The organism is Acinetobacter sp. 12966 (assembly GCF_031196995.1).
Lineage (GTDB): Bacteria > Pseudomonadota > Gammaproteobacteria > Pseudomonadales > Moraxellaceae > Acinetobacter > Acinetobacter geminorum.
Genome location: NZ_JAVIMC010000034.1, coordinates 1 through 55,166, shown reverse-complemented (window position 1 = coordinate 55,166; position 55,166 = coordinate 1). Strand labels below are relative to the sequence as shown.

Annotated in this window: 43 protein-coding genes and 3 pseudogenes; 30 read left to right on the top strand and 16 right to left on the bottom strand. The window is 40.4% G+C overall.

The features are described from left to right. Positions 1-454 precede the first annotated feature (454 nt). On the top strand, positions 455-1,177 hold the full coding sequence (locus RFW85_RS06585) for a pirin family protein (protein WP_005070386.1): 723 nt from the start codon (positions 455-457) through the stop codon (positions 1,175-1,177). A 78-nt stretch (positions 1,178-1,255) separates the two neighbouring features. On the opposite strand, the gene RFW85_RS06580 is transcribed toward RFW85_RS06585, so the two are convergent. Then, the gene (locus RFW85_RS06580) at positions 1,256-1,876 is read right to left on the bottom strand and encodes a TetR/AcrR family transcriptional regulator (protein WP_002163161.1); all 621 of its coding nucleotides are present in this window, start codon (positions 1,874-1,876) and stop codon (positions 1,256-1,258) included. Between the two features lie 526 nt (positions 1,877-2,402). Here RFW85_RS06580 and RFW85_RS06575 point away from each other — a divergent pair. Both RFW85_RS06575 and RFW85_RS06570 read left to right on the top strand, forming a co-directional pair. Beyond that, positions 2,403-3,362: a metal-dependent hydrolase gene (locus tag RFW85_RS06575; RefSeq protein WP_002163169.1), complete on the top strand. Its 960-nt coding sequence runs from the start codon at positions 2,403-2,405 to the stop codon at positions 3,360-3,362. A 65-nt stretch (positions 3,363-3,427) separates the two neighbouring features. Continuing rightward, positions 3,428-3,865, top strand: a pseudogene (locus RFW85_RS06570) (SDR family NAD(P)-dependent oxidoreductase); the annotation flags it as partial. Here RFW85_RS06570 and RFW85_RS06565 read toward each other — a convergent pair. After that, positions 3,864-4,379, bottom strand: a pseudogene (locus tag RFW85_RS06565) (AraC family transcriptional regulator); the annotation flags it as partial. The pseudogenes RFW85_RS06570 and RFW85_RS06565 sit on opposite strands and share 2 nt — an antisense overlap. 135 nt (positions 4,380-4,514) lie before the next feature. On the opposite strand from RFW85_RS06565, the gene RFW85_RS06560 reads away from it, so the two are divergent. From RFW85_RS06560 to RFW85_RS06545, 4 genes are all read left to right on the top strand, one after another. Continuing rightward, on the top strand, positions 4,515-6,002 hold the full coding sequence (locus RFW85_RS06560) for an NAD(P)/FAD-dependent oxidoreductase (RefSeq protein WP_170249362.1): 1,488 nt from the start codon (positions 4,515-4,517) through the stop codon (positions 6,000-6,002). Between the two features lie 44 nt (positions 6,003-6,046). Further along, entirely contained in the window at positions 6,047-6,901 is an 855-nt protein-coding gene (locus RFW85_RS06555; protein WP_309171265.1) for an SDR family oxidoreductase, read from the top strand. A gap of 72 nt (positions 6,902-6,973) precedes the next feature. Further along, the gene (locus tag RFW85_RS06550; RefSeq protein ID WP_309171264.1) at positions 6,974-7,867 is read left to right on the top strand and encodes an alpha/beta hydrolase; all 894 of its coding nucleotides are present in this window, start codon (positions 6,974-6,976) and stop codon (positions 7,865-7,867) included. Between the two features lie 27 nt (positions 7,868-7,894). Beyond that, positions 7,895-9,565: a GMC family oxidoreductase gene (locus tag RFW85_RS06545; protein WP_086264388.1), complete on the top strand. Its 1,671-nt coding sequence runs from the start codon at positions 7,895-7,897 to the stop codon at positions 9,563-9,565. A gap of 65 nt (positions 9,566-9,630) precedes the next feature. On the opposite strand, the gene RFW85_RS06540 is transcribed toward RFW85_RS06545, so the two are convergent. From RFW85_RS06540 to RFW85_RS06530, 3 genes are all read right to left on the bottom strand, one after another. Next, entirely contained in the window at positions 9,631-11,829 is a 2,199-nt protein-coding gene (locus RFW85_RS06540) for an OsmC domain/YcaO domain-containing protein (protein WP_309171263.1), read from the bottom strand. A 251-nt stretch (positions 11,830-12,080) separates the two neighbouring features. Continuing rightward, positions 12,081-13,361: an OprD family outer membrane porin gene (locus RFW85_RS06535; RefSeq protein ID WP_309171262.1), complete on the bottom strand. Its 1,281-nt coding sequence runs from the start codon at positions 13,359-13,361 to the stop codon at positions 12,081-12,083. Positions 13,362-13,393: 32 nt separating this feature from the next. Further along, positions 13,394-14,740, bottom strand: a complete 1,347-nt coding sequence (locus tag RFW85_RS06530) for an MFS transporter (protein WP_199112041.1) — start codon at positions 14,738-14,740, stop codon at positions 13,394-13,396. A 372-nt stretch (positions 14,741-15,112) separates the two neighbouring features. Here RFW85_RS06530 and RFW85_RS06525 point away from each other — a divergent pair, with 372 nt between their 5' ends. The 5 genes from RFW85_RS06525 to RFW85_RS06505 all read left to right on the top strand — a co-directional run bounded on the left by RFW85_RS06525 (position 15,113) and on the right by RFW85_RS06505 (position 21,245). Continuing rightward, positions 15,113-16,798, top strand: a complete 1,686-nt coding sequence (locus RFW85_RS06525; RefSeq protein WP_309171261.1) for an arylsulfatase — start codon at positions 15,113-15,115, stop codon at positions 16,796-16,798. A gap of 25 nt (positions 16,799-16,823) precedes the next feature. Next, positions 16,824-17,777 carry a formylglycine-generating enzyme family protein gene (locus RFW85_RS06520; protein ID WP_309171266.1) on the top strand — a complete coding sequence of 318 codons (954 nt, stop codon included), beginning with the start codon at positions 16,824-16,826 and terminating at the stop codon, positions 17,775-17,777. A gap of 12 nt (positions 17,778-17,789) precedes the next feature. Beyond that, the gene (locus RFW85_RS06515; RefSeq protein ID WP_170249373.1) at positions 17,790-18,977 is read left to right on the top strand and encodes an OprD family outer membrane porin; all 1,188 of its coding nucleotides are present in this window, start codon (positions 17,790-17,792) and stop codon (positions 18,975-18,977) included. 234 nt (positions 18,978-19,211) lie between these two features. Next, entirely contained in the window at positions 19,212-20,288 is a 1,077-nt protein-coding gene (locus RFW85_RS06510) for an aromatic ring-hydroxylating dioxygenase subunit alpha (RefSeq protein ID WP_170249375.1), read from the top strand. A gap of 12 nt (positions 20,289-20,300) precedes the next feature. After that, entirely contained in the window at positions 20,301-21,245 is a 945-nt protein-coding gene (locus tag RFW85_RS06505; protein WP_170249376.1) for a PDR/VanB family oxidoreductase, read from the top strand. 43 nt (positions 21,246-21,288) lie between these two features. Here RFW85_RS06505 and RFW85_RS06500 read toward each other — a convergent pair whose 3' ends face one another. From RFW85_RS06500 to mhpT, 3 genes are all read right to left on the bottom strand, one after another. Next, positions 21,289-21,981 carry a GntR family transcriptional regulator gene (locus tag RFW85_RS06500; protein ID WP_005802836.1) on the bottom strand — a complete coding sequence of 231 codons (693 nt, stop codon included), beginning with the start codon at positions 21,979-21,981 and terminating at the stop codon, positions 21,289-21,291. A 123-nt stretch (positions 21,982-22,104) separates the two neighbouring features. Further along, positions 22,105-22,560: a MarR family winged helix-turn-helix transcriptional regulator gene (locus tag RFW85_RS06495; protein WP_017386391.1), complete on the bottom strand. Its 456-nt coding sequence runs from the start codon at positions 22,558-22,560 to the stop codon at positions 22,105-22,107. A gap of 69 nt (positions 22,561-22,629) precedes the next feature. Beyond that, positions 22,630-23,862 (bottom strand): 3-(3-hydroxy-phenyl)propionate transporter MhpT, encoded by a 1,233-nt coding sequence (mhpT, locus tag RFW85_RS06490; protein ID WP_170249377.1) that lies wholly within the window; start codon positions 23,860-23,862, stop codon positions 22,630-22,632. Positions 23,863-24,109: 247 nt separating this feature from the next. On the opposite strand from mhpT, the gene RFW85_RS06485 reads away from it, so the two are divergent. The 8 genes from RFW85_RS06485 (at position 24,110) to RFW85_RS06450 (ending at position 33,761) form a co-directional block, all read left to right on the top strand. Then, entirely contained in the window at positions 24,110-24,949 is an 840-nt protein-coding gene (locus RFW85_RS06485) for a p-hydroxycinnamoyl CoA hydratase/lyase (RefSeq protein WP_169538806.1), read from the top strand. 37 nt (positions 24,950-24,986) lie between these two features. Further along, positions 24,987-26,438: an aldehyde dehydrogenase gene (locus RFW85_RS06480; protein WP_170249378.1), complete on the top strand. Its 1,452-nt coding sequence runs from the start codon at positions 24,987-24,989 to the stop codon at positions 26,436-26,438. Between the two features lie 81 nt (positions 26,439-26,519). Further along, positions 26,520-28,406, top strand: a complete 1,887-nt coding sequence (locus RFW85_RS06475) for a feruloyl-CoA synthase (RefSeq protein WP_170249379.1) — start codon at positions 26,520-26,522, stop codon at positions 28,404-28,406. A 74-nt stretch (positions 28,407-28,480) separates the two neighbouring features. Next, the gene (locus tag RFW85_RS06470; protein WP_170249380.1) at positions 28,481-29,620 is read left to right on the top strand and encodes an acyl-CoA dehydrogenase family protein; all 1,140 of its coding nucleotides are present in this window, start codon (positions 28,481-28,483) and stop codon (positions 29,618-29,620) included. A gap of 81 nt (positions 29,621-29,701) precedes the next feature. Then, positions 29,702-30,952 (top strand): OprD family porin, encoded by a 1,251-nt coding sequence (locus tag RFW85_RS06465; protein WP_216076579.1) that lies wholly within the window; start codon positions 29,702-29,704, stop codon positions 30,950-30,952. 57 nt (positions 30,953-31,009) lie between these two features. Continuing rightward, a complete protein-coding gene (locus RFW85_RS06460) occupies positions 31,010-31,546 on the top strand; it encodes a DUF3237 domain-containing protein (RefSeq protein WP_309171260.1) in 537 nt (178 codons plus the stop codon). A gap of 40 nt (positions 31,547-31,586) precedes the next feature. Beyond that, positions 31,587-31,976 (top strand): PaaI family thioesterase, encoded by a 390-nt coding sequence (locus RFW85_RS06455; protein ID WP_170249384.1) that lies wholly within the window; start codon positions 31,587-31,589, stop codon positions 31,974-31,976. Between the two features lie 33 nt (positions 31,977-32,009). Then, on the top strand, positions 32,010-33,761 hold the full coding sequence (locus tag RFW85_RS06450; RefSeq protein WP_170249386.1) for a tannase/feruloyl esterase family alpha/beta hydrolase: 1,752 nt from the start codon (positions 32,010-32,012) through the stop codon (positions 33,759-33,761). Positions 33,762-33,825: 64 nt separating this feature from the next. On the opposite strand, the gene RFW85_RS06445 is transcribed toward RFW85_RS06450, so the two are convergent. From RFW85_RS06445 to gudD, 4 genes are all read right to left on the bottom strand, one after another. Continuing rightward, positions 33,826-34,539, bottom strand: a complete 714-nt coding sequence (locus RFW85_RS06445; RefSeq protein WP_005042034.1) for a FadR/GntR family transcriptional regulator — start codon at positions 34,537-34,539, stop codon at positions 33,826-33,828. A gap of 241 nt (positions 34,540-34,780) precedes the next feature. Next, on the bottom strand, positions 34,781-36,367 hold the full coding sequence (locus RFW85_RS06440; protein ID WP_170249388.1) for an aldehyde dehydrogenase (NADP(+)): 1,587 nt from the start codon (positions 36,365-36,367) through the stop codon (positions 34,781-34,783). Positions 36,368-36,396: 29 nt separating this feature from the next. Further along, positions 36,397-37,308: a 5-dehydro-4-deoxyglucarate dehydratase gene (gene kdgD, locus RFW85_RS06435; RefSeq protein ID WP_170249390.1), complete on the bottom strand. Its 912-nt coding sequence runs from the start codon at positions 37,306-37,308 to the stop codon at positions 36,397-36,399. Positions 37,309-37,470: 162 nt separating this feature from the next. Continuing rightward, positions 37,471-38,805, bottom strand: a complete 1,335-nt coding sequence (gudD, locus tag RFW85_RS06430; protein ID WP_170249392.1) for a glucarate dehydratase — start codon at positions 38,803-38,805, stop codon at positions 37,471-37,473. Between the two features lie 284 nt (positions 38,806-39,089). On the opposite strand from gudD, the gene RFW85_RS06425 reads away from it, so the two are divergent. The 3 genes from RFW85_RS06425 (at position 39,090) to RFW85_RS06415 (ending at position 43,087) form a co-directional block, all read left to right on the top strand. Then, positions 39,090-40,448, top strand: a complete 1,359-nt coding sequence (locus tag RFW85_RS06425; RefSeq protein ID WP_047480210.1) for an MFS transporter — start codon at positions 39,090-39,092, stop codon at positions 40,446-40,448. A 70-nt stretch (positions 40,449-40,518) separates the two neighbouring features. Next, positions 40,519-42,066, top strand: coding sequence for a galactarate dehydratase (gene garD, locus RFW85_RS06420; protein WP_170249394.1), 1,548 nt, complete (start codon positions 40,519-40,521; stop codon positions 42,064-42,066). A 124-nt stretch (positions 42,067-42,190) separates the two neighbouring features. Continuing rightward, positions 42,191-43,087, top strand: a complete 897-nt coding sequence (locus RFW85_RS06415; RefSeq protein WP_170249396.1) for a DMT family transporter — start codon at positions 42,191-42,193, stop codon at positions 43,085-43,087. A gap of 15 nt (positions 43,088-43,102) precedes the next feature. On the opposite strand, the gene RFW85_RS06410 is transcribed toward RFW85_RS06415, so the two are convergent. After that, positions 43,103-44,173 (bottom strand): AraC family transcriptional regulator, encoded by a 1,071-nt coding sequence (locus RFW85_RS06410; protein ID WP_309171259.1) that lies wholly within the window; start codon positions 44,171-44,173, stop codon positions 43,103-43,105. Between the two features lie 129 nt (positions 44,174-44,302). Here RFW85_RS06410 and RFW85_RS06405 point away from each other — a divergent pair, with 129 nt between their 5' ends. Further along, a complete protein-coding gene (locus RFW85_RS06405) occupies positions 44,303-45,763 on the top strand; it encodes a coniferyl aldehyde dehydrogenase (RefSeq protein ID WP_309171258.1) in 1,461 nt (486 codons plus the stop codon). A gap of 82 nt (positions 45,764-45,845) precedes the next feature. On the opposite strand, the gene RFW85_RS06400 is transcribed toward RFW85_RS06405, so the two are convergent. The 3 genes from RFW85_RS06400 to RFW85_RS06390 form a co-directional block, all read right to left on the bottom strand. Beyond that, positions 45,846-47,309: an amino acid permease gene (locus RFW85_RS06400; protein ID WP_309171257.1), complete on the bottom strand. Its 1,464-nt coding sequence runs from the start codon at positions 47,307-47,309 to the stop codon at positions 45,846-45,848. A gap of 399 nt (positions 47,310-47,708) precedes the next feature. Next, positions 47,709-48,803 carry an arginine N-succinyltransferase gene (gene astA, locus RFW85_RS06395; RefSeq protein ID WP_170249404.1) on the bottom strand — a complete coding sequence of 365 codons (1,095 nt, stop codon included), beginning with the start codon at positions 48,801-48,803 and terminating at the stop codon, positions 47,709-47,711. Further along, entirely contained in the window at positions 48,800-50,035 is a 1,236-nt protein-coding gene (locus RFW85_RS06390) for an aspartate aminotransferase family protein (protein ID WP_309171256.1), read from the bottom strand. The genes astA and RFW85_RS06390 overlap by 4 nt, the downstream gene beginning before the upstream one ends. Positions 50,036-50,170: 135 nt before the next feature. Between RFW85_RS06390 and RFW85_RS06385 the strand changes: the two genes are divergently transcribed. The 6 genes and pseudogenes from RFW85_RS06385 to RFW85_RS06360 all read left to right on the top strand — a co-directional run. Next, on the top strand, positions 50,171-50,593 hold the full coding sequence (locus RFW85_RS06385; protein ID WP_002001056.1) for an Lrp/AsnC family transcriptional regulator: 423 nt from the start codon (positions 50,171-50,173) through the stop codon (positions 50,591-50,593). A 328-nt stretch (positions 50,594-50,921) separates the two neighbouring features. Beyond that, positions 50,922-52,352: a gamma-aminobutyraldehyde dehydrogenase gene (locus tag RFW85_RS06380; protein WP_170249408.1), complete on the top strand. Its 1,431-nt coding sequence runs from the start codon at positions 50,922-50,924 to the stop codon at positions 52,350-52,352. A 28-nt stretch (positions 52,353-52,380) separates the two neighbouring features. Further along, a complete protein-coding gene (locus RFW85_RS06375) occupies positions 52,381-53,151 on the top strand; it encodes a nuclear transport factor 2 family protein (protein WP_032037932.1) in 771 nt (256 codons plus the stop codon). Positions 53,152-53,206: 55 nt separating this feature from the next. Next, positions 53,207-53,926: a FadR/GntR family transcriptional regulator gene (locus RFW85_RS06370; RefSeq protein ID WP_046813644.1), complete on the top strand. Its 720-nt coding sequence runs from the start codon at positions 53,207-53,209 to the stop codon at positions 53,924-53,926. Positions 53,927-53,991: 65 nt separating this feature from the next. Beyond that, on the top strand, positions 53,992-54,699 hold the full coding sequence (locus RFW85_RS06365) for a cache domain-containing protein (protein ID WP_130118685.1): 708 nt from the start codon (positions 53,992-53,994) through the stop codon (positions 54,697-54,699). A 186-nt stretch (positions 54,700-54,885) separates the two neighbouring features. After that, a pseudogene (locus RFW85_RS06360) lies at positions 54,886-55,155 on the top strand (putrescine/spermidine ABC transporter); the annotation flags it as partial. Positions 55,156-55,166 lie beyond the last annotated feature (11 nt).

The window sequence follows — 55,166 nt, the reverse complement described above, 5'->3', positions numbered from 1 at the left end:
TGATTTATGAAAGAGATCTATTGAAAAGTACCTTTATTTTATTAGAACTTATTTTAGTTATTTTTTAATATTATTTTTTTATCACATTTAATTATTAATTTATTTTAAAGACAAGGTATAGACAAATGTGTATATGGCTTAAAATTTCTTTTTTATTTACCGAGCTTCAGATGAAATAAAAAGGAACTATTTTTGTTTATGCGGTTTTCTTTAAAATTGTTTCTTTAGCTACTAATTTCTGTGGTTCTTCTCCAGCTTACAAATAAAATTCTATTCAACGTAATCTTCATCTTATTTAAGAAATAGCTTTTATTACTATCTTTTGATTAGCAACATTACGTTCAAGTTTCATCGTTCCATAAATCACACCAAGCTTTCTATTTTCAGAGATTTATTCCCATAAACGCTACGATAAAATGCACTCAGATAAAAAATTAAATGAGGAGAATACATCATGTTTGATATGCGTTTATCTCACGAGCGTGGTGCAGCACATCATGGTTGGTTACAATCAAAACATAGCTTTTCATTTGCTAACTATTGGGATCCTAAACAAGTCGGTTTTTCGGACCTCCTTGTAATTAACGATGATAACGTTGCTCCATCTAAAGGCTTTGGTACTCACCCTCACCGCAATATGGAAATTATTTCCTATGTGCTTGAAGGCGCATTAGAGCATAAAGACTCAATGGGTACAGGTTCTGTGATTGTGCCGGGTGACATTCAACTAATGAGTGCAGGTCGTGGTGTTGCTCATAGTGAATTTAACCACTCAGCTCAAGAAGGTGTTCATTTCTTGCAAATTTGGGTTGTTCCAAATGAAGTGAATACAGAGCCTGGCTATCAACAAGTTCATATTGATGAAGCAGACAAACGCGGTAAATTGCATTTGATCATCTCACCAAAAGGTGGTGAGAAAACTTTATCGATCAAACAAGACATTAATATTTACTCAGGTCTTTTTGATGGTGAAGAAACTGCTGAATTTGTAATTCCTGAGGGTCGTTATGTGTACCTACACGTTGCCAAAGGTCGTGTTGATGTAAATGGTAAAACTTTTAATACTGGCGATGCAGCACGTATTCGTGACGGTGGAAGCTTATCGTTTACCAATGGTGATAACGCCGAAATTTTGATTTTCGATATGCGTCCTGAAGAAGTTCCAACCATGCCATAATGCAATTAAGCCCTCACATAAACTTTATGTGAGGGCTTTTTATATTGTTTAGTCGACTTATGAAAATGCTATCTCTGCTCAATGCTCTTCTGAACGCGCCATCTCTGTGTTGATATAACTCATGATCATCGTGGTTAGCCCCTGTACCATTTCATCAAAACTAATATAAGGGTTTGGCAAAATAAGATGCCGTGCGACATTAAAAATTCCACTATTGATACAGATATAGGTAATTACGGGTAAATTATTAATTTTTAGGTATTTGGGATTATGCATCATATATTTCATGATGACTTCCATTAAAGCCTGTTCAATTTTGGGAATGTATTTGTCGTACTGCAATTCCCCTGCATAGCGCAAAACAGTCAAATAGCGGTCATTATTTTTCTTTAATAAATCACTAAAAGTATAAAAAATCATTTCAATGACAGGCTCTAACTCCAACTGTAAAATCGTCGGTGTAAGCTCTGTAATCATGTCCAGAATTTCCCGAACAAAAAAGTGATTCATCGCATCATAAATTTCTTCTTTATTTTTAAAATATTCGTATAAAGACCCGACACTCACCCCTGCAATTTCTGCAATATGACGTGTCGTGGTTCCACTCGGTCCATGAAGTGCCACTGCAATAAAACCTGCTTCAATAATCGTGTCGACAGTGACTTTGGCTCGAGTTTGACGAGGTTTACGCGTAGTCATACGATCTAATCAATAATCCGAACATAAAGTCAGATTAGCATGTAATCTAACTCGGTAGAAATAAAAAAACAAAATCCGAATAGTTGTCAAACTTAATCAGAAAAACTGAGAAAAACAGATCTCAACTTATCAATCAATCGATGCTTTTATTTACTATTTTCCGAGATCAGGAATAAATTTAATTTGTTATATTTCAAAAATATAAATCAAATTTATTTAAAATTATTATTACAAAGAATGTCTATAAAATACTTTTATATATTTAAAAATTTACCCGAATTGAATCCGAACATAATGTCAGATTAATATGAAAAAATTAAAGAAGACTCTTTAAGCAGCTCTTTTGTCTGCCTCGGTTCTTCTTCCGTTATTCAGCCAAATAATCAAACAAATAACGGAGCAACAACACCGTAGTCAATGCAGAGAATTATCTGTTTTTGAAAATGGAATTTTACAGTGCTTTGTTGATCATTGAGTTTATTAATTTTCATCAAAATGCACCACTACTTTGCTTCAGGGTGTCGCCATGATCTCGACCGCAGTTAAAAAATCATTCAACAAACTTAAATTTCAGCGTGAAATTGAGCTACCAGATTTTGCTAGCAAAAGCTCAATTCCAATCAGACATTTAAATATTGGTTTTGATGGTAAAGAAATTGATGTCAGATTCTATATGGACAATCAATTTGCTACTTTGTTTTTTGCCACACTTTCGGTGTTTTTAACTTATGGCGAAGATCTGGTTATTGAAACCGCTCGCCATCACCGTGAATTTATCAAAGATCCAATATTAAAGCAGCGAGTAACGTCGTTGATTGGCCAAGAAGCAATTCACTCAAAATTGCACAATGAATATAACGATGCCCTTCAAGATGCTGAATATCCTGTTGCGCTATATCGTTTTCTTGGCTCAAACTTCTTTAAATATGTTTTCTTAAAGTTTCCACAGCCACTCAAATTATCAATGATGGCGGGTATTGAGCATTTTACTGCGGTACTTGCTGAATACATGATGAAGCATGAAAAGAACTTCTATTATTCAAATGACGAAAAAAGCCGCGCATTGTGGATGTGGCATATGCTTGAAGAATCTGAGCATAAAGATATTGCCTATGATGTCTATCAACTGTTAAATGGTAGTTATGCACTACGTGCATCTGGTTTCTTCCTCGCGCTATTTACCATTTTAGGTTTAATCCCTGCGACTACATTATTTGTCCCTGTTTTAAGAAAGCCACAAGAGATGCTGACCTTGAAATTCTGGAAGGACGCCCGTCGTGGTGTAGGCTTAATCTTTGGTCCAAAAGACGGAGTTTTCGGCAGTACGATTGGTCAAATTCTTGACTACTTACGCCCAGACTTTCATCCAAATGATCATGATACGACTGAATATCTTGAGTATTACAAAAAGAAATTGCTGACCGAAGGCGGCGCAATTGCTCCTTACTTTGTTAAAGAATTTACCCCACCAGTACGCATGTCTTAATCGTCCTGCATTTCCAGCTATCGAATAGGTAGCTGGTATCTCTTCAAGCTATTTATGGATGAATCATGATTTTATTTGGCAAAAAGAAAGTTAAACCAAGCCAAAAAGCTTATGCCGTAGTGACGGGTGCAGGCAGTGGGATTGGTCGAAGTTTTGCAATTGAACTTGCGAAACGTGGTGGTAGCGTAGTGTGTGCAGATATTAATCTCGAAGCTGCTGAAGAAACAGTAAAACTTCTTGAACAAGAAGGCGCAAAAGCTTTTGCTATGCGTTGTGATGTGGGTAATGCTGAACAAGTTAACCATCTCGCTGAAACTGCTGAAATTTTGCTTGGGCACCCTGTAACTCTTGTCATTAATAATGCTGGTGTAGGTTTGGGTGGCAAGTTTGACGAGCTAACCTTAGAAGACTGGAACTGGGTCATGAATATTAACCTTTGGGGTGTTATTCATGGTTGTCATGCATTTGTTCCCAAGTTTAAAAAGTTAGGTTACGGCGGAGTTGGAAAGAAAAAGCCAAATACTGGCAAAAATTGTCTTGCACCAAATCTCGCTGTACCGTAATGAGTGCAGCGGCATCGCGTTCAATAATGAATTGACGTACTGAAGATGGAATATCTTGCTCATCAATTTCAATGCGAATTCCCTGGGATGTATCCGACACATCAAAGCGGGTAAAAGCAAAGGTTAAGGTAAAATAGGTCAAGGCCAAATCTAATGCTTCGCGAATGCTGGCGCTACTCATCAGTGCCATACCTAATGGCCCAAATGTGGTGAAATGATAACGCGTACCCACTTCCAAGCCTAATGTCGGTCTGTCTCCTAGTTGCTCAACCAAGTTCTGAATTAACTGTAATTCCTGATGGCCTGTCACCACCATATTAGGGTCGAGTAATTGTTGTTGGCTAAGCCCAGTTCCTTGCAAAATTGTTTTATAAGAGATGCCTGATTCCACTGCAAAATCAGCCATTAACCGAACACTATGTACACTGCGTTCAAAAGCCCATGCATACTTCACTGTATTGCTCAGAATGTCCTCGAATCACAATATTTTGTCCTCATCCATCCTCTAAATCAAGCAAATAAACGTCTATTCTGCATACAGGAAATTGCGATTTTTTCGCTCACTGTTTTTAAGGATTTAGAGCAGCCCATGTTTAACTCGTCATCTAATTCAAATAAAAATGTACGCATCGCCATTATTGGCACTGGTTTTGGTGGTCTAGGACTTGCCATTCGTCTCAAACAAGCAGGTTTTGAACAATTTACTCTATTTGAAAAAGCTGCCGATGTCGGTGGTGTCTGGCGTGACAATACGTATCCAGGTGCTGCATGTGATGTGCCTTCTCATCTGTATTCTTTTTCTTTTGAGCAAGAGCTAGGCTGGAAAAATCGCTATGGGACATCTCAAGAGATTTATCAATATTTACGCCACTGTGCGGATAAATATGATATTCGTCCGCATGTTCAATTTAATACTGAAATTGCCAGTGCTGAATTTGATGCCCTAAAAGGTGTATGGCACATTCAAAGTACGACTGGTGAACAGTTTGAAGCTGAGTTTCTAGTCGGTGCGGTAGGCCAACTCAACCGCCCTGCTTATCCAAAACTTAAAGGTATTGAAAACTTTAAGGGTAAGGCATTTCACTCAGCGCGTTGGGACCATGACTATGACTTAACTGGCAAACGTGTTGCAGTAATCGGTACAGGTGCAAGTGCAATTCAGTTCGTACCTGAGATTGCTAAACAGGTTGCTCATCTCGATGTTTATCAACGCTCGGCACCTTACGTGATTCCTAAACCAGATCGGGTTTACCAGCCTTTAGAGAAAAAAGCTTTCCGTAAACTGCCGATTTTGCAAAGTCTAGACCGCGCCTTGCAATATGGACACCATGAAATTCGCCTACTTGCTTTTACAACTTCTTTAAATGAAATGCCTTTGGTGGAATATTTATTCCAGCGCCACATCCGTAAAGTCGTTAAAGATGGGAAGCTGCGCCACCGCTTAATGCCGGATTATCCAATTGGTTGTAAACGTATTTTAATTTCTAACCACTGGTATGAAACACTGACCCAGCCTCATGTCGATGTGATTAATACGGGCATTCAAGAAATTACTGAAAATGGAATTTTAGATACGGACGGAAATCTAAGAGAGGTTGATACCATTATTTATGGTACGGGCTTTGCCGCAACAGAATTTATGGCGCCAATGCAAATTACAGGTCTTGATGGCCGCACCTTAAAAGACACTTGGAAAGATGGTGCAGAAGCTTATCTCGGTTTAACTGTGAGCGGCTTTCCAAACTTCTTTATGTTGTATGGACCAAACACTAATCTTGGGCACAACTCAATTGTATATATGATTGAAAGCCAAGTGAATTATATTTTAGATGCCATCCAGACAACTCTACAAAAAAAACTCCTGTTCACCAATGTTCGTGCAGAAGTTCAACATGAGTTTAATCAAAGCATTCAAGAAAAAATGAAAAAAACTGTCTGGGCTCAAGGTTGTACCAGTTGGTATCAAACTGCTGAGGGTAAAAATACCAATAACTGGCCAGGTTTTACTCTTGAATATCGTCAACGTACTCGTCGCTTTGACATTGAAAACTACACTCAGGTTTCGGCTATTTCTTAAATAAGCTTCACCATAGGAAATGAGAAAAATAAACGGAGAATTTTATGAAGTCTTTTAAAAATAAAGTCGCAGCTGTGACAGGTGCGGGTTCTGGTATTGGACAAGCACTTGCCATTGCATTAGCCAAACAAGGTTGCCATCTGGCACTTTCTGACATTAGTGAAGTCGGATTAGCTAAAACAGTCGAGCTTTTGGCACCTTATTCTGTCAAAGTCACCACTCAAAAAGTTGATGTAGCTAAGCGTGATGAAGTTGCCACTTGGGCAAAGGCAGTAGTAGATGAACATGGCCAAGTTAATCTGATTTTTAATAATGCTGGTGTCGCAATTGGTAGTACGGCTGAAGGTGTGAGCTATGAAGATCTTGAATGGCTCATTGGTATTAATTTTTGGGGCGTGGTTTATGGCACCAAAGAGTTTTTACCATACTTAAAGCAAAGTGGTGATGGGCATATTATTAATATTTCCAGTATGTTTGGTTTAACAGCTCAACCGACCCAAAGTGCTTATAACGCCAGTAAATTTGCTGTTCGTGGCTTTACTGAATCATTACGCCAAGAACTTGATATGCAAAATGCTGGAGTGAGTGCGACCTGCGTGCATCCGGGTGGTATTCGTACCAATATTGCCAAAGCTGCCCGCATGAATAATAGCGTCCAGTCTTTAGGAATGGACCCTCTAAAAAGTCAGGATGCTTTCGATAAATTACTTCGCACCCCTGCTGATGAGGCTGCTCAACAAATTCTGGAAGCTGTTCGCAAGAATCGTCGCCGTTTACTTATAGGAGCAGATGCAAAAGCCGTCGATGTGATTCAGCGTATTCTGCCGCAAGGCTACCAAAAGATCTTTGCAGCCGCGACTGCTTGGCAAACTCGCCTACTCAACAAATCAGCAAAATAAAAATAGTGGTCAGCATGCTCTTAATCTTAAGAGATGCTGATTAATCTAACATGCTTAGTATGAGTCCTTATTATGAAGCAGCTTCTTGCATGGACCATCCGTACCACGCTACGTCCAGCTTTATCCCCTAAGACACCACTAAGGCTACAACGTTTTTGTAGTGATGCAGCCAGCGCTATTGTGCTTGGGCCTCGTGGTTATCAAACAAAAAAGCAAACAATTGCTCAAGTACCGACAGTCCATATTCAGCCCAAAACGACTCAATTAGGACGCGGTATTTTGTATTTACATGGTGGTGGCTATGTGGTGGGTAGTTCAAAAAGTCATGCTAAGCTTGCCGCTCAGATCGGACATGTAGCTCAGACACAAGTCTGGTTGCCTGAATATCGCCTAGCACCAGAACACCCAAGCCCTGCTGCTATTGAAGATGTAGTTGCAGTCTATAAAGCTTTACTTGCCCAAGGACAAGACCCGAAAAAACTCGTAATCGCTGGCGATTCTGCTGGCGGCGGACTGAGTCTAAGTACGGCAATTGCAATACGAAATGCAGGGTTACCGTTACCAGCAGCATTAGTTTTACTTTCACCTTGGGTTGACTTAAGCCTATCTGGAAGCACGATTAAAACTCATGCTACCCAAGATGCGATGTTGTCAGAGGGCTGGTTAACTTGGTGTGCAAAAAACTATTGTGGCCAAAAATCGGCAACCGATCCAACCTGTTCCCCACTCTATGCAGACTTAACTGGATTACCACCTATTCTAATTCATGTCGGTACCGAAGAAGTTTTATTAGACGATGCAAAACGTCTCACTACACAAACCGAAAAGTACGGTATTCCGACGAACTTGAAGGTTTATGACCAAGTCGGACATGTTTTTCAATTTCACGCGGGTATACTAAAAGAATCTAATGACTCGATTGAGCGCATTGGGCAATTCATTGATAAACATACACAGTCAATATAAAAATATCGCCAGAGAGGAGTCCTCGGCATGACAACAAACAATTATGACTATGATTACCTCATTATTGGTTCAGGCTTTGGTGGTAGTGTTTCTGCCTGCCGGCTAACCGAAAAGGGCTACTCAGTTGCTGTAATGGAAATGGGGCGACGCTGGGAAGCTAAAGATTTTGCTAAAAATAACTGGAATACCCGTCGTTGGATTTGGCGCCCGGGCATGAAACTTTTTGGTTATTTCAACATGCGTTTTTTTCGCCATGTCACCATTATTTGCGGGAACGCCGTAGGTGGCGGTTCAATCACCTACGCTAATACCCTACTTGTTCCACCTGAACATATTTGGGATGAAGGCACGTGGGCAGATGCAGCGGACTGGAAAAATGAAATGCCACAGCACTATGCTGAAGCCGAACGTATGCTTGGGGTGACGGATAATAAAATTTTCGGTCCTGCCGACCACATGCTCAAAAAAATGGGCGATGCAGTTGGGGTTGGACATACGTTTAAACCGACGCGCGTTGCAACTTTCTTTCCCCCCGAAGGTGAACAAGGTGGCAAGACCTACCCTGACCCGTACTTTAACGGCGAAGGTCCAGACCGCGGAACTTGTACGGCATGTGGCGGCTGTATGACGGGTTGTAAACACAACGCAAAAAATACATTAGATAAAAACTATTTGTATTTTGCCGAAAAAAATGGTGCTAAGGTTTACGAAGAAACCAAAGTTGTTGACGTTAAACCACTTAATGGTAAAGCCGATGGCAGCGATGGCTATGAAGTTACGACTGAATGTTCAAGCTCATGGTTTAACAAACAACGCCGTACATGGCGTGTTCGTAATGTGATTTTCTCAGCATCTTCTTTGGGAACCCAAGAAATGTTGTTCCGTTTAAAACAGTCTGGTTCACTACCAAATATTTCTGATGATTTGGGTAATCGGGTACGTACCAATGCCGAGTCGATTTTAGGTGTTCGTTTTTTTGGTAAAGATGTCGACATGAGTAAAGGTGTGGCCATTGGTTCAAGTATTTACATTGACCATGACACCCACATTGAAGCGACTCGTTACCAAACTGGTTCAGATGCCATGGGTCTTATGTGTACTTATATGGCGAAAGGTAAACCGGGTTGGACGCGTATCTTCTTTTGGCTATGGGCACTTATTTGCCATCCATTTATTTTCCTTCGCATGAGTAATCCGGTCAGTTTTGCACGTCAGACTTTAATTTTCTTGGTGATGCAAACAGCTGATGCCTCAATTAATATGCGCTTGAAACGTAATTGGTTCTGGCCTTTTGGCAAGGTGTTATCGAGCGAAGGTAAAAAGCTACCTGTGTATATTCCGCAGGCCAATGCATTTACCGAAAAAGTTGCCAAAATGTTTAATGGCCACCCCATGACGACTATTACCGAAATTTTGTTTAACGTACCTTTTACAGCCCACTGTATGGGTGGTTGTGCAATTGCTTCAAGCCCAGAGCGCGGCGTGGTAGATGGACAAAACCGAGTGTTTAACTATAAAAACTTATATGTTGTAGATGGTTCAATGTTAGGTGCAAATTTGGGCGTTAACCCAAGTCTCACCATTACAGCTCTTGCAGAACGCGCAATGTCTTATATTCCGGCTAAACATACTTTGGGTGAGCAGCAAGATGATCAAACAGTGACAGAATCTTTAGAGATCACTAAAGCTTCTGCCTAAAATAGAAATTTGTTTTATAAAAAAAGCCTATTTAAAAATAGGTTTTTTTCTTTCACTTTTTTAAATTACATCGCTACGGCTTTAGCACGAGCTGCATGCAACTTTTTATAGCTCTCGATCAGACGTAAATGGCGATCAAGTCCTTCTAGTTTCATGCTTGTTGGTGTTAAACCATAGAAACGAACACTACCCTCTACAGAACCTAATACCGCATCCATTCGTGTATCACTAAACATACGACGGAAATTAGTCAGGTAGTCTTCAAGCTCTAGTTCTTCATCTAACATTACTTCCAGCACCACATTCATGCACTGATAGAACAAGCCACGCTCAACGGTGTTGGTGTTATATTGCAAGTAAGTTTCAACGAGCTCTTTTGCTTCTTCAAATTGTTGTAAAGCAACATAAATTAGCAATTTCAATTCTAAGATAGTGAGTTGACCCCAAACTGTATTGTCATCAAATTCGATACCAATGAGTGTGGTGATTTCAGTGTAATCGTCTAACTCGCATTCCTCTAAGCGCTCAACCAATGCCTCAAGCTGCTCATCATCTAAACGATGTAGATTTAGAATATCTTCACGGAATGAAAGTGCCTTATTGGTGTTGTCCCAAATCAAATCTTCAACGAGATAAATTTCTGAGTAATCCGGTACTAAAATACGGCAAGCGGTCGCACCTAAGTGCTCATAGACTGCCATATATACCTCTTTGCCCATCTCTTCGAGAATACCAAACAGTGTTGCAGCTTCTTCTGCATTCGACTCTTCGCCTTCGCCAGAAAAATCCCATTCAACAAAGTCATAGTCAGATTTAGAACTAAAGAAGCGCCAAGATACCAAACCGCTTGAGTCAATAAAGTGCTCAACAAAGTTGTTCGGCTCAGTGACCGCATTACTTTGGAAAGTCGGTTGTGGTAAATCATTTAAGCCTTCAAAACTACGGCCTTGAAGTAATTCAGTCAGACTACGTTCCAACGCAACTTCAAAACTTGGATGCGCACCGAAAGACGCAAACACCCCACCCGTACGTGGATTCATTAAAGTTACACACATTACAGGGAACTGACCACCTAATGATGCATCTTTAACTAATACAGGGAAACCTTGCTCTTCTAAGCCTTTAATACCAGCAACGATACTTGGGTATTTTGCTAATACGTCTTCTGGAACATCCGGAAGTGCAATTTCACCTTCTAAGATTTCACGTTTAACAGCACGTTCAAAAATTTCTGACAAGCATTGAACTTGGGCTTCTGCCAGAGTGTTGCCTGCACTCATACCATTACTTAAGTACAAGTTTTCAATTAAATTTGATGGGAAATAGACAACTTCACCGTCAGACTGGCGCACAAAAGGTAGCGAGCAAATGCCGCGCTCTACATTGCCTGAGTTGGTGTCATATAAATGTGTGCCAAGCAACTCATCATCTGGGTTATAAATCTCAAGACAATATTCATCTAAGATTTCTTTAGGTAATTCACCATTTGGACCCGGTTTAAACCATTTTTCATCTGGATAATGCACAAATTCAGCATTGGCAATATCTTCACCCCAGAACTGATCGTTATAGAAGAAGTTACAGTTTAAACGCTCAATAAACTCGCCTAATGCAGACGCTAAAGCACTTTCTTTAGTCGCGCCTTTACCATTGGTAAAACACATCGGAGACTGGGCATCACGAATATGTAACGACCATACATTTGGAACAATATTACGCCAAGATGCGATCTCGATCTTCATGCCCAAATTTGCCAAAATAGCAGACATATTGGCAATGGTTTCTTCTAATGGCAGGTCTTTACCTTGAATATAGGTATGGCTTTCTGAAGTTAGACTTGGCAATAACAATGCTTGCGCATCTGCGTCGATGCTTTCAACTTCTTCAATAATAAATTCGGGACCCGTTTGAATCACTTTTTTAACAGTACAACGGTCAATCGAACGTAAAATCCCTTGGCGATCTTTCTCTGAAATATCGGCTGGTAATTCAATTTGAATTTTAAAGGTTTGCTTATAGCGGTTTTCAGGATCAACAATATTATTTTGCGATAAACGAATATTATCGGTTGGGATATCTCGAGCTGCACAATACACTTTTACAAAGTACGCTGCGCACAATGCTGACGATGCTAAAAAATAGTCAAATGGGCCCGGTGCCGAACCGTCACCCTTGTAGCGAATTGGTTGATCGGCAATTACCGTAAAGTCATCGAACTTAGCTTCCTGTCGAAGATTGTCGAGATAATTAACCTTGATTTCCATGCTGGCACCTAAATATTTTTATGTGTCAGCACAGACACATAAAATTCTAAATATTGAAAAATAAGCCGAATCACAGCGAAGAAATTGACTTAAAAAAATGAGAGATTAAAGCCATGTGTTTAATGAGAGACTCAAGTGGCTTTAATAAGATTGGCGGTATTATAGAGGGATTTTGTGAAGTTGATAACTAAAGTTAAAACATTGCTGCTCACAATGTTTTAACTTGTCTTTAATTTAATAAATATTGAACGTTAAAACTTAAAGGTGTAATCGACATTTAACCGCGTTTCATTTGTCGAATGAAAAGTCATATTGGTAGGCATATCGTTGCGATAGTGAGAAAAACGAGCTCGCACTCCTAAACCTTTTAACTTACCTTCAGGAATTTTATAGCCTAAATCAAATTCCATAGACTCTTCTTTAAAACGCTGATCGCCATATTGCAGTAAATCAATGTCTTCGCCTTTTGCATAGCGAGTCATAAAGCGTAGCCCATTTAACGAAACATCACCTAGTCGTGCATTTTTAAAGTCATATTCATAACGAATCGAATAGACTTTTTCATCTTTATTTGAGTAGTCAGAACTCATAAAATCAAGCACAACCGGACTTTCAGTTCCTGACAAAAATGGTAAACCAGTTGAACCAAACGACTGCATGTAGCCCAAAGAAACTGTATGGTTTTGATAGTTCAAACCAAATAAGCCACTAATATGTCGGTTATCGACCTCTCCTATTTTTTTACTTCCAGTTTCTTCACTATTAAAAAAACGCACGTCACTTAAAAAATTAAGTTGATCATTTAAAGATTGTTTGCCGTTAAAACCTAAAAATTGTTGCTGGTAAATGTCTTTGAGTTCAGCATGGTAAGCCCGTAGACGATAATCCTTTAACTGATAGCTTCCACCTAAGGTATAAAAAGAATCAGTAGTTGCCGCTTTGTCAAAACGATGGTTGATATTGTCTGTTCCAACATCTGTAAAGCGAATTGAATCGCGCTGCCGCACTTCGTCGACATAAAAGCCTTCGAGTTGAAGATTTGGAATTTCATTTGAAACAAAACGGATACCACGGTAAGTCTGAGGGAACAAACGCGCTGGCGATGAAAAAATGGTCGGTAATTGTGGAACTAAGTCCCCCACAAAAAGCTCATTTTTCCTAAATTTAGCCTTTCCTGTAATGCCTATTTTTCCATAATAATCATCACGCGAGTTATCGGTATTCACTGGTAATAGGCCACTACGCGCATAGTCATCAGCACGGCTTCCCATCAGGTTAAAACCTGCCATTGCCAGTACATCAACACCAAACCCAACCGCACCTTCAGTATAACCAGACTGTCCTTTAAAAATTAAACCCTGCGCCCAATCTCTACCTGCTGTATAAGGATATGGGTCTTTTTTATAGTCTCGGTCAAAGTAAAAATTACGTAGTGTTAGCTCAGCTTTACTGTCTGCAAGAAATTCGGCATGCACAACTTGACTAAATAATGGGCACAAGCATACCCCCACCCACAATGGCGTCTTCTTCATTTTTTTATCTCAACTATTTAATTTTTAATGGATTAAGGTGCTGTTTTAAGCGAATAGTTCTGCTCTTTCTTACTTCGGTAAAAAGCACTACCCAAACTTAAAATGAGGAAAATAGCCAAAATAAACACCACACCGTAATAGGCATAAAGCGTTGCGGGTGCTATACCTTTATCCAGGAAGATGCCTGCAACCGTTGGCGATAAAATTGCCCCAATTCGTCCAAAACCAATTGCATAGCCCACGCCGCGACTACGGATTTCAGCATCATAAATTGTTGGGGAAATCGAATATAAACCTGCCACACAGCCATTAATGAGTGTGCCAAGTAATAACCCCACCATGAGTGCAATGCTCACTTGAGATGAGACAGCGACAAATAGGAAAACACATGCCGAGGTTAGTCCTAAAAACAGGCTTAAGGCATAGAAGATTTTCATACGTGATGCCAATAAACCAATAATGGCTGCCCCGAAAATCCCACCAATACTAATTAAAATACCGGTACTTACACCTTGCTCTGGTGACATTCCCATTGAAATAAGAATTTTTGGTGTCCAGCTCATGACAAAGTAAAAGCCAAACATTACTAAAAAGAATGCAAACCACAAACAAAGCGTTTGAAATCCAAGTTGTCCAGCAAATAATTTGCCCAGCTCACTGCCATTTTGCGTGCTGATTTTTTCATAACGCGGCATAACTGGTAATTCGTTTAGCCCCATACGATTTACAGTTGCATTAATTCGTTCTAGTGCCTGTTTTGGTCGCTTCGCGAGTAAGTAATCTAAAGATTCTGGTAATAACCACGCGCTGATCAGCAGCATTGCAATGGTAGTAACCCCACCTGCTAAAAAGATTGAGCGCCAACCTAAATGCTCAATCAATGCCAGTGATAGTACCCCGCCCAGTGTCGCACCAATTCCATAACCTGTAGACATTAAGCTCACTGCGAGACTACGCCAACGAGCATTGGCATATTCACTTGCCAAGACATTACTACTCGCAAGAATGCCGCCCACCCCAATTCCGGTAATAAAACGAAGTGCAGCTAACATGCCATGGCTTTGTACAAAAGCACAGCCCAGCATGCTAAGACCTGCAATTACAAGACAAACTAAGATGAGTAAACGGCGACCGATTTTATCGGCTAAAGGCGCGAGAAAAATTGAACCGGCAGCCATTCCAAAAAGGCCAGCACTTAACAACAAACCAATTTGTGCGCCTGAAAGTGACCATTCTGCTGACACGGATGGAGCTGTAAATGCCATTACCATCACGTCAAAGCCATCAATAATATTGAGACAAATACAGATCAAAATGACGAACCATTGATAGCGGCTCATATTGTTTTGATTGATCTCACTTAGAACGTCTCTTTCCATTTGTGTATCTCCCTTGGATAAGACATACACACGACATTGCTGATATGAGCGATTGGGTGGTTATGCACATCCGTATCCATAATGACCTAGAGGAATATTTGTTTTTTGAGCATCCTGCTCTTTTTCTATACTGAATATTTGGATCCAAAAAATCAACTAAAATTATAAACAGATTATTAAAAAGTATATAAACACATAAATTATATAAGTATAAAATTATTAAAAACATAAAATTAGAATGCTTGAATATTTTTATGGATCCATATTAAAAAATCTATTATGATCGATTCCAGAGCATTTTTTAGCCAAAAAAGCTCAGTTCATTTTTATGGAATGCAAGATGCATTTTTAAAACTTCAAAGGATTGTTGTTATGAAACTCAAAAGAGTAAGCCAGCTTACATTGGGACTTTTTTTTGCCAGCCAATTGTTTTACACAACGCAAGCAGCACCTCCCAAAAATCAACAACCACCTAATATCATGATTATTTTGGCCGATGATCTTGGATTTTCAGATATTGGTGCTTATGGTGGTGAAATTAAAACTCCTCATATTGATAGTCTATTAAAGCAAGGAAAAATGCTTTTTAATTTTCATGCTTCATCAATGTGCTCACCTACTCGTGCACAGCTTATGACAGGCGCCGATAACCACTTGGTCGGTTTAGGTGCCATGTATGAAACTTCAAAACGACAAGAAAAATTGGTTGGAGCAGATAGCCCGCGTGCACTCCTCAAAATTGATGGCTATTCAGGTCATTTAACGCAAAATGCTTATACACTCGCAGAGATTTTAAAGACAAAAGATTATTACACCTTCATGGTTGGTAAATGGCACTTAGGCTATGCTCCCGAACAAAACCCTAAAGCCCGTGGTTTTGATCAATCTTTTGCTCTGCTCGATGGCTTCGATTTACATTTTAAAGACCAACCCAAAAACTATCCACGCAACACTCAATATACTGAAAATGGTCAAAAGACCACTTTGCCTGACAACTACTACTCGACCGACTTTTTTACACAAAAAGCTTTTGAATATTTAGACAAAAATAAAGCGCAAAAACCATTTTTTGCCTACCTAGCCTATACCGCTCCACACTGGCCGCTACAAGCACCTGCTCATTATAGAGACCTATATAAAGGTAAATACGATCAAGGCTACGATGCAATTCGTAAACAACGCTTTGAGAGACAAAAGCAATTAGGATTAATTCCTGAAAATGCAGAATACCCAGTCGAGCGTGGTAACCAAGCTTTAGGCACCAAAAGCTGGAATGAACTCACCGCACAAGAGCGCAAATACGAAGCGCGTAAAATGGAAGTTTATGCGGGCATGGTTACCCAGTTAGACGACCGCGTGGGTGATGTCATTCAATATCTTAAAAAGCATCAGTTATATGACAATACTTTGATTGTGTTTATGTCAGATAACGGCGCTGAAGGTGGTGATCATAATTTCCCAATGGGTGATGCCGACAATCGCTATGAAAATATAGGCAACGCCAGCTCATATATTTACATGGGACCACGATGGGCCGAAGTGAGCAGCACACCATTTACCCACTGGAAGTCTGCTGCTTCAGAAGGCGGAGTACGAGTCCCATTTATTGTTAAATCACCTGTTCAGATTTCTAAACAACATGGAATTAACAATAACTTTGCAACAGTCAGAGATATATTCCCCACTGTGATGGAGCTAGCAGGTATTCAAAATAATCAGGTTTATCCAACTTCAAGCACCAAAATTAAACCATCTGGTTTTAGTCTGATCCCTGCGTTTAAAGATAATACTGCCCGTATTCGTCCTGTTAATTATTATGACTTTAAAGAACTACATGGCAGCCGCTACGCTAAAACTGACGAATGGAAACTTGTTGAAAACTCACCTTCTAAATTTAAGAGCCATGGCTGGGAACTCTACAATTTAAAAACAGATTTTAATGAGCAACATAATGTTTATGCAAAACATCCAGAGATCGTCAAAGTCTTAAATGATAAATATTTAAGATATGCCGATGAAAATGGTGTTGTGGATTTTGAGCAATATAACAAAAAGTAGAGAAAACTAGATGAAACAGATCATGATGCTTTCATCGTTCCTCTTACTCTGTGCATGCCAAAAAACCACGCCTCAACTAGAACAGACCACCTTGCCCGACTTAGGCGGCAAAGCTAAATGTAATTCTTATTCGGGCCTTCCTTCGGGTTGGCCTAAAAATAAAGAAGCAGGCATGGTCAAGCTTCCGCAAGGAAAAATTGTTTTAGGCACCACACAAGGTTATGAAGATGAACGCCCATTAAACTTACAGGCAACTTCAGTTCCCGCTTTTTTAATTGATGCGACTGAAGTCACCAATGCTCAATTTCAAGAGTTTGTTAAACAAACGGGTTATGTCACCGATGCAGAGAAGCAAGGCGGCGCAGCTATGTTTCTACAACCAGATCATCCAGTTGAAGAATTACAATGGTGGAAATTTGAAAAAGGGGCCAATTGGAAACATCCATGGGGCTTAAACAACCCTAAACAACCCGCGCCTCATGAGCCTGTTCGTATGGTGACATGGAATGATGCCTACGCTTATGCAAACTGGCTAGGTCATGACTTACCGACTGAGCTTGAGTGGGAATATGCAGCCAAAGGTTTTCAGCAAAATTCCGATATTGGCCCGACCCACGAAGGCCATATTGTAGCCAATTTCTGGCAAGGCGAATTTCCTTATAAAAACATTCAGGAAGATGGCTTTAAGGATGTGGCCCCTGTTGGTTGTTTTAGCAAAAACCCATTTGGGCTATATGACTTGATTGGCAATGTATGGGAATGGACGCAAACACCCTATACAGGCCCACGAGATCACCATATGGGAGATCCATCGAAATATCGGCAAAGTCACGAACAGATTTTGCAATATACGATTAAAGGTGGATCTTATTTATGCGCAACCAATTATTGCGCACGTTATCGCGCTGCCGCGAGGCATCCACAGGAACTCGACCTTGCAACTAGCCATGTCGGATTTAGAACAGTAAAACGCTTTTAAACGGATTTAAAAATGAAGCATATTTTTATTTATGGGATTTTCTTCTCAGGGACGACCCTTGCCTGCTGTTTAGCTCATAGTGCAGTCGATGTTAATTTTCAAAATACACTCACACTAAAAACATTCAACTTCGACAGACAATATGAAAATGGTACTAGCCCCGATACTAATAGCTTGAGTCAAGGCTTGATTTATCGTGGTGACTGGACCACCAAGCTTAATGAGGTTCAACTCCACCTCAATCCAAGCATCCAATATGCATATCGCCTAAGTAGCGACCAACACACCAATGATATGGTCATACCCTTTGACCCTAACACCAAGAAACAAGCACAAGACCAAGTTAAATATGGCTTAGGTGCTGGAGTTGAATATCAAAACTTTCACATGAATGTAGGTGAAATCACTCCCAATTCACCACTTACGCCACAAGTAGACACACATCAATTACGGGTGAACTATAAAGGCTTAGAATTAAAATATAAGACACCGCAACAAAATTTCGAGCTGGGTTTGATTAACCGTTATTCACCAAAAAATGAGGAGGACTATCACAAACTCGCCATATCAAAACATGAATCTGACGGACTCTATTTCTTTCAATGGGACGGCAATACACCTCGGTACCACTGGAAATTTTATAATGGTTACTTAACAGATCTCATCAATCAAAGTTACTTTGCTTTTGATTATCAATGGACGAAGCTGCACACCACAAAATTACGTGTGTTTCGCCACGACGATGTCGGCAAATCAAAGCTTGGCGAATATGACAATACATCTATAGGGGCCATGCATTTCATTAAACATGGAAACTTTACAACTGGAATTGGCTATCAAGAAAACTTTGGCAAAGATGGTATTCCAAAACTCGACAATATGCCCATCCCGCACATGGTGAACTGGACCTTAGGCGCGTTTACCAAAGCAGATGAAAAATCTTATCATTTCGTTGCCTCGTATGACTTTAAAGACTATATCAAGGGTCTAAAAGTGACCTACAAATATATTTATGGCGATTCATTTCAAACAATGAATCAAAATGACTTTGAACAAGAAAGTGATGTGTTGATTCAGTATGATCTCAATGCTTGGATTAAAAATCTTAAGTTTCTTTTCTTAAATATTAACTACGACACCAAACATGGCAAAAGTCTGGATGAACAGCGCATGATGCTTCACTACACGGTTAATTTCTAAATTTCCACACTCCCATAATGGCTTAACCACAGTCATTATGGATCCAAATTAAGATGAATAAAAAATTTCACTCTAAAATTCAAAGTAAATACAAAAGTCTTTAATAGCAATTAAAAATCTACAAAACAATCAAATAAAAAGATCAATATTTTTTAAAAAATATACTGCTTATCAATTGACCAATATTTTTATTTATTATAAATTGGATCCAATAAGTGATAAGGAGTCGTCACAATGTTTATTAAAAATGCTTGGTATGTTGCCTGCCGTCCAGAAGAAATCCAAGACAAACCATTAGGTCGCACCATCTGTGGTGAAAAAATTGTTTTTTATCGTGGCAAAAAAAATCAAGTTGCAGCCGTTGAAGATTTTTGTCCCCATCGTGGTGCCCCACTTTCACTTGGCTATGTCGAAGATGGCAACCTTGTATGTGGCTATCATGGCTTAGTGATGGGCTGTGACGGAAAGACCGTTTCAATGCCAGCCCAACGTGTAAATGGTTTTCCTTGCAATAAATCATATGCAGTTGTCGAAAAATTCGGTTTTATTTGGATATGGCCAGGCGAGAAAGCTTTAGCAGATGAAGCAAAACTGCCAACTTTAGAATGGGCAGATCATCCTGAATGGAGCTATGGCGGAGGCCTGTTTCACATTCAGTGTGACTATCGCTTGATGGTCGATAATCTGATGGATTTAACCCACGAAACCTATGTTCACTCCAGCAGTATTGGACAAAAAGAAATTGATGAAGCCCTGCCAGTCACTAAAGTTGACGGCGACCATGTCATTACTGAACGCTATATGGAAAATGTGATCGCACCTCCATTTTGGCAAATGGCCCTTCGCGGTAATCACTTGGCAGACGATGTACCCGTTGACCGTTGGCAACGTTGCCACTTCTTTGCGCCAAGCAATGTGCATATTGAAGTGGGTGTAGCGCATGCCGGACATGGTGGTTATCACGCACCAAGTGACAAAAAAGTTTCCTCAATTGTGGTTGATTTTATTACACCAGAAACTGAAACCTCTCACTGGTATTTCTGGGGAATGGCACGTAACTTCCAGCCAGACAATGCTGAACTCACCGATCAAATTCGCGAAGGCCAAGGCAAAATCTTTACTGAAGATTTAGAAATGCTGGAGCAACAACAACAAAATATTTTAAACAACCCACATCGCAAGTTACTGATGCTCAACATCGACGCAGGCGGTGTCCAGTCCCGTAAGGTGATTGAGCGACTACTTGCCGAAGAAAATAAAACACCTCCTGAAACGTCCGCACAGAAGTTTCCAAACATTCGGATTATTTAAAGGAGCATGAACATGGACGTTATTATTCAAAAAATTCATCAGCTCACCCCGACTATTCGTGCATTTGAATTGGTTGCAGCAAATGGTACGGAGCTGCCGAGTTTTGAAGCAGGTGCGCATATTGATGTGCACCTAAAAAACGGCCTCACCCGTCAATATTCACTTTCAAACTGCTGCACTGAAAAGCATCGTTATGTGATTGGCGTTTTACATGATGCCAATTCACGCGGTGGCTCACGTTGCATCCACACCGAATATCGTGAAGGCGATCATTTAAAAATTGGTGAGCCGCGTAATTTATTTGAAATTCATCCTCAAACCAAACAAGCGGTTTTATTTGCGGGTGGTATCGGTATTACCCCTATTTTGTCGATGGCATATCGGCTTAAGTCGGCCAATATTCCTTTTGAATTACATTACTTCGTTCGTAGTCATGAAATGATTGCCTTCTATGGCAATTTAACCGAGCACTTTGGTAAGCAAGTTCATTTTCACATTCAAGACCAACCAGACACCGAATGTAATATGGCAGAAGCTTTGGGCCAATCTTCACCTGATAAACACTTATATGTATGTGGACCTACAGGGTTTATGCAGTTTGTCATGAGCTCGGCCGAACAAGCGGGTTGGCATAGCGAACAGTTACATCAAGAGCATTTTGTTGCTCAAAAGGTAGATACGTCCAACGATGAAGCTTTCACCATTGAAGTGAAAGGTACAGGCCGCCGAATTGAAGTATTACCAGAGCAGACAGCAACAGAAGCATTAATTGCAAATGGTTTTGATATTCCTGTTTCGTGTGAACAAGGTATTTGTGGTACATGTATTACCCGTGTGGTAGAAGGCACTCCAGATCATCGAGATATGTTCATGACCGATGAGGAACATGCATTGAATGACCAGTTTACGCCCTGCTGTTCTCGTGCAAAAACTAAACATCTTGTGATTGAGCTTTAATACTCAAGTTTCTTTATTCAGAAATAAAGGAACTTCTTTCACCTTAAGCGCTGAGAACATTTCTTAGCGTTTCACCCAAAATCACCACACTACTGTGTTCACGCATTAAGGTTTCAGCACGCCCTGCCTGACGATGTACCAACGCATCGAAAATCGAACAATGCTGCAAATGTGCATAGTGCAAACGACGATATTCAGACAAAGCTTGATTCTGGTCATAGGTAATGGCTTGGGCAGACGCCATCGGCAATTGATTGTTTTTCGCTAAGGCTTGGATGAGTGCAACGTTTTGCGCACCTTCAATAATCGTGTCATGAAAAATGACGTTGAAATGGTGATAACGTTCCAGTTCAGCATCGCCAAACTCGTCTGTTTCATTAAAAAGTTTTTCAGTTTCTTGAATGCAATGTTGCAGTGTCTTTTTCTGTTCTTCGCTTAAGCCTTGTTCTGCCAAAGTTTTTGCAGCCAACCCTTCAAGCACACCGCGAACTTCGAGCGCATCATGAACAAGTTGCTCTGAAATTTCACGAACTGTATAACCACGAGTTGGGTTTTTAATGAGGAGGCCTTCTTGCTCGAGCAACCGAAAGGCAATACGAACAGGCTGCCTTGAAACGCCAAGTAACTCGGCAGTCGGAATTTCGGCAATTCTGGCACCGCCCTCAAGTTCCCCTGAAATAATCATTTTTCTTAGTTTAAGTAAAACTTGTTGTCCTGAAGACATTCGCTGCCACACATCACCAAAAACGTCTCTTCGATGCTAGCAAGTTCATTTGCAAAATGAAATAAATTTTCTGTGTGAATCAGTGCTTAAGCATTTCTGTAGATTTTAAAAAATTAATTTACAAACCACATTCAATTAAAGATTTTTAAGATTATTGACCATAATATCAAGGTTATTACGGATTAAATAAGCCAAGTTAATATCAATGCCTTCAAGCATTTTTTCTTCAACTTTCAAAACCACTTCATTACATTTATTTAGCTTATCAATACCACTGTCTGTCAGTGTAATTAAAATACGGCGGCCATGTGTTGGGTCAGGTTTTTTCTCAATCCAGCCATTCACCAGTAAATCTTGCAAAATTTTGTTGGCAGATTGCGGCTTTATGAAAGAGCGCTCAGCAAGCTTGGCATTGGATAAATTACTTTTTGAAGCTAAAACAGAAAGTGCAGTAAATTGCGGTAAGGTAATTTCAAGCTCTTTTAAGTGTTCTGTTAAATGTTTACTAATAATTCGGTCAACACGAGCAATCATGTAACTTAACTTAGGCTCATCTTCTACTTTTTTTGGAACTAAATTCGAACGTACCATAACCTTTCAATCATCATAAGAAAAACTGTAGTGAAAGTATGAGGATCTACCCCATACTTTCGTTAAAACTTAGCGAGCACCTGAGCTTTGTACTAAATGTACAGGCTGTTTAGGTTTTTTGACAAGAAGTAATGCAGAGATCGCTGCAATTAAAATCACTGGAATGCTTGAACCAATCACGATGGTCGAGCTTTGTCCAAGCGAGAGTAAAAAACCAGCCATTAACGGCCCTGCAAAAGAACCAATACGCCCGATTGCAACTGCTGCACCTACTCCAGTTCCACGCATTTCAGTTGAATAATACATGGCTGCCAGACCATACAACGCCGATTGTCCACCCACAATGAATAAGCCACAACCCACTGCCGAAAGTGCTAGTAAAGCCACTGTTGGAGAAATTGCTAAACAGCACAGTGAGAATAAAATGCCGAGATAAATCAGCTTAATCACAAAGCTCATGCGTAATTTATCAAGCAATACGCCCATGAGGATTGAACCTAAAATTCCGCCAACGTTGTAGCCCATCTGTACATAGTTTGCCTGTAGTTTTGATAGACCTTGCGCACCCATCAGCAATGGCAACCAGTTCAACAAGAAATACAGTACCACCAGCGTACAGAAAAAGCTTATCCAAAGCTGAATGGTTGACATACGACGTTCTTTGGCAAATAAAACTTCAAAGAATGGTGTGGTTTTTTGCGCTTGAACTTTTCGTTGCAGGTAGTCATTTGACTCTGGTAAAAAGCGCATAATCAGTGGAATGAGTAAAATAGGTGCAATCCCACCAATATAGAAAATATGACGCCACTCTGCATCGCCTGCCAACGACATAGCAACCACAGAAGTGAGTAATCCGCCAAAAGGAATGCCGCTATACATAATGCTCACTGCGGTGCCTTTGTGCTGGTCAGGTACAGCTTCAGAGGCAAGTGTAATCATCATTGGTAATGCCCCACCCATTCCTAAACCTGTACAAAAACGAATGAGTAATAGCAAACTGAAGTTAGCTGCATAAGCCGTTAGCAAAGACATAATTCCAAAAAGTAAAATACTAAAAATCAGAATTTTCTTACGCCCTACAATATCAGCAAACCGACCGCCTAATATCGCACCTGGTAACGTCCCTAAAATTGCAGCACTAAATGCCCACGCCATCTGGGCATTGTCTAGCATAAACTCAGCCCGCATTCGTGGAGCGGCTACCCCCATTGATTGAAGATCAAACCCTTCAAAAATTGCTATGGCAAAGCACAGTAGCAACGTTATTTTTGCCCTTGAAGGCTGTCCTGATATTTTTTCCATTGTGTTGTCCTTTATTGACTAGTCGTTCCATTTAGCCCTTTGTGTATTATTGTTTAAACACACCAAAATATCAGTTAAACTTACTAAAAAATCAACATATTTTTATATTAAATCATCGATAAAATTAATTAATATTTAAAATACAATGGATTATAAAATATTTATGAAATTTTATAAAAAAGACTTGAATGTAAGCTTAACTGATATTAAATTAAATCCCAGAACAGCAAAAAATCATTCAAGGAGTATGAAGATGAGTTATGAAAACCGCTGGGAAACAGTAGATGTTAAAGTTGAAGATGGAATTGCATGGGTCACCCTAAACCGTCCGGAAAAGAAAAATGCCATGAGCCCAACACTCAATCGCGAAATGATTGATGTGCTAGAAACTCTTGAGCTTGATCAAGATGCACGTGTTTTAGTGTTGACGGGTGCAGGTGATTCTTGGACAGCGGGTATGGATTTGAAGGAATATTTCCGTGAAGTCGACACTCAGCCTGAAATTTTCCAAGAACGTATTCGCCGCGACTCATGTCGCTGGCAGTGGCAACTTCTTCGTATGTATTCAAAACCAACTATTGCTATGGTTAACGGCTGGTGCTTTGGAGGCGGTTTCTCACCTTTAGTGGCTTGTGACCTAGCAATTGCAGCAGATGAAGCAACTTTCGGTTTATCTGAAATTAACTGGGGGATCCCACCGGGTAACCTTGTAAGCAAAGCAATGGCAGATACCGTAGGTCATCGTGCATCTTTGTATTACATCATGACGGGTAAAACCTTTAGTGGTAAAGAAGCTGAAACCATGGGCCTTGTGAATAAAAGCGTACCGCTTGCCCAATTAAAAGCAGAAGTGACTGAACTTGCAAATTGCCTACTTGAGAAAAACCCTGTGGTTCTTCGTACCGCTAAAAATGGCTTTAAGCGTTGCCGTGAACTGACATGGGACCAAAACGAAGACTACTTATATGCCAAACTTGATCAATGTATCCACCGAGATACTGAAAATGGCCGCCAAGAAGGTTTGAAACAATTTTTAGATGAAAAATCAATTAAACCGGGTTTACAGAGCTATAAACGTACTGGTTAACTTTTGATTCTTTAATGGCAATGTAAGGACACAACCCATGCAAAATGTACAGTTACTTATTCACGGTCGATCTATTGATGCATCAAATCAGGCAACTTTTGAGCGTATTAGCCCAATTGATGGATCAGTAGCCAGTAAAGCTGCTGCCGCAACACTAGAAGATGTAGACCGTGCAATCGATTCGGCACAACAAGCTTTTAAAGTATGGTCGAAACTCTCGCCTACCGAACGTCGCTTACGCTTATTAAAAGCAGCCGATTTAATGGATCAAAAGACCGAGCAATTCATTGAAACTGGAATGCAAGAAACAGGTTCAACTGCAACATGGTATGGGTTTAACGTTCATCTTGCTGCCAACATGTTACGTGAGGCAGCCGCAATGACCACACAAATTGACGGAAGCCTCATTCCGTCAGATGTGCCTGGCAATCTTGCGATGGGTGTACGAGTTCCTTGCGGTGTGATTGTAGGGATCGCACCTTGGAACGCTCCTGTGATTTTGGCAACACGTGCGCTTGCCATGCCTTTGGCTTGTGGTAACACGGTAGTGTTAAAAGCCTCAGAAGCCTGCCCAGCAACACATCGTCTCATTGGTGAAGTGTTACATGAAGCGGGTCTGGGTGAAGGTGTCGTGAATGTGATTACGCATGCCGCCGAAGATGCACCACAAATCGTGGAGCGCTTAGTGTCTCATCCAGCCGTGAAACGCATTAATTTTACCGGCTCAACCAAAGTCGGAAAAATTATTGCCGAGACTGCTGCCAAATATTTAAAACCAGTTTTACTCGAACTCGGTGGGAAAGCCCCTGTTGTGGTTTTAAATGAAGCTGACATTAATGAAGCCGTAAATGCAGTTGCTTTTGGAGCATTCTTTAATCAGGGTCAAATCTGTATGTCGACCGAACGTGTTTTGGTTCAAGACAATATTGCCGACCAATTTATTGAAAAACTGATTGAAAAAACCCGCTCTATTCAGGCAGGTAATCCAACCTCAAAAGACAATGTACTCGGTGTTTTAGAAAGTCGCCGTGCTGCAAACCGTATTCAGCATTTGCTAGAAGATGCCCAAAACAAAGGGGCTGACTTACCTTTAGGTATCCATATTGAAGACACCACTATGCAACCGACACTGGTTCTCAATATTAAACCTGACATGCTGCTTTACCGCGAAGAATCATTTGGACCTGTATGCACAGTTCAACGTTTTTCAAGCATTGAAGAAGGTGTAACACTGGCAAATGACAGCGAGTTCGGCCTTTCTTCGGCAGTGTTTAGCCAAAATATTTCGCTGGCATTAGAAGTCGCTAAACAGATTGATTCTGGTATTTGTCATATTAACGGCGCAACCGTACATGACGAAGCTCAAATGCCATTTGGCGGAACAAAATCGAGTGGTTACGGACGTTTTGGTAGTAAAGTCTCTGTTGCCGAATTTACCGAACTACGCTGGATTACTATTCAAACTCAAACACGTCATTACCCGATTTAGTCAGGCTAATGCGAATACCGACAAATTAAATAAAAATTGCATGATGCAAAAAATAAAGCGCAGTGATGCGCTTTCCATGGAGTGAAAGAAATGCAAATGAATGCCACTCAATCACAAGACCGCGAACGGTTCGTAAAATTAGGGCAACATGATATTCATTATCACCATAAAGATGACACGCTCTATATCAGCCCAAAAGAGCAATTAAAACCGTATCCACAAAAACTGACAGATCGGTTAATTCATTTTGCACAAACCAAACCCGACCATATTTTTGCAGCAAAACGCAATGCTCAAGGCGAATGGGTCAAACTGAGTTATGCAGAAGTTCTACAACGCGCATGGCACATTGCTCAAGCTTTGCATGACCGTAATTTAAGCCAAGAACGACCACTCATCATTTTAAGTGGTAATGATCTCGAACATTTAACACTCTCTATGGGCGCCATGCTGGCGGGTGTGCCTTTCTCTGCTATTTCTCCTGCCTACTCTCTGATTTCTCAAGACTTTGGCAAACTCAAACATGTGTTTGAAGTGCTCACACCTGGTATGGTCTATGCCAGCGATGGACTAGCCTTTGCTAAAGCCATTCAAGCGTGTATTACATCTGATATTGAAGTGGTGACCAATAAAGGGATTGTGGGCGATCAGATCTGCACATCTTTTCAATCACTGTTAGATACGCCAGTTTCAAATGTTCAAGAATTTTACCAAACCCTTGATGAAAACCAGATTGCCAAATTCTTATTTACATCAGGTTCAACCAAATTACCTAAAGCTGTACCGACCACACATTTAATGTTATGTGTTAATCAGCAAATGCTATTGCAGACTTTCCCTGAGTTTGAAGAAACACCGCCTGTCCTACTCGACTGGCTGTCTTGGCACCACACATTTGGCGGCAGTCACAATGTCGGCATCGCACTCTATAACGGCGGTACGATTTACATTGATGATGGCAAACCCGTTGCCGGAAAATTTGACGAAACTATTCGTAATCTCAAAGAAATTTCTCCGACAGTTTATTTAAATGTGCCAAAAGGTTGGGAAGAACTCACCGAAGCGTTAGAAAAAGATGAAGAATTAAGAGACCGCTTTTTTGCCAAAGTTAAAATTCTATTCTTTGCAGGTGCAGCGCTTTCAGAAGCGGGCTGGAACAGACTCGATAAAATTGCTCAGCAACATTGCGGAGAAAAAATTCGCATTATGAGCGGATTAGGCATGACTGAAACTGCTCCCTCTTGTGCTTTTACAACTGGCCCACGTGTGATGGCTGGTTTTATTGGCTACCCTGCTCCGGGATGCGAAATTAAGCTAGTTCCATGTGGTGACAAACTTGAGTTTTGTGTTCGTGGCAAACATGTCATGAAAGGCTATTGGCGCTTAAAAGCGGACCAACAAAGTACTATTTTCGATGATGAAGGCTTTTTCCATACAGGCGATGCCGTTCGTTTAGTCGACATCAATGATCCAACCAAAGGACTGATGTACGACGGACGAATTGCTGAAGACTTTAAACTCAATACGGGTACTTTTGTGAATGTCGGCACACTACGCAACAAAGTGCTCATTCAAGGTAATTTACTGATTCAAGATGTTTGTATTACAGGTTCAAACCTGAATGCTGTTAGTTTTCTGATTTTTCCAAAATTAGAAGCGTGTGCTCAATATGCAGGTCTTAAACTTGGTGAGCATTCTGCAACAGAGATATTACAACACCCTAAGGTTCAGCAATGGTTCCGCCAATTTTTAACGACCTTTAATAAAGATGCGACTGGCAGCTCAAATACAGTCTCCATGCTTTATTTAATGATCGAACCACCTCAACTCGATGCAGGTGAAGTGACCGATAAAGGCAACCTCAATCAAAGCAGTATTACCAAGCGTCGTGCACCATTAATTGATGAGCTTTATCAAAAGCAGACTGATAACCCGCTGATTATTCGGGTGCCCACCTTAAAACAATAAGCAATTGAAATAAAAAAGGAAGCTCAAATTTCGGTTTGAGCTACAGCCTCACTTTTGCCTAAAAAAGGTTCAACATGCCACACGATACAGAATTTGAACTATTTCGGGATAGCTATCGCAGGTTCTTAAAAGAACAGGTTGCCCCGTATTACGAACAGTGGGAACACGATGGCCTTATCCCACGTGATTTATGGCTTCGTCTTGGGGAGAATGGTTTTTTGTGCGTCGATGTACCCGAGGAATATGGCGGCTACGGCGCTCCTGTTCATTACTCCCTCATGCTGGTTCAAGAAACTGCTCAAGCGGGCTTTGCGTCTTTGGCAGTTGCGATTGGCGGGCAAAATGAGCTGGTCTCTCCTTATCTGCAAAATATCGGATCCGAAGAGCAAAAACGTTATTGGTTACCGAAAATGGTGACAGGTGAAGTCGTCACTGCAATTGCCATGACCGAAGCCAATGCGGGTTCAGACCTACAGGCTATACGCACTCAGGCCATTTTAGAAAATGAACAATATCGTGTGAATGGTTCAAAAACGTTTATCTCAAATGGTTTGCATGCCGACCTGATCGTTCTGGTAGCAAAAACCGATCCACAGGCCAAAGCAAAAGGTATTTCAATTTTATTAGTCGATGCCACTTTAGACGGCGTTAAAAAAGGTCGGTCTTTGCAAAAAATCGGGCTGCATGCCCAAGATACAGCCGAACTATTTTTTGATGATGTCTGTGTGCCTACAACTCAGCGTTTGGGTGAAGAAGGACAAGGTTTTGCTTATTTAATGCAAGAGTTACCTCGCGAACGTTTGAGTATTTCCATGATGGCTTTGGGGTCAATTTTAGGCGCCATCGAAATCACCAAAGACTATGTACTAGAACGTAAAGCTTTCGGACAACCTTTAAGCCAAATGCAAAACACGCGATTTGTACTAGCAAACGCACAAATCAAAGCAAAAGCCGCACAAGCCTTTGTAGATCAATGTGCAGCGCTATATCAACAACACCAGTTAAGCGTGACTCAGGTTGCCGCATTGAAGTGCTTTATTACCGACACTCAATGTGAAGTGATTGATCAGTTACTTCAGCTTTTCGGCGGCTACGGCTACATGCAGGAATACTCGATTTCACGCTTTTTTGTGGATGCGCGGGTACAAAAAATTTATGGGGGAACCAATGAAATTATGAAAGAAATCGTCGCCCGAGAACTGCTCGGAAAATAATTCGATTTAAAAACCAAACAAGGCAGACAGAACAATTATGCCTTGTTGAAAACAAAAAATGATATTTCAGGAAGAAATGCTATGTCGAAATTATGGATGTACTCTACCCTTATGCTCTCAGGTTCAGTGTGGGCTGGCAGTTTTATTGATAACAGTTCAGTAGAACTCACCACGCGAAATTTCTATTTTGACCGCGACTACCAAGAGCAATCCGCTTACCCTGCTGCCAAGGACTGGACACAAGGGTTTATTCTTAAAGCCAATTCAGGTTATACCGAAGGGACTGTCGGTTTTGGACTGGATATGCTTGCAACGGCAGGCTTTAAACTCGATGCGGATGCAGAGCATGGTGGTACAGGAAACTTACCTAGAGACACCCGCACCAACGAACCTGCTGACTCTTATGGCGAAATTGGGGTCACAGCAAAAGCGAAAATGAGCCAGACCGAGCTACGCATTGGTACGCTAATGCCGATGAACCCAGTTTTAGTAGCTTCACCTGCTCGTTTGCTTCCTCAAACCTATCGAGGCATTTCACTGACTAGTAAAGATATTAAAGATTTTGATTTACAGGCAGCATACCTCGATAAAGTGAATCATCGGGATTCGACCAACTATGAAAAAATTAAAATTTCAGGCGTAAATGGACGCTTTAAAAGTGCTGAAACTGATGGGCTTTATTACTTAGGTGGAAACTATCAGTTTAATCCTGCACTCAAGCTCACCGCTTTTTATATGGATGTTGATGAGCTTTATAACCAAACCATGGTCGGTGCTTTACATCAACACAAAATTAATGACACCACTAACTTTAGCTCGCAATTACGTTACTACCGCAGCCGAGATGACGGACAGGCGAAAGCAGGCTTAGTCGATAATGACCTTTATCATGCGCATTTCGAACTCAAACATCAAAACCATAAATTTATTTTTGGAACCTTCCAACATCACGGCGACACCGCCTTTCCGTATTTGACGGGAGGTGAAACGGGTCTACTCATCGACACATGGCCAGGCGAGTTTTTAAATCCAAAAGAAAAAGCCTATAGCTTCCGTTATGAATATGACTTTAAAGATTATGTGCCGGGTTTACGTTTTATGACCCGTTACACCACAGGTCACAATATTTATGCACCTAACTTAGGCGGAACCAATCTAAAAGAACACGAAACAGACTTTGATTTAGGTTACACCGTTCAAAGTGGCTGGTTAAAAAATTTAGGGTTACGCGCGCGCTACGCCATTTATGACAACAACATGCTCTCTACAGCCAACATCAAACCTGTAAACGAAACCCGTATCAACATCGACTACACATGGAAATTTAAATAATTCAAAACAAGAGGTTCTGTCACACATAGAACCTCTTTTTATTTCGGGAAATTCATCATGAAGAAAGTTGTAACGCTACTCTGCGGAATTTTTTTAATTGGCCTGACTCATGCCGAAACGCAATATAGCCCTCCACCTATTCAGCTTGAGCCTTTAGCAAAATTTAGTGTTGATCTAAATGCGCCTGTTTGGGAGTTAGACACGACCAGTGACGCAGGTAAACGCCGAATTATTCCTATTACAGGTGGGACATTTGAAGGCAAATCACTTAAAGGCCGCATTTTAAATAATGGTGCAGATTGGCAAATTGTCGACAGTAAAGGACTAGCCATTATTGATACGCGATATTTGTTAGAAACCGATGACGGTGCGCTTATTTATCTTCAAACCAAAGGTTACCGCCATGGCTCGGCAGAAACACTAAAACAGCTTGCCCAAGGCAAAGATGTCGACCCGAAAAATTACTATTTCAAAATTACCATGCAGTTTGAAACCAGCTCACCTAAATATTCATGGCTTAACCAGACCGTTGCGGTAGGTAGTGCAATGCGCTTGGGCAAAGCGGTTATTTATGATGCCTATACCCTGAAATAATAATTTTTATAACACCTACAAAAAGGATGGAGCCTTCATTATGGATCAAAAAACTTTAGAACACTTACCGCCCATCCATCACCATTTGGGCGGACATAATATCCATTGGAATGACCAAAATACTGAACTCACTATCCATTACACAGCCCTAGAAAGCTTTACTAATCCACGCGGCACCGTTGAAGGCGGCATGATCTGCGCCATGCTTGATGACGTGATGGGACTTTTTGCGTATCTCGCCAATGGCCATAAACCCGCTACCACCATCAATTTAACGATGGATTTTTTAAGGCCCTGTGCTGTGGGAGAAGTCATTATGAAATGCCGATTCATTAAACAAGGCAAAACCGTACTGAATCTCGAAAGTGAAGCTTGGCAAAATAACAAAATGATTGCACGAAGCACAGCTAATTTTTTGGTTTTAGATTAATTGCAAACATTCATTCAATAAGGATATGAATAAATGAATTACACCAACAATAAACGAATTTTGATGCACTCCGCTTTAGTGCTTGCCATGCTTGGTACTTTGGCAGGCTGTGGAAGTGATAATGATGAGGCAACGGTTCCCTCAACAAACAAACCACCGCAGCTGTCTCCTGCTGTTGGCGTAAAAATGACAGGAAGCTGTTCAGACTTACTCGGATTTCAATACAACAATACGGTCATTAGTTCCGCCACCCTTCAAGAAACAGGCACATTGACGGTCGCCAATAAACCGATTGGCGCACATTGTCTGGTCAAAGGTTATATGGATCAACGTGTAAGCCCTGTGGATGGACAAACTTATCAAATTGGTTTTGAAATGCGCTTACCAATAGACTGGAACGGCCGTTTTCTCTATCAAGGCAATGGTGGAACCGATGGTAATTTAGTACCTGCAACGGGTCAGGTCGGTAGCGGTGGTCCACTGACCAATGCCCTGCATAATGGTTTTGCTGTTATTTCTTCCGATGCAGGACATAATGCTTCACAAAATCCAATGTTTGGTTTAGACCCTCAAGCCAGAATTAACTACGGCTACGGTTCGATTACCAAACTCACGCCTATGGCAAAAAACCTAATTAAAGCCGCATATGGTAAATTGCCAGACCGCTCCTATGCAGGCGGTACATCGAACGGTGGGCGACACGCCATGATTGCCGCAACCCGTTTGGGCGACCAATATGACGGAATTCTAGCGAGTACACCAGGTTTTCATTTACCTCGTGCAGCAGCAGCTCAACTCTACACAGCGCAGCAGCTTCGTCGTGTCGCAACAGATGAAAATGACTTAAGTACCGCCCTGACCCTTTCAGAGCGTAAAGTTTTAGCAAAAGCGATTTTAGATCGATGCGATGCCTTAGACGGTGTTGCAGATGGCTTGGTTCAAGATGTCGAGGCTTGCCGTACAGCTTTTGATATTCACAAAGATGTACCCGTTTGCTCAAGCACAAGAGATGGTACTTGTTTAAGCACCGAACAAATTGATGTATTAGCCAACATTTACCGCGGTCCTGTAAATTCGGCTGGACAAGCGCTCTATGCAACTCAACCTTTCGACCCCGGTTTAGTCGGTAGTAACTGGGCAAGCTGGAAATTCGAATCTTCGGTGGGAACAGCACGTGACCCGGTTGCAGTCGGCATTCTTTTTCAGGTTCCACCAGACCCAACTGTGACTCAAAATTCTAGACAATTTGCCTTTAATTTTAACTTCGATACCGACTATCCAAAACTATCGGCAACCAATGATGTGTATACCGAAAGTTCGATGTCATTCATGATGCCGCCCGATGAATTGAATCTAGATAAACTCCGTAATCACGGTGGAAAAATGATTGTGGTACAAGGCACAGCAGACGGCGTTTTCTCTGTAGATGACACCCAAAATTGGTACGATCAACTGCTACAACACTATAAAAATGACGCAAAAGGTACAGCACCTGAATTCGCACGTTTCTTTAGAGTTCCGGGCATGAACCATACCCGTGATGGCATTGCGACTGACCAATTTGATGCATTGACTGCTTTAGTCAACTGGGTGGAATATGGGCAAGCACCTGACAAAATTATTGCAACCGCACGCGGCGCAGGTAACCCGAGTGGTCAAATCAATACTGAGCTTCCACAAGACTGGGCGCCAGACCGCACCCGTCCACTTTGTCCTTACCCACTGATTGCCCGTTACAATGGTCAAGGTAATAGCGAAAAAGCTGAAAACTTTAGCTGTAAATAGCACCCTAAAAATTAAAAGAGAGCTTAAATAAGCTCTCTTTTTTATCTTAGTCTTAGCTCAAGCTTTACTGCTTAAACTTTTTAATACTTTTAGACAAATGAGCTCGCATCATTTGTCGGGCCAATAAACCGTCCTGATCGACAATTGCGTTATAAATATTGACATGATCATGATGAACCGCTTTTAAATATTCTTCGCGGTTTTCTGGGCTTTGCTCAATAGATTTTAAGCGTGCACGCGGTATAATTTTTTCACCGAGATACTTTAGAAAATCAACGAAATATTGGTTTTCAGAAGCTTCAGCAATGGCAATATGGAAATCATAATCAGCTTTTACCGTGCCATCATTTGCATCTGATGAAATATGGCGTTCAAAGTCTTCAAGCGCAGCTTTCATTTTATCAATATGGATTTGCTTACGGCGCTCAGAGGCTAAAAAAACAGCTTCAGACTCAAGGCTAATTCGAAGCTCAAGTAAAGAAACAATATCGTTAATAGTTTCTAAACTGGCATTAGACAGCAAAAAATTCTGTTCAACAGTTTGCTCTTTTACAAAAGTACCAATCCCGTGACGAGTTTCGACAAACCCTAAAGAACGCAATTCAGTAATTGCTTCACGAATAACGGAACGGCTTACTTCAAAAGTTTCAATTAATTCAAGTTCGGTCGGAATTTTCTCTCCGACTTGGAAATCTCCAGACTGAATTTTTTCGATCAGTTGTTCTACAATAATCTGGCTTAGTTTTTTTGTTGATCTAGGTTTAATTGCACTAGACATAATCTGAAGAACTCATGAAATGTTGAAAAAATTAGAAAATTCATTTTACTATAAACTTAGACGATAGTCATATTCGGTTTTTATACCTCTAAGTTATTAAAATCAAAATATTTTATCTCCCTTATCAAGCTCTCACATATATTTAAAAAGTAAGCAACTTGTACTTCTGTTGATATTTAATAATGCGTTGAATAAGTTAAAAAATATGCAGCTCAATAGCGTTGATTGAGCTGCACAACTTTTAAAGTTGAGCCTGACTTAACTGCCCATTGACCAGACGAGTAATCTGTAGTGGATTATTATCTTTTAATGCATCGGGTAATAAAACTTGTGGTGTATTTTGGAAACATACCGGACGCAAGAAGCGCTCAATTGCTCCCGTACCTACCGAAGTTCCGCGTGCATCACTGGTTGCAGGGAAAGGGCCACCATGCACCATGGCATCAGACACTTCAACTCCTGTCGGGAAACCGTTAAACAATACACGGCCAGCTTTACCAGTTAGCAAATGAAGAAGTTCGCCTGCTTCGGACAACTCATTTTCATCACCAATAATCGTTGCCGTGAGCTGTCCACCTAAAGCTTCTATTCCTTTTAATAAAGTCGCTTCATCCTCTACGCCAATCACAATCGACATTGGCCCGAAAACTTCATGTTGTAGTTTTGGGTTGCCTGACAGTAAAACAGATTGGTCCGCTTTAAATAGATGTGCTTTTGCTTGAGAAACTAGCTCGGCCTCTTGACCTGTCGCAATAACTTCAAAACCAGCTTCGCTGTTTAGAGCATCAATACCTTGACGGTAACTTTTTAAAGTACCTTCATTCAACATAACCTGAGGCACAGCTTTTTGCGTGCTTTCAGCTAAAGCTGCTACGAAACTCTCAAATTCAGGACCTTGTACGCCTAAAATTAACCCTGGTTTTGTACAGAACTGACCACATCCCATATTGAATGAAGCAACCGTATCCTGAGCAATTTGTTCACCACGAGAACTCAGCGCTTCAGATAAAACCACTACTGGGTTCACACTCGACATTTCAGCAAAGAATGGAATTGGCTGAGGACGGCTCTGCGCAAGGTTATAAAGCGCCATTCCGCCTTCAAGAGAACCCGTAAAACCAGCTGCCTGAATCAGTGGATGTTCTACCAAGTTTGCGCCAATACGGCCACCAAAAATCATATTGAATGTGCCTTTAGGCATATCGCAAACTTCGATTGCTTTTTCAATGGCTTCTGCAACAAGCTCAGCAGTCGCCATATGGCCAGAATGTGCTTTAAAGACAACTGGACATCCTGCTGCTAAAGCAGCTACGGTATCACCGCCTGCAGTTGAAAATGCAAGTGGGAAATTACTCGCGCCAAACACAGCAACCGGTCCTACACCAACTTTATATTGACGCAAATCAACACGAGGCAAAGGCTTACGTTCTGGTAATGCCACATCAATACGGGCACCATAAAAATCGCCACGGCGTAAAAGTTCAGCAAATAGTCTTAGCTGACCAGTAACCCGACCTGTTTCACCTTGAAGACGAGCAAGTGGCAAACCTGTTTCAAGTGAAGCGACCTCCTGCAAGTTCGCCCCCAATGCTTCAATTTGGCGAGCAATTTCTTCAAGAAAAGATGCACGTTGTTCTTGAGTCGTTTGGCTATAAACTAAAAAAGCGTTATGCGCAGCTTGAGCAGCTTGATCCACTTCTTCAAGTGTTGCCTGACTAAATACATAACCTGTTGGCTGATAGTCTTTTGCACCTATACTTTCTAAAGCTGGTGCATTTGCAGCAACGCGTTGGCCATTAATAAACTGCCGACCGTTATTTTTACTCATTTTAAAGCTCCACTACCTAAACAGTTAAATTATTGCGGACCGAGTGTCGCAATAAGCGCGGCCAAATCTTCATAGTCTGCTTGAGTTAAATCACTTAATGGTGGACGCACAGGACCAGCATCGTGGCCAACAATTTTGGCACCTGCTTTAATCATGCTTACCGCATAACCTGATTTACGGTCGCGAATTTTTATCAATGGCAAGAAGAAATCTTTAATCAAACGATTGGTTGTTTCAAAGTCATCACTGCGAAGTGCGTCATAAAACTCCATAGCAGTCTTTGGAATAAAGTTAAACACAGCTGACGAGTAAACTGGGCAACCTAAAGCTTTATAAGGCGCTGCAAAAACTTCTGCTGTTGGTAAACCACCTAAATACGACAACCGATCACCCATAGTCTGAGTCACGGCCGTCATCATATCGATTTGACCGGAGCTGTCTTTAAAACCGATTAAGTTCGGGCACATCTCAGTTAACTTTTGGATTGAATCGAGATTTAATCTTGAAACGCTACGGTTATAAAAAATTACGCCAAAGTCTACTGAGTTACATACTTGCTTAACGTGTTCAATTAAACCTTCTTGGCTTGCTTCAGTTAGGTAATGCGGCATTAACAAAATACCGTGTGCCCCTAAACGTTCCGCTTCTTGTGCTTGAGCAATCGCCTGACGTGTCGGGCCACCTGCCCCGGCAATAATCGGTACACTACCTTTACAAGTATCGACCGCTGTTTTAATTACTTCAGAATATTCATTGCCAGTTAACGAAAAAAACTCGCCTGTACCACCCGCAGCAAATAATGCACTTGCACCATAAGGTGCTAACCATTCAAGACGTTTTGCATAAGAAGATTTATTAAAGTCCCCATTTTGGTCAAAGTCAGTAACCGGAAAAGAAAGAAGGCCATCAGAAACAATGTTTTTTAACTCAAGAGCATCCATTAGAAAATATCCATACATGTTTATGTTGTCAGACATCTTACATCATAAATTTTATTTTAATCAATATCTTTTTTCTTTTTAAAATTAATTTTTTTATAGCAATAAAAAAGCTGCCCCAAAGGACAGCTATCAATTCAATATTTAAATACAAATCGAGTCAGATTAACGAACCAAACATGGCTTTTTATTATTAAAAGTCCAATTAGGAATTAGAAATTGCATCGCATCCGCATCATTACGAGCTCCTAAACCTTTTAATTTATAAAGTTCATGGGCTTGGTTAATTCGGTCCCAGTCCAGCTCAACACCAAGTCCCGGTGCTGTTGGTACCTGAATTTTACCGTCTTTAATTTCAAGCGGTGCTTTAGTCAGTTGATCTGTACCTTCTTGCCAAATCCAGTGCGTATCAATTGCCGTTACCTTACCTACTGCAGCCGCTGCAACATGAGTAAACATGGCAAGGGAAATATCAAAGTGATTATTTGAATGCGATCCCCACGTTAAGTTATACATTTTACATAACTGAGAAACACGCACCGAACCTTCCAACGTCCAGAAATGCGGGTCAGCTAAAGGAATATCAACAGCTTGCAATTGAATACTATGCGACATTTCCCGCCAGTCAGTAGCAACCATATTCGTGGCGGTCGGTAACCCCGTTGCTCGCTTAAACTCAGCCATAATTTCACGGCTTGAATAACCTTGTTCTGCACCGCACGGGTCTTCTGCATAGGCCAACACGCCTTTAAGATGTTTACCCAAAGCAATTGCTTCATCTAAAAACCATGCTCCGTTTGGGTCAAGCGTCACACGTGCTTCTGGAAAACGGCGCGCGATAGCTGTAACAGCTTCGGCTTCTTGTTCGCCCTGTAATACACCACCTTTTAATTTAAAGTCTTTAAAACCATAACGGTCATAAGAAGCTTCTGCTAAACGCTGCACAGCCTCAGGTGTTAACGCTTTTTCATGACGGACTTTATACCAATCATGGTTATGTTGAGGTGTAGTCGCATAGTCTAATGAAGTCTGTTTGCGGTCACCAATAAAGAATAAATACCCTAATACTTCAACTTCACTGCGTTGTTGCCCTTCACCAAGTAAACTTGCAACATTTACATTTAAATGCTTACCAAGTAAATCAAGCAATGCTGACTCATAGGCTGTTACAACGTGAATGGTTGTACGTAAATCAAAGGTTTGATTACCTCGGCCACTACTGTCACGATCAGCAAAAGTTTGCTGAATTTTTTTAAGTAGATTTTTATATTCGCCAATTGGTTGCCCTTCTACCAAGGCTTTAGCATCATTTAATGTCGCTAAAATTTTCTCTCCGCCTGGAATTTCACCTACACCAATATTTCCAGAGTTATCTTCGATAATGAGTATGTTACGAGTGAAATAAGGTCCATGAGCACCACTCAAATTGAGCAGCATGCTGTCATGTCCAGCAACAGGAATTGCTCGAATTGATTTAACGATAGGTGTAGAGGTCGCCATTAAAATACTCCTTGGCATTCTGATACTATTTTTTCATTACCAAAACTTATAAGACATCAGACAACTTGTCAATATAAATCCATGTGAAAATTATTTTTCGAGCCTACTTGTCAAAATAATATTTTTAATCATATGATGTCATACATCTAAAGGCGCGGTTTTAGAACTAGGACTATAGAGTAGATACAAAATTCCGTTTTCTCATCTATTCTATCGATGAATTTGACATGACGTCACCTATTTCACGGATATGCAAATAGGTCGATTATTAAAAGAGTTTGTATATGGATAATCTGCAAACAAATATTGCTGTAGTGACTCAGCAAAGAGCCAAACATACAAAAACTCGCTACTACATTCTTGCGATGATTTTTTTGGTCACGGCTTTTAATTACGGTGATCGTGCAACCCTTTCAATGGCTGCAACGCCAATGTCTCATGAGCTGGGAATCGATTCAGTCACCATGGGTTATATTTTCTCGGCCTTTGCATGGGCCTATGTGATTGGTCAAATTCCAGGTGGTTGGCTACTCGATAAGTTTGGTGCTCGCCGTGTATATTTCTGGAGTCTGTTTTTGTGGTCTTTGTTCACTGTTTTAATCGGTTTTACCGACATTTTAGGTGATACTGCGACCATTATTACTTCACTCTTTATACTCAGATTTTTAGTCGGTTTGTCTGAGTCACCTGCTTTTCCGGGTAACAGTAAAATTGCTGCTGCATGGTTTCCAACCAAAGAACGTGGTACTGCAGCTGCCATTTTCAACTCATCCTCTTACTTCTCGACCGTACTTTTCGCTCCCCTCATGGGCTGGCTTGTTGCAACCGTCCATTGGCAGTCTATTTTCTGGGTCATGGGTGGTTTAGGAATCATTCTTTCCTTTATCTGGCTCAAGGTCATTTATAGCCCGACGAATCATCCAACAGTAAATCCTGAAGAGGTCAAATACATTGCTTCAGAAGGTGCTTTACTGGATATGGGCGAAAACAGCCAAAACGCTAAAAAAGAGAAAATTACTTGGAGTAAAGTTAAACAACTTCTTGCTTCACGTATGATGCTCGGTATTTTTATTGGCCAATATTGTGTAAATACACTGACCTATTTTTTCTTGACTTGGTTCCCTGTTTACCTTGTCAAAGAAAGACATCTCAGCATTTTAGAAGCGGGTTTTGCGGCGGTTGCACCAGCACTCTGTGGCTTTGTAGGCGGAATTTTAGGTGGCTTAATTTCAGATAAGTTAATTCGAATGAATTACAGCTTAAGCTTTTCAAGAAAGCTACCTATCGTAGTCGGCTTCTTGGTTTCAACCTCAATCATTATGTGTAATTACGTCGATTCTCAAGCAGCAATCGTATTCTTTATGTCCTTATCATTCTTCGGTAAAGGAATCGGCTCTTTAGGCTGGGCAGTGATGTCTGACGTTGCACCAAAAGAAATGGTTGGTTTATCAGGTGGAATGATGAATGCATTTGGTAATACGGCAGGAATCGTGACCCCAATTGTGATCGGCTATATCTTGGCAAGTACAGGCTCTTTCAACCTTGCATTAACTTATGTTGGTGTACATGCCATCGCAGCTGTCATTTGCTATACGGTTATTGTCGGCAAAATTCAGCGCTTCGAATTAAAACCTACCTCTTAGAACTTTAAGTCATAACGCTTAACTAACTTAAGCGTTATGACCTCTCTTCAAATGTATACAAGGAACGATCATGCTGAAGCCTCTCCTCATAAAAATTAGTCCTCTTGATAATGTAGCCATTGTAGTGAATGACGGCGGTTTACCACCTTCTACACCTATTGAGGAATACCAACTTATTTTGGTTGATCATGTGCCACAGGGACATAAAGTTTTATTAGAGTCATTAAAGCAAGGTGAAGCAATTGTTCGTTATGGGGAGATTATTGGCTATGCCAATAAAGATTTACCCGCGGGTTCATGGGTAAATGAAGCCGTTACCCAAATGCCTGAGGCACCTGAGCTAGATGATCTTGAGTTAGCAACTCGTCCTGATCCAAACCTTCCAGCCTTGAGCGGATATACATTTAAAGGTTATAAAAATAAGGATGGTAGCGTCGGCACAAAGAATATTTTAGGTATTACGACCAGTGTTAACTGTGTAGAGGGTATTGTCGATTATGTCGTTAAAATTATTGAGCGCGATTTACTTCCTAAATATCCAAATGTAGATGGAGTAGTTGGATTAAACCATTTATATGGTTGTGGTGTAGCAATTGATGCACCCGCTGCAATTGTTCCTATTCGTACCATACATAACCTTGCACTCAACCCTAATTTTGGTGGAGAAATTATGGTTATAAGTCTGGGCTGCGAAAAAATGCAACCCGAACGACTTTTAAATATTCCCAAAGAAAACAAATATATTCCCCTAGCAAACGAAGATATTATTCAGTTGCAAGATGAACGCCACAACGGTTTTGAAAGTATGGTGAACCATATTTTAACCGTGGCAGAACAACACCTTGAAAAGCTTAATCAACGTACTCGAGAAAAAGTTCCAGCTTCTAATTTAGTTGTAGGCATGCAATGTGGTGGGAGTGATGCATTTTCGGGAGTCACCTCTAACCCTGCCGTTGGTTTCGCAGCTGACCTAATTGTGCAATGTGGCGGCACCGTCATGTTTTCGGAAGTTACAGAAGTCCGCGATGGCATTCACCTACTTACTCCACGCGCAGTAAATGAACAAGTTGCCAAAGATCTAATTCGAGAAATGAAATGGTACGATGACTACTTAGCAGCAGGCCAAGTAGACCGAAGTGCCAATACCACACCGGGTAATAAAAAAGGTGGACTAAATAACATTGTAGAAAAAGCGATGGGATCGATCGCCAAATCGGGCCGCTCACCGATTGTAGAAGTTCTCGCACCGGGTCAAAGACCGACTAAAAAAGGATTAATTTTTGCAGCAACGCCATCAAGTGACTTTATCTGTGGTACGCAGCAAATGGCATCTGGAATTACGGTCCAAGTCTTTACCACAGGCCGCGGTACACCTTATGGGCTGGCAGCTGTGCCGGTTATTAAAATGGCAAGCCGAAACAATATTGCAAACCGTTGGTATGACCTGATTGATATCAGTGCCGGCGATATAGCTATTGGGAAGAAAACCATTGAAGACGTGGGCTGGGAACTTTTTGAACTGATTTTACAAGTGGCTAGTGGTGAGCAGCAAACGTGGTCGGACCGTTGGGGTATTCATAACTCACTCGCTGTATTTAACCCAGCACCCGTGACCTAATAAGGTTTATAAGATGAGGTTATATCACCTCATCTTTCTTATTTCCCATATTAATTACGACACATTTCACTAAAACATAACAGCGCTGCTAAAATAACATCGAAAACCAAAAACTCATTTCTCTATGCAAAATCAGACTGCTTCAAATCTCCCCTCAACTCAACTTGGAAAAGCACTGCTTTGTCTTATGACATCAGCATTATTATTTTCCATTATGGGAGTGTGCATTCGTTTTGCTTCAGAAACGGTAGACAATGCGACCGTCGTATTTTTTAGAAATGCTGTAGGTTTATTTATTTTTATTCCGATGCTCTTTAAACAGGGGCTAGATTTTATTAAAACCGATAAACTCTGGATGCATACGTGGCGAAGTATTGTCGGCCTAGCCGCCATGTATGGTTTTTTCTATGCCATTGCGAACTTAAAACTATCGAACGCCATGGTTTTTAGTTATTCATCTCCTATCTTTATTCCACTGATTGCATGGCTTTTCTTAAAAGAAAAAATTACCAAATCGATTATTTTTGCCGCTGTGATTGGGCTCATTGGGGTTTTATTTGTCGCTAAACCCGATCAAGGTCTATTTAACGCACTATCATTTATTGGCTTGGGTGCATGCTTTTTATCAGCAATGGCCTTTGTCACCGTAAGGGCTTTAACCAGTACAGAGCCGCCTGAACGTATCGTTTTTTACTTCTGTGTTTTTGGTAGTTTAATTTCCTCTATTCCAATGTTCTGGCATTGGCGTATTTTCACTTGGCATGAACTAGCACTCCTCATTGCCGCAGGACTTTTAGCTAATATTAGTCAACTGTTTATGTCTTATGCCTACAGCTTAGCACCGGCAGGACAAATTGGCCCAATGAATTACATTGCTATTATTTTTGCAGGAATTTGGGGATTTGTTTTTTGGCATGAATTACCGGATCTATTCAGCATTATCGGCATATTTATTATTTTATTTGCGATTTTGCTCTGTAATCCATTTTTGCAGAAAAAGTTACTTTCTCGATTTAAGTAGCAGACAACGCTGATTCTAATTTAGGTACTGTATTCGATACTCATTTGGTGAAATGCCTGTCCAATGACGGTAGGCTTTTCTAAAATTAGAGGTGTCTGAAAAGCCGATTCTCTCAGCAATTTCATCTACGGTTAAAGTTGTTCCTCGCAAATATTCATCCGCAAGACGACGCCGAGTTTCATCTAATAACTCTTGATAAGTCAGACTAAAACCTGCCAAGCGCCGATGTAAAGTCCGTTTTGAAATATGTAAGCGTTCAGCCATTTCTTGAGCCGATGGAAAAAGCCCCGTTCCATCCAATAATATTAAACGAATCGTTTTCACCAGCTCAGGCTCTTCAAGTTCAGCAGCACCCAACATCCGCTCACAAAACGACTTACACATGTCCGCAGTAATCGGGTTGGCATTTGGGCAAGGCACATCGAGCCATTTTAAATCAAAGTGCCATTGCATCACCCCAGCATTAAACTGAACAGGACAATGAAAAACTTTTTCATATTCTTCTGCATAGTCAGGCGCTGGATAGGGCAACAAAAGCTTCTTCGCTTGGAACGGCCCTTCAAGCACCCGTTCAATCAAGGTTTGCATTGAGCTAAACCCAAACTCGCACACTAAAGGCAGAAGCTTACCAAGAGCAATAATATCCTGCCCTTCAAAAACGGCAACATCATCTCGAATATAAAAAGACTTCTTTAAAATAGGCCCTGCAAGCTTAATGTGTCGAATGCCAAGCTCGACTGCTTGTCTAAAATTACGTGAGGAATATAACGCATAGCCATATACCCCAAAATCAGACAACCGCTGCTTTTGCCCTGCGCGTAGTCCGATCAAGGGATCATGAGATAGCTTTTGAATATTTTGAAATAGCTGAATTTTTTGGACTTGGGAAATATATAAAGAGGATTGATTCATCGCATCTGGTGAAATATTTGTGCCAGATAGAACATTTGATATTGAATGGTCTTGCGAACCCATTTCATCAAATAAACTGGTCAAACCTAGCAAATATGTATTGGCACCTAAGGATGTATTATCATAATTTCCTTCGATAACCGCATTTGTATTTTTATAAACATTATTAGGCATTTAATTCACACCATCCCTAGAGTGACATGCATAATGGCACTAAACTACCTCTTGTTGTCTCAATTTAACATCGACCATACAACGCTTCAAGCATAAAGTATGATAAGCAAAAGTATGGAAGGAATAATAATGGAACAGTCTACCTTAAAAGAATATAGCGGCTCTGCCACTGAACATATGGAACTTATTTTTTCCAAACAACGTGCCAATTTTGAGGCAGATCCTTACCCAAGCCTTGAAGCACGCCGCACCAAACTGCATCAACTCAAAAAACAAATTATCCGTTATCAAGATGCTTTAGCTGCTGCGATTAATTCCGATTTTAGTTCTAGATCATTTGATGAATCTAAACTACTAGATTTGCTTGGCTCTGTGTTGGAAGCCGATCATGCCATTCATTATTTACGCCGCTGGATGCGTCCAAGTAAACGGCGTACCGAGCTTTTATTTTTATCAAACCGTTTAAGTGTGCAATACCAACCGAAAGGTGTGGTTGGTGTGATTGTGCCTTGGAATTTCCCGGTTTATTTAGCACTTGGCCCCCTCATTGCCGCCTTAGCTGCAGGCAACCGAGTCATGATTAAGCTGCCTGAAATTACACCGAATACTAATGCCATGCTTCGACGCATGCTTGCCGAAGTTTTTAATGAAGATGAAGTGGCCGTGTTTGGTGAAGAAATTACAGACCCAGCAAGATTTACCTCTTTGCCATTTAACCATATTGTATTTACAGGTTCTCCTACCATTGGCAAAGTCGTCATGCGAGCTGCTGCTGAAAATCTAACACCTGTTACACTTGAGTTAGGTGGCAAATCACCGGCCATTGTGAGCCGTAATTATCCACTTGCCGATGCAGCAAAACGTATTACCCATGGCAAAGCAACTAATAGTGGTCAAATCTGTGTAGCGCCTGACTATGCGTTGGTTCCAAAAGAAAGTATTGATGAGTTTGTGGATGCAGCGAAATCAAGCTTTATAAAAATGTTTGGTCAAAACATCACAAACAATGAGAATTACACATCGATTGTAAATGACCGTCATTTAAAACGTATTCAAGATATTTTGACCGATGCACAAGAAAAAGGTGCACGTATTGTTCCTTGTGACACTTACAGCTTTGACCAACAAGGTCGCAGGATGCCTGTACAGATTGTGCTGAATTGCACGCCAGATATGCGCATTATGAAAGAAGAACTCTTTGGCCCTATTTTACCTGTGGTGGCTTATGATTCTTTAGATGATGCGATTACCTATGTGAAATCGGACGAACGACCTTTAGCGCTTTATTTCTTTACGCATAGTTCCGTAGAACGTGATCGTATTTTACGTGAAACTCATTCGGGCGGTGTGACCATCAACGATTGGGGTTGGCATGTAGTTAACCATGATGCTCCTTTTGGTGGTATCGGCAACTCGGGCATGGGGTCATATCATGGTGAAGAAGGTTTCCGTGAACTTTCACATGCTAAAACGGTTTTTATTCGCCATCGGTTCTTCCCAACTCAGCTTTTCCACCCTCCTTATGGAACATTTTTACAAAAGTTAGCGCTTCGCTTTTTCTTGAAAAAAGGCGATCCGAATATTAAATAAAGAATATAAAAAAAGCCTCGTAATGAGGCTTTTTTATTGGGTTTTAAATAATAAGATTTCTAATAAAATCACTAAAATTTATTTAAATATAATCAACCTTCTGTGCTTTTAAGATATCAAGCTGCAACATCTTTTTCTTTTTATATTTATAGGCAATAAATAAACCAATAAACCAGATTGGTGAGCACTCCAGTGCAATTAAAGTATCATGGTCCAAAGCCAAAATTACGATAGTAAACACTAAAAACAACATGGTCATCCAAGCCATAAATAACCCACCCGGCATTTTATATTTTGACTGGATGTGTAGTTCAGGGCTTTTCTTACGATAATAAATATATGAAAGCACAATCAACATAAACGTAAAAATACATAAAATTGAAGTAAGCGCTGAGATAATTGTAAATGCTGTCATGACATTGGGAACAATAAATAAAATAGATGTTCCAATCGTTACACACGCCATTGAAAATACGAGTCCGCGAATTGGAACTTTTCTTTTTGACAGCTTACTAAAGCTTTTAGGCGCATCATTATCTAATGCTAGACCGTATAACATACGACTGGTTGCAAAGATTCCACTGTTTGCTGAAGATAAAGCCGAAGTCGCAACAACAAAGTTGATTAAACCCGCCGCAATTGGTAAACCCACCAATGTAAACATTTCTACAAATGGACTTTTTTCTGGTGAAACTTTTGCCCAAGATGTGACCGCAATAATACAAACCAATGCGCCTACGTAGAATAATAAAATTCGTAAAGGAATAGAGTTAATCGCTTTTGGAAGTGATTTATGCGGGTCTTTGGTTTCAGCAGCAGTTGTACCCACCAGTTCAATACCCACAAACGCAAATATGGCAATTTGGAAGCCTGCTAAGAAACCTGTTACACCATAAGGAAACATAGATTGTGTTTCAAACAAATGGCTCATTGAGGCCTTAACCCCATTTGGAGAAGTAAACCCGGTCCCAATTAAATAAATACCAGCCAGAATAAATAGAATAATTGCAGTAATTTTGATAAGTGAAAACCAAAACTCAAGTTCACCGAACAATCGAACGGCCACAAAGTTGAGTATGGTTAAGATCGCCAATGAAGTAAATGCAGGAATCCAAACGGGTAACTCAGGATACCAAAACTGCATGTACCCTCCGATTACAATCACATCGGCAATTGCAGTAATAATCCAGTTACACCAGTAGGACCAACCAAGGAAAAACCCCGCCCACGGACCAAGATAAGCTGTTGCAAAATCGGCGAAGGTTTTAAAATTCGTGTTGGCAAGCAACAATTCACCCATTGCCCGCATCACGAAGAAAAAGAAGAAACCAATAATTAAATAGGTTAAAACAATTGAAGTACCCGAAACACTTAATGTTTTCCCGGAACCCATAAATAATCCAGTACCAATTGCACCACCGATTGCGATCATCTGAATATGACGATTTGTCAGTGAGCGCTGCAATTTCTCTTCTTCTTGCTCAGTCATATGTTGACTACCAAGAAGATCTCCTTCCAGGAACTGCTTTCCGTTATTCTTACTCATGTAATATTTACTCCAATTTATAGCAACCGTCGTAAATGCTTTAATAATAAATAAATTATATGATTATTAATTTAGTCCATTAAACCATTCTAAAGATATTATTAAATCACTTAAGACCTTATAAATTCCTTTTAAAAAGCTATCACCTATAACAATAAAAATTATTCATCATTCCTTTCCTTCGTTATTATATTAGCCCGCTCTTCTCAATATATTTTCAATAAATATTTAAAATATATAAGTTAATTAAATATTTTATTGATTTACCTTTTATATAGAAAAACAGGCTAATTAATTCCAGCTCAGCGAGCAAGATTGTATTTATCCATATACCCATCTTGCGCTAGCGATAATATATTATTCCTTCTTAAATTTGGTGAAATGTGTAGTAATTTCCGCTTAATTAACAGCCATTCGAAAATGTTCAGTCGCTTTGAGTTTATTGACCACTTCTGGATTCGAAATTTGTTTAACTTGAACACTTAGCACCCGAACTAAAGAGCCATTTTCAACATTCAATTGGTTTGCCTGCTCTTTTGTTAACTGCAATATATTTTGGTGCGGTTTGCTATACACAAGAATGGCGCGATAATTTTCATAGTCATCATTGGCTACAATGTAAGCTTCATCACCTACAGCGATATTTTCAGGTTGTTCAATTTGTACCGCTACAGTCTGACTTTCTTTAATTGCCCGTAAATTTTCGATATCTGCTTGTAGCGTCGCACCGCCATCAAAAATATCGACATAGCCTTTGTAGCGTAGTCCCTCTTCAAGCAAGAGGTTGTAGGCTGGTCGAGTATTTGGGTGAACAATGCCAATCGCAGCTTTCGCATCATCAGGCAACATATCGACATAGAGTGGATGTCTCGGCATCAGCTCAGCAATAAAAGCCTTTTGCCCAACTCCACTTAAATAATCGGCCTTGGTAAATTCAATATTAAAAAACTTATGACCTACCGCATTCCAAAATGGTGACTGTCCATTTGCATCAGAGTATCCACGCATTTCAGCAACAATCGTTTCTTCAAAATATTGACGGAATGCTGAGAGAAATAAGAAACGGACTTTAGATAAAAATTTGCCATTTTTATTTAAGCGATAGTCAGGATCTAAAAATAAAGTACAAAGCTCACTACAGTTGGTATGGTCATTACTCAAATATAAAGTAGGTAAAGCGTTATAAACACTTAAGGGTTCAGATGCATGAACTTGGGTTCCTACATGAAAGTTATACCAAGGTTCTTTTAAACCAAGTGCAACTTCAATTCCGCAAACACCGACAACTTTGTTGAGTTCAGTATCTTCTAAAACAAATAAGTAAACTTGATCTGCTTTTGGAAGTTCACCTGCTACGGTTTTACAGGCCCGTTCAATACGTGCAGCCAACTTTTCCATATTTGGCTGCAAAGATGTCAAACCAAAACCTGCTTTTTGCGCCAACAGGTAAAGGTCATTAACATCTTTAGGTTCAATGTAACGAATAATCATCATGCTGCTTGTTCATCCTTTTGCATTTCTACAAAGCGAGCAAGCGCACGTTCAAAGCGTTTTAGACCTTCATCAATATCAGCAAATGGAATAATCAAAGACGGTGTAAAACGTACAACGTTTGGACTAGCAATTAAACTCAATAAACCTTCTTCACCCGCAAGATTATTAATATCTTTTGCTTTACCAGCGAATTCATCTTTTAATGCACAACCAATCAATAAGCCTTCACCGCGAATCGTTTTAAAGACTTCATATTTTTCATTTAATTGATTTAAAGCGTTTTTATAGTAGTCATGACGCTCTTTAACGCCATTCAGCACTTCAGGTGTATTAATAAACTCAAATACTGCTCCTGCAACCGCACTCGCTAACGGGTTACCACCATAAGTCGTACCATGTGTACCGACTGAAAAATGCGGAGCAAACTTATCGGTTGTTAGCATTGCTCCTACTGGGAAACCACCACCTAGTGCTTTTGCAGTCGTTAACACATCTGGAATAACACCAGAGTTCATGTAAGCATACAGTGCACCTGTACGGCCAACACCGGTTTGTACTTCATCAAAAATAAGTAAGGCACCAAACTCATCACACAGTGCACGTAAACCCTTTAAAAATTCGATGTCAGCAGGAATAACGCCGCCTTCACCTTGGATCGGCTCAACAATCACGGCACAAGTTTGCTCATTAATGACTGCTTTGGCAGCTTCTAAATCATTAAAGGCAACGTGATTAATGCCATTTGGAAGTGGTGCAAAGTCTTGTGAATATTTAGGTTGACCACCCGCTGAAACGGTAAATAAGGTACGGCCGTGGAAAGCATTGTTAAATGCAACGATATCGCTTTTACCAGCTACACCACTGTCTAGCCCAACTTTACGAGCTAGCTTGAGTGCAGCTTCGTTCGCTTCTGCACCTGAGTTACAGAAGAATACTTTATCTGCAAATGTATTTTCGGTGAGTTGTTTTGCAAGGCGTAGAACGGGTTCATTTGTATAACCGTTGCCTACATGCCAAAGTTTTGTTGCTTGTTCTGTTAAAGCATTCACTGCCACTGGATGTGCATGACCTAATGCGTTTACTGCAATCCCGCCTGCAAAATCGATATATTCTTTATTTTCTTGATCCCAAATACGTGAACCTTCGCCACGTACCGGAATGAAATTTGCCGGTGCAAAAACTGGAACCATCCACTCATTAAAGTCATCACGAGAAACTGCAAAATTATTCATTTTATCTAGTCCATTAAATTGAATTATTAGGCTTAACTGATGACCCTATTATTCAAAATCAAATTGATTCACAAAATTTGTAATTCAGTCAAAAATGAATTATTTTTTACCAATTTGATAATTGACAATTACAATATGGATAACATTGATCAAATTATTTTAGGTTTACTTAAAGATAACGCACGGATGTCTGTTACTGAATTAGCCGAAAAAGTTCACGTTTCAAGAGCAACTATTAAGAAGAGAATGGAGTATCTTGAGTCTTCGGGCATTATTACCGGATATACGGTTCGTTTTAAACCGAATGCTGAACGCAACGTCATCCGTGCATGGATGAGCATTATGGTCGAAGGCACTAAAGCACAGTCTGTGATTAAAGAATTACGCCTAGAAAGTGCCGTGGAATGTTTGCATAAAACCAATGGCAAATGGGACATTTTGGTTGAGCTACGCTCTGACACCTTAGAAAACTTCGATAAAGTTTTAGAAAGAATCAGGAATATTTCAGGTATTTATAACAGTGAAACTAGCATTCTGCTTGCGAGTCATAAAACCTAATCATTCACTTTAATTTCAAATCATAAGATCAAAAAATTGATGAGCTAAGTATGAATCTTGGCTCCTCAAGCTGCTCTCGATTAGCAAATTATTCAATTGTCTTTCATCAAATCTACTGAACTAGTACGACAATCAACCTCTCCTAAAAATCTTCAATAAATTTTTAATATTTTTTAAACAATCAAATCAAAAACTTAAAATCCAATTTGATTTAAATTCCAACTTTTTTCACTTACTCCCTTCATCAAAGCATTTGACAGAAAATTTAAAACATAATACATATAGTATTATATGTTATATGTTAAAACCTAAGGACAAGGTATAAAAAATGGCTAAAACTCAACTACAACACTTTATTAACGGCGAATATATTGCTAGCAAAGGAAATGATTATTTCGACTTGGTAAGCCCAGTGACCGGTGAAGTTTATGCGCAATCACCGAATGCAACCGAGGCAGAAGTTGATGCAGCTTATGCTGCTGCAAAAGAAGCATTTAAAATTTGGGGACGCAGTACACCTTCGACTCGTCAAAAAGCATTACTCAACTTGGCAGATGCTATTGAAGCAAATGCGGAGCGTTTAATTGAGGCTCAAAGTCGTAATACGGGTCAGTTAAAACACTTAATTGCATCGGAAGAAGTGGGTGCATCAGCAGATCAGGTTCGTTTCTTTGCAGGTGCTGCTCGCCTACTCAATGGCACTGCTTCAGGTGAATATTTAGAAGGTTTAACCTCTTCAATTCGCCGCGAACCAGTTGGTGTGGTTGGTCAAGTTACACCTTGGAACTATCCACTCATGATGGCTGTTTGGAAAATTGCTCCAGCTTTAGCCGCAGGCAACACAGTAGTGCTTAAACCAAGTGATACTACGCCTGAAAGTACGCTTTTACTGGCAGAAATTGCTGCACCATTTTTCCCTAAAGGTGCATTTAACGTGGTGTTAGGCCAAGCTCAGGTCGGTTCAAAAGTTGTATCACATAAAACCCCTGCACTTGTTTCGATTACAGGTTCAGTTCGCGCCGGATTACAAGTTGCTGCTTCTGCTGCGGCAAATTTAGCAAAAGCTCATCTTGAGCTTGGTGGTAAAGCACCTGTAGTGGTTTTTGAAGATGCCGACCTCGATAAAGCAGTTGAAATGATTGCATTAACGGGCTATTTCAACGCAGGCCAAGACTGTACTGCGGCAACACGTGTAATTGTGTCTGAAGCAGTTCATGATGAGTTTTTAGCTAAACTTGTTGAAGCTGCAAAAAATACCCGTTTTGGTGATCCAGATGATCAAGACGCACTTTATGGCCCACTTAACAATGCCAACCAATTGAAAAATGTTAAAGCCTTTATCGACAACTTACCTGCTCACGCTAAAGTTGAAACGGGCGGGAAACAGGCAGACCGTCCAGGCTTCTATTTTGAACCGACGGTTATTAGTGGCTTAAAACAACACGACGAAGCAATTCAAAATGAAATTTTTGGACCAGTGATTACCGTTCAAAAATTTACAGATGAAAATGATGCGATTGAAAAAGCCAACGATGTTGAATATGGCTTAGCTTCAAGTGTTTGGACCAAAGACCATGCCCGCGCAACTCGTCTGTCTCGTGAACTCGATTTCGGTACAGTTTGGATTAACACCCATATTCCTTTAACCGCAGAAATGCCACACGGCGGCTTCAAAAAGTCAGGTTATGGTAAAGATTTATCTGGCTACGGTTTTGAAGAATATACCCGCGTTAAACATGTAATGAGTTCAAATGAATAATAACAATGAGTTTTGAAAGGAAATCAAAATGAATAAACAAGAAATGAAAGACTTGGTGACTAAAGCCCATCACGAACTCTTTAATTTGCACGACACCACTGCTCTGGACCGTTATTTTTCTGAAGACTTTATAGAGCACTCACCACTCGTTGCAAATGGCATTTCAGGCCTTCGCCAATTGGTAGAAGACTGTCCTGACATGCAACATGAAGCTGTACGTGTATTGGCAGATGGTGACTTGGTTGCAATTCATGGCCGCTTTCAAGGATTAGATGAAAACCCGTTAGTTGGTTTTGATATTTACCGAGTGAAAGACGGCAAAATTGTGGAACATTGGGATGGACTGGTAGCAGAAGCAGCTCCGAATGTGAGTGGTAGAACACAATTAGATGGTCCAACAGAAATCGTCACTCATCATGATCCAGAGAAAAATCGTGAGATTGTGACCTCGTTCTTTAAGAAGTCATTAATTGATGGCAACTACGAAGCATTTAAAGAATACACTCACAACGATCAGTTCATTCAACATAGCCCAGATATTGGCGATGGTGTTAAGGCAGTGATTGATTTTTTGAACAATATCCGTAATGAAGGACAAGGTTTGGTATACTCCAAAACTCACCGCTCCATTGCTGATGGTCAATTTGTCTTGACACATTCCGAAGGAAGTATTGCTGGAAATCGACATGCCTATTTTGAATTATGGCGTGTAGATAATGGCAAAATTGTTGAACTTTGGGATGCAATACCAGCTGTGCCTGAAGATGAACAGGCAGTCCATCAATATGGCGTGTTTTAACCATTTATCCGTTTCATTAAGCTAAGTCTCGGACTTAGCTTTTAGAGAATTCGCCATGTCAGCATATACGATAATTTTTGCACCTATCGCTCAGGCAACTCGATCGGAACAAGTTGTAGAACGCTTGGAAAATGCAATTATCTCTGGATTGCTCAAAAGCAATGAACAGCTTCCTAACGAAGCGGATTTAGCTCGCTTAATGGGAGTGTCACCCATTACAGTTCGTGAAGCTTTAAATACTTTACGCGTAAAAGGTTTGATTGATACACGACGTGGGCGAAACGGCGGAAGCTTTGTTTGCGAGTTACCTTCCGATTTACTCTTAAACAAGCACCCTCTGCGTCAAGCTTCCAATGAATATCTAGCTGATTTAGGCGAGTTTCATAGTGCAATTTTAAGTCATGCTGCATATTTGGCAGCACAAAGAACCACTGAATATGAGCTGGGCAAAATCAAAGAACTTATCGATCAATTTGAACAGGCCGTTGAAGCAGACACTCGTGCCCAACTTGATTTACGTTGCTTGCTCACACTCACCTCTTTTGCTCAATCAGCTCGCTTGGCAAATCAAGAGTTAACTATACAAGCCGAATGGGCGCCGCTCATCGCAGTGCTTTATCAAGATGATCAATTTCATCAACTGGTCGTCGCTCAACACCACCAACTTTTATCATCTTTTGTTCAAGGCAATGAAGATGATGCTGTTATTCAAGCGCGAAAAATCATTTCGATGCTAACAGACCAAATGCTTCGATATAAGTTATCTATCGAATAAAAATAATAAAACAGAGCGCTTATCAAATATCGAGTGAGAAATACGGAATTTTAGGAGTTATAGGAATGACCCAACATTTAGATATAGAAGAGCTTCAAAATTTGTTAAAGACGGTGGTTGAAGAAACGACAGCCATTACAGAAAAGCTGGCAACTAAAGCGAGCAAAATTCTTTCAAAACATGAACCTGAAAAAACAAAAGACGTTAAGCTTTCAGGTTCAGAACGCACAGCTTTGCAAAAGGAAATTAAAAAGGCATTACAGGAAAGCCATTACAGTCAAGGTATTGGTTTTGCAAGTTATAGTCCTGCAACGCAAGAAGAACAGGATTATTGGACACTCGAATGGTGGTATAAAAAAGAAGATCAGTTACAGCAAGCCAAACTTGAAAACTATCAAAATGCTCAGCGATTTTTAGATTTTCGCTCTTTCGAATGGTTCCATAAGCCTGCTCAAAACAAAAGTCCGTGCATCCATGGACCCTATGTCGACTATATTTGCAATGGCGCATACACCATCACCCTTGCCCATCCGGTCATGATTCGTGATCAATTTATCGGTGTAATTGCTACCGATATTTTAGTTTCCGCACTCGAAAAACTTCTTATGCCGAAGCTCAAGAATATTAAGCAAAAAGCAATTGTGATTAACGACTCTTCTCGAGTGATTACTTCAAATGACATCACCATCAGAACAGGCACATTATTTAAAGACCAAAGCCATGAGCAGGTTCTCTCACGACCGTGTCAATCTTTTCAACTGGTCGTGATCTAGAGTGAAGCCGAAAATATAAATATCTGATCTTGCTTTAGGGCATCACTAAAGCGAAACAGCCCCTAGCTTTTGTTCAAAGTTTCTCCAAACAGACTTGTTTATTCAGGTCTAGGGGAAGTTTTGGCTCAAAAATAGCATCGCTTTTCCGGATGAAAAGCAAAACAACGAATTTGAGGTTGAAATGACATGGAAAATAAAACGTCTTCCTTAAAAAAACTGTCTCTTTGGCAAGTCACGATTATTGGTATTGCCTACATGACCCCTATGACGGTATTTGATACCTTCGGTATTGTTTCTGGAATTACCAATGGACACGTACCACTGGCATATTTGCTCGCACTTGGTGCCATGCTACTCACCGCTTGGAGCTATGCAAGATTTAGTCAAAATTCAGAAAAATCAGGTTCAGCATATAGCTATACTGCTGAAAGTTTAGGGCCTAAAAGGGGACTGTTCTAAATTTTGTG

Bases quoted from the DNA above. Each gene is read 5' to 3' on its own strand.
- RFW85_RS06585 (WP_005070386.1), top strand. From the start codon at position 455: ATGTTTGATATGCGTTTATCTCACGAGCGTGGTGCAGCACATCATGGT.
- RFW85_RS06580 (WP_002163161.1), bottom strand. From the start codon at position 1,876: ATGACTACGCGTAAACCTCGTCAAACTCGAGCCAAAGTCACTGTCGAC.
- RFW85_RS06575 (WP_002163169.1), top strand. From the start codon at position 2,403: ATGATCTCGACCGCAGTTAAAAAATCATTCAACAAACTTAAATTTCAG.
- RFW85_RS06560 (WP_170249362.1), top strand. From the start codon at position 4,515: ATGTTTAACTCGTCATCTAATTCAAATAAAAATGTACGCATCGCCATT.
- RFW85_RS06555 (WP_309171265.1), top strand. From the start codon at position 6,047: ATGAAGTCTTTTAAAAATAAAGTCGCAGCTGTGACAGGTGCGGGTTCT.
- RFW85_RS06550 (WP_309171264.1), top strand. From the start codon at position 6,974: ATGAAGCAGCTTCTTGCATGGACCATCCGTACCACGCTACGTCCAGCT.
- RFW85_RS06545 (WP_086264388.1), top strand. From the start codon at position 7,895: ATGACAACAAACAATTATGACTATGATTACCTCATTATTGGTTCAGGC.
- RFW85_RS06540 (WP_309171263.1), bottom strand. From the start codon at position 11,829: ATGGAAATCAAGGTTAATTATCTCGACAATCTTCGACAGGAAGCTAAG.
- RFW85_RS06535 (WP_309171262.1), bottom strand. From the start codon at position 13,361: ATGAAGAAGACGCCATTGTGGGTGGGGGTATGCTTGTGCCCATTATTT.
- RFW85_RS06530 (WP_199112041.1), bottom strand. From the start codon at position 14,740: ATGGAAAGAGACGTTCTAAGTGAGATCAATCAAAACAATATGAGCCGC.
- RFW85_RS06525 (WP_309171261.1), top strand. From the start codon at position 15,113: ATGAAACTCAAAAGAGTAAGCCAGCTTACATTGGGACTTTTTTTTGCC.
- RFW85_RS06520 (WP_309171266.1), top strand. From the start codon at position 16,824: ATGCTTTCATCGTTCCTCTTACTCTGTGCATGCCAAAAAACCACGCCT.
- RFW85_RS06515 (WP_170249373.1), top strand. From the start codon at position 17,790: ATGAAGCATATTTTTATTTATGGGATTTTCTTCTCAGGGACGACCCTT.
- RFW85_RS06510 (WP_170249375.1), top strand. From the start codon at position 19,212: ATGTTTATTAAAAATGCTTGGTATGTTGCCTGCCGTCCAGAAGAAATC.
- RFW85_RS06505 (WP_170249376.1), top strand. From the start codon at position 20,301: ATGGACGTTATTATTCAAAAAATTCATCAGCTCACCCCGACTATTCGT.
- RFW85_RS06495 (WP_017386391.1), bottom strand. From the start codon at position 22,560: ATGGTACGTTCGAATTTAGTTCCAAAAAAAGTAGAAGATGAGCCTAAG.
- mhpT (WP_170249377.1), bottom strand. From the start codon at position 23,862: ATGGAAAAAATATCAGGACAGCCTTCAAGGGCAAAAATAACGTTGCTA.
- RFW85_RS06485 (WP_169538806.1), top strand. From the start codon at position 24,110: ATGAAGATGAGTTATGAAAACCGCTGGGAAACAGTAGATGTTAAAGTT.
- RFW85_RS06480 (WP_170249378.1), top strand. From the start codon at position 24,987: ATGCAAAATGTACAGTTACTTATTCACGGTCGATCTATTGATGCATCA.
- RFW85_RS06470 (WP_170249380.1), top strand. From the start codon at position 28,481: ATGCCACACGATACAGAATTTGAACTATTTCGGGATAGCTATCGCAGG.
- RFW85_RS06465 (WP_216076579.1), top strand. From the start codon at position 29,702: ATGTCGAAATTATGGATGTACTCTACCCTTATGCTCTCAGGTTCAGTG.
- RFW85_RS06460 (WP_309171260.1), top strand. From the start codon at position 31,010: ATGAAGAAAGTTGTAACGCTACTCTGCGGAATTTTTTTAATTGGCCTG.
- RFW85_RS06455 (WP_170249384.1), top strand. From the start codon at position 31,587: ATGGATCAAAAAACTTTAGAACACTTACCGCCCATCCATCACCATTTG.
- RFW85_RS06450 (WP_170249386.1), top strand. From the start codon at position 32,010: ATGAATTACACCAACAATAAACGAATTTTGATGCACTCCGCTTTAGTG.
- RFW85_RS06445 (WP_005042034.1), bottom strand. From the start codon at position 34,539: ATGTCTAGTGCAATTAAACCTAGATCAACAAAAAAACTAAGCCAGATT.
- RFW85_RS06440 (WP_170249388.1), bottom strand. From the start codon at position 36,367: ATGAGTAAAAATAACGGTCGGCAGTTTATTAATGGCCAACGCGTTGCT.
- kdgD (WP_170249390.1), bottom strand. From the start codon at position 37,308: ATGGATGCTCTTGAGTTAAAAAACATTGTTTCTGATGGCCTTCTTTCT.
- gudD (WP_170249392.1), bottom strand. From the start codon at position 38,805: ATGGCGACCTCTACACCTATCGTTAAATCAATTCGAGCAATTCCTGTT.
- RFW85_RS06425 (WP_047480210.1), top strand. From the start codon at position 39,090: ATGGATAATCTGCAAACAAATATTGCTGTAGTGACTCAGCAAAGAGCC.
- garD (WP_170249394.1), top strand. From the start codon at position 40,519: ATGCTGAAGCCTCTCCTCATAAAAATTAGTCCTCTTGATAATGTAGCC.
- RFW85_RS06415 (WP_170249396.1), top strand. From the start codon at position 42,191: ATGCAAAATCAGACTGCTTCAAATCTCCCCTCAACTCAACTTGGAAAA.
- RFW85_RS06410 (WP_309171259.1), bottom strand. From the start codon at position 44,173: ATGCCTAATAATGTTTATAAAAATACAAATGCGGTTATCGAAGGAAAT.
- RFW85_RS06405 (WP_309171258.1), top strand. From the start codon at position 44,303: ATGGAACAGTCTACCTTAAAAGAATATAGCGGCTCTGCCACTGAACAT.
- RFW85_RS06400 (WP_309171257.1), bottom strand. From the start codon at position 47,309: ATGAGTAAGAATAACGGAAAGCAGTTCCTGGAAGGAGATCTTCTTGGT.
- astA (WP_170249404.1), bottom strand. From the start codon at position 48,803: ATGATGATTATTCGTTACATTGAACCTAAAGATGTTAATGACCTTTAC.
- RFW85_RS06390 (WP_309171256.1), bottom strand. From the start codon at position 50,035: ATGAATAATTTTGCAGTTTCTCGTGATGACTTTAATGAGTGGATGGTT.
- RFW85_RS06385 (WP_002001056.1), top strand. From the start codon at position 50,171: ATGGATAACATTGATCAAATTATTTTAGGTTTACTTAAAGATAACGCA.
- RFW85_RS06380 (WP_170249408.1), top strand. From the start codon at position 50,922: ATGGCTAAAACTCAACTACAACACTTTATTAACGGCGAATATATTGCT.
- RFW85_RS06375 (WP_032037932.1), top strand. From the start codon at position 52,381: ATGAATAAACAAGAAATGAAAGACTTGGTGACTAAAGCCCATCACGAA.
- RFW85_RS06370 (WP_046813644.1), top strand. From the start codon at position 53,207: ATGTCAGCATATACGATAATTTTTGCACCTATCGCTCAGGCAACTCGA.
- RFW85_RS06365 (WP_130118685.1), top strand. From the start codon at position 53,992: ATGACCCAACATTTAGATATAGAAGAGCTTCAAAATTTGTTAAAGACG.